This is a genomic window from Collimonas sp. (assembly GCF_035566375.1).
Classification (GTDB): Bacteria; Pseudomonadota; Gammaproteobacteria; order Burkholderiales; family Burkholderiaceae_D; genus Collimonas.
Map to the genome: position 1 here is coordinate 172,005 of NZ_DATMRK010000047.1, position 57,671 is coordinate 229,675.

Sequence of the window (57,671 nt, forward strand, 5' to 3'; positions counted from 1 at the left end):
AGCGATCCGGCGATGATCAGCATCGAATTGTTGAGCGAAAAACCGATGCCGGCAGCCGCCCAGCCTGAATAGCTGTTAAGCATCGACACCACTACCGGCATGTCGGCGCCGCCGATCGGGATAATGATCAGCACGCCTAGCGCAAACGCGATGATGGTCATCAGGATGAAGGGCAGCCAGGACTGGGTCAGCACAAAGATGATTCCCAGCCCCAGCATCGCCACGGCCAGCAACAGGTTGATGAAATGCTGCCCCCTGAAGCTGACCGGTGCGCCCTGGAACAGGCGGAATTTGTATTTCCCCGAGAGCTTGCCAAATGCAATCACCGAACCGGAGAAGGTAATCGCACCGACGAAGGTGCCGATAAACAGCTCGATGCGGTTACCGACCGGCAGCGCCTCGCCGTGGGCAGCGATACCGAAAGCCCAAGGCTCCGACACCGCAGCCACCGCGATACATACTGCCGCCAGGCCGATCAGCGAATGCATCGCCGCCACCAGTTCCGGCATCTTGGTCATCTCGACGCGTTTCGCCAGGAAAGCGCCGATGCTGCCGCCCACCACCACGCCGCCGGCCACCAGCCAGAAACCGAGGCCGGCTCCTTGCGATTCAGCCTTCAGTTTGACGATCAAGGCAATCGTGGTCACCACGGCAATCGCCATGCCAGCCATGCCGAATACATTGCCGCGCCGCGCTGAAGTCGGATGCGACAAACCCTTGAGCGCCTGGATGAAGCAGACCGAGGCGATCAGGTACAACATCGTCACCAGATTCATACTCATTGCTGGGCTCCTTCTTTAGCAGCAGGTTTTGCCTTCGGCTCTTTTTTCTTGAACATTTCCAGCATGCGCTGCGTCACCAGAAAGCCGCCGAATACATTGACAGCCGCCAGCGCCACCGCCAGCGTGCCGGTAACCTGGCCGACCATGCCTTCGGTCAAGCCGGCCGCCAGCATGGCGCCGATGATGATGATCGCAGAGATCGCGTTGGTGACCGCCATCAGCGGTGTGTGCAGGGCAGGTGTAACGGTCCAGACCACGTGGTAACCGACGTAGATCGCCAGTACGAAAATGATCAGGTTGGTGATGGTGTGCGTGACTTCCATGGTTTCCCTTTGATAGAAGGACAGCGCTGAAAACTCGCGCAGTTGACTTAACTACTCGCTTTAGATTTTCTTCAGGCCGGTGATGCGGTTGTTGTCATCGACAAACACCACTTTCGGCACATAGCTGCGCGCCTCTTCGTCAGACAGCGGCGCATAAGTGCAAATGATCAGCAAGTCACCCAGATGAGCGCAGCGTGCAGCGGCGCCGTTCAGCGAAATTTCGCCGCTGCCGCGTTTGCCGCGGATCGCATAAGTTGAAAAACGCTGGCCGTTGTTGACGTTGTACAGCTCGATCTTTTCAAACTCGCGAATGTCGGCCGCTTCCAGCAGGTCTTCATCTATCCCGCAAGAACCCTCGTAGTGCAGGTCGGCTTGGGTAACGGTTGCGCGATGAATTTTTGCGCGCAGCATGATGCGTTGCATATCTTGTTTCTCCAGTTTACGAAGGCGCCGGCCAAAGCCGGTTGCCCCTTACAGCTATTAATTAAATCGGTACTTGTTTCGGCAACTTAGTTGGGTCGCTTATTTGCGCAGCACTTCGCCGCCGCTGCATAGCAAGGTGCCGGCAACGATATCGTCCTCGCGATTAATCACCAGGCCGCCTTCGGCATTGATGATCAGCTTGAGGAAATCGAGCAGGTTGCGCGCATACAGCGCCGAAGCGTCGGCCGCCACCAGCGCCGCCAGATTGCCTTCGCCGATGATGTGGACGCCGTGCTTGATGACGGTCTTGCCGCTCTCCGACAAAGGGCAGTTGCCGCCCTGGTCGACCGCCATATCGAGAATCACCGAACCCGGCTTCATCGCCCTGACGGTGTCTTCGCTGATCAGCACGGGTGCTTTGCGGCCGGGGATCAGGGCGGTGGTGATAATGATGTCGGCTTGCTTGGCGCGCTCATGCACCAGTTCGGCCTGGCGTCGCATCCAGTCGGCCGGCATCTGCCGCGCATAACCGCCGACGCCTTGGGCAATTTCCCTTTCTTCATCCGTAATGAAAGGCACGTCCAGGAATTTTGCGCCGAGCGACTCGATCTGTTCTTTCACGGCCGGCCGCACATCGGAGGCCTCGATCACTGCGCCCAGACGCTTGGCGGTGGCGATCGCCTGCAAGCCGGCCACGCCGGCTCCCATGATCAGCATGCGCGCCGCCTTGACGGTACCGGCGGCGGTCATCAGCATCGGCATGAAACGCTGATAGGTATTGGCCGCCATCAACACCGCCTTATAACCGGCGATATTGGCTTGCGATGACAGCACATCCATCGATTGCGCGCGCGAAGTGCGCGGCGCAGCTTCCAGCGCAAACGCCGTCAGGCCGTGACTTGCCATAACAGCAATATTGTCGGCATCAAAAGGATTCAGCATACCGACCACGACCGTACCGCTTTTCAGCAGGGTCAGCTCGTCGGCGCTGGGAGCACGCACTTTGAGCACGGTTTCCACGCCGAATGCTGCTGCAGCCGTCACCACCTCGGCGCCTGCCGCAGCGTAGGCTGCATCGGGAATGCTGGACGAAATGCCTGCACCGGACTGCACCAGCACCTGATGTTTGGCTGCCACCAGCTTCTTTACCGTCTCCGGAGTCGCTGCAACCCGGGTTTCGCCAGGCCGCGTCTCGGCGGGGATGCCGATTTTCATGTACTTCTCCCATTAGTGTTAAGAATCTCCCGGAATCTTACACGGAAAAATTGCGGCCCAACAACCATAGGTCTTGATGTAGGTTATTTATCCTAAAATTAATCCCTGGTTGCGACTATGACTACAATTACCTCGCCTCTCCGTGCTCCGTGAGCACATCTCATCGAAAACCGGCAGGCAAGTTAAAATATCGGATTAACCGAGGAATTTATGACTGACGTTTGGAAACCCTCCGTCACAGTCGCCGCCATCATAGAGCGCGACGGCCGCTTCTTGCTGATTGAAGAAGCGACCAGTGACGGCATCCGCATCAACCAGCCAGCCGGCCATCTCGATCCCAACGAGTCGCTGCTGCAGGCGGTGGTGCGCGAGACGCTGGAAGAAACAGCGCACGATTTCATCCCTACCGCGCTGGTTGGCATGTATATGGCGCGTTATATTTCGGCGCGTACCGGAAAAGCGGTCACTTACTTACGCTTCGCTTTCTGCGGCGATCTTGGCGCCGAACACGATCAGGCGCTGGATCATGGCATCTTGCGTACCCTGTGGCTGTCGCGCGACGAACTGGCGGCTTGTCCGGAGCGTCACCGCAGTCCGCAAGTGTTGCTATGCATTGACGATTACCTGCGCGGCCAGCGCGCACCGTTAGCCATGCTGAACACCCACCCAAGCGCCTATGGAGTGGCTCATGTCGAATAAGTCAAATAAAAAACGCGTGGTCATCGGCATGTCGGGCGGGGTCGATTCCTCTGTCTCGGCCTGGATGCTGAAGCAACAGGGTTATGAAGTCATCGGCCTGTTCATGAAAAATTGGGAAGACGACGACGATTCCGAGTACTGCTCGACCCGGCAGGACTGGATCGATGCGGTCAGCGTCGCCGACGTGATTGGCGTCGACATTGAAGCGGTGAATTTTGCCGCCGAGTACAAAGACCGGGTATTCGCCGAATTCCTGCGCGAGTATCAGGCTGGCCGCACCCCCAATCCCGATGTGCTGTGCAATGCCGAAATCAAATTCAAGGCCTTCCTCGATCACGCCATGAAGCTGGGCGCTGATCTGATCGCCACCGGTCATTACGCTCGCGTGCGGCAGGCCGATTCCGGCCGCTTCGAGTTGTTGAAAGCGGTTGACGCCAGCAAGGATCAAAGTTATTTCCTGCACCGCCTGAACCAGTCGCAATTGTCCCGAACCTTATTCCCGCTGGGTGAAATCCAGAAAACCGAAGTGCGCAAGATCGCCGAGCAGATCCAGTTGCCGAATGCCAAGAAAAAGGACTCGACCGGCATCTGCTTTATCGGCGAACGGCCATTCCGCGAATTCCTGAATCGTTATCTGTCCTACCAGCCGGGGCCGATGAAGACGCCGGACGGCGATGTGGTGGGCGAGCACGTAGGCTTGAGTTTTTACACGCTGGGCCAGCGCAAGGGCATCGGCCTGGGCGGCATGAAGACGCACAAGAACGCCGGCGGCGACAGCGATCCCTGGTATGTGGCCAGGAAGGATGTAGAAAACAACACTTTATACATCGTTCAGGGACACGATCACCCCTGGCTGCTGTCATCGACGCTGCAGGCCGGCCAACTCAGCTGGGTTGCCGGTGAAGCGCCGGACAGCGGCCGCTTGTCGGCCAAGACGCGCTATCGGCAGGCTGACATGGCTTGCAGATTTGACAGCCTGCTGCTGCCTGAAGCGGAGAATTTCGCCCTGAAATTTAGCGATCCGCAATGGGCCGTCACTCCCGGCCAGTCTGCCGTGCTGTATGACGGCGATGTCTGCCTCGGCGGCGGCATTATCGAGTCATCGGGCAACGCTGCCTGATACTGGTTTTGCATCTTTTAATGATGCAAAACCAGCTCTTTCCCCGCTGGTCGTCCTGACCAGCCTCTTTCCCAAGCTTTGCCACAGCTCGTTTTGTTGTGCATATACAGCAATTAGTTCCTTTTTATTATTTCTATTTCAGGAACAGTAAATTTCCAGTATGACCATTTATTGTTGATTGTGAAGTCTCTACACTTTGCTTCATCGATGGGCGCAACACACAAGCAAGATCAAAAATGCAAGTGCGCCGCTCACCGAGGCAGGACCCGACGGGCTGCAATCTCGCCTGTACCGCCGAGCCCGGTGCCATCAACCTACTGGAGAAAAAAATGAACACCAAACAATTTATCGCAGGTCTCGCAATCTTAGCCGCCGCTGGCAGCGCCATGGCCGTTACCCCATATCCACCTGAAACACCGTTCGTCTCGACCAAATCGCGTGCCGATGTCCAGGCTGAGCTGGTGCAAGCTCAAAAAGACGGTTCGCTAGCTGTGGCCAGTAATTCCTACCCTGTGGTTGCGGCCGCAGGCAAGCCAGTCAGCCGCGCTGAAGTCGTGAGCCAAGTCAGCAAGGCAGAGCCATCGGTCTACAGTGGCAACTAAATTGTCAAGTTGCAAAAGCATCTGATGCGACACTGACTCCGCGAATTTCCGGAGTTACGCAAAACGCCAGCAATGCTGGCGTTTTGCTATTATTCGTTCATATCCCAGCGCACCGCCAAACCTCGGAGCTGAGCTAGACGCAGGTGCCCCAACAGATCCAAACGTTCAGATCTCTCAAGTCACATAATTCGGGTTCACATGCGGTCATATTTTCCCTCCAAGTCTTATCCTTCGGTCAGCCTGTTGCTGGCCTGTTCCCTGACGCTGTTGTTAAGCGCCTGCGCTGATTTTTCAGGTATCAACCCGCAATCGAAACTGACGGACGGCAACTCTCTTTCTGCCGGCGCCGCATTGAGCAGCGCCGCCAACACTGCATGGCCGACCAGCGCATGGTGGCAAAGTTATGGCGACCCGCAGCTGGATACCCTGGTACAACAAGCGATTGCCGGCAGCCCCAACCTGAAAATCGCCCAGGCCCGTATCCGCCAGGCATCGTCATTGGCCGGCGTGGCGCGTGCCGCCACCCTGCCCAAGGTCGGCGCCGAAGCTAGCAGCACCCGCGGCTTGTACTCCTCTGAATACATCTTTCCGCCACCGCTGGGCGGCAGCTGGAACTGGGACAACGAAATTACCGTCAAGGCCAGTTACGATCTTGACCTGTGGGACAAAGATCGCAGCGAGCTCGAATCGGCGCTCGATACCGTCCATGTGAGCGCCGCCGAAGCCCGCAGCGCCCAGTTGAATCTGGAAGTGGCCGTGGTGCGCGGCTATTTGCAGCTGGCGACCGAATATGCATTGCACGATATCGCCAGCTCGACGCTGACACAGCAAACTTCGATCGCCAACATCGCCCAACGAAAACTGGCGGCCGGCCTTGGCACCAGGCTGGAACTCAGCCAGGCCCAAACCGCATTGCCGGAAGCGCGTGCCAATATCGAAAAAATCGACGAAAACATTGCCTTGCTGCGTAACCAGATTGCCGCCTTAAGCGGTAAAGGCCCCGGCGGCGGCGATGCAATCCAGCGGCCACAACTGGCGGCGCGCCTGGTTGGCGTTGACAACAGCACGCCACCCGCCATCGGTTTGCCCGACAATGTGCCGGCGCATCTGATCGGCCGCCGTCCGGACGTGATTGCGCAACGCTGGCGGGTCGAAGCCATGGACAAGAACATCGATGTTGCCAAGGCGGCGTTTTATCCGGATATCAATATCTCCGCCTTCATCGGCTTGCAAGCGCTCGGCTTTACCCATTTCCTGAGTTCATCTGCCGGCGTGCGCGGCGCCGGGCCGGCGATATCGCTGCCGATTTTCGAAGGCGGCCGCCTGCGCGCCAATCTCGGCGCTCAAACCGCCGCACTCGACGCTGCGATCGAAAGCTACAACAACACCCTGGTGCAAGCCCTGCAAAGCGTGGCCGACCAGATCATCAAATTGAAATCGCAGCAACAGCAACGCGGCCAATCGGAGCAGGCGCTGGCGCTGGCTACACAATCCTACGATCTGGCCAAGCGCGCTTACCAGGCCGGCCTGACCGCCAATATCAATGTGATTCAAACCCAGTTGGTGCTGCTGCAGCAACAGCAACGCGTGACACAGATCCGCGCCGGTTATCTGGATAGCTGGGCGCAGCTGATGCAGGCGCTGGGCGGCGGCCTGGGTGACGACTTGCCGCAGCCGGCAAACGCCGCCGCCAGCGCTAGCTCTGCAGAAAAATAAGCGACGCCGACCATGAGCGAGATTGCAAGCAGCCGTAACCACTGGCTCGATCACCTGAAGCATGCTGGCGTCAGCTGGCTGGAAGGCCACGGCCAGGATCTGCTGTATATCAGCAAAATCCTGCTGGCGACCATGCTGGCGCTGGGCCTGTCGCTGCTATTCGACCTGTCCAAGCCCGGCACCGCGATGGTCACCGTCATCATCGTGCTGCAACCACGCAGCGGCCTGGTGCTGGCCAAGGGCTTTTATCGTTTCATCGGCACCTCGGTCGGCGTCATCATGTCGATCATCCTGGCCGCCTCGTTTACGCAGCAACCGATCTTGTTCCTGGTTGCCGGCGCCTGCTGGGTAGCCCTGTGCACCGCCGGCTCGACCATCTTCCGCAATTTTCAATCGTATGCCTTCGTACTGGCCGGCTATACCCTGGTGATCGTCGGCTTGCCGGCAGCACTGCAGCCGGATCAGGCTTTCGATATTGCCATGACGCGCCTGGCAGAAGTGATGCTGGGTCTGCTGTGCGCCGGCGTGGTCAGCGATGTGCTGTTTCCCAAACGCTTGTCAGACGTCCTGCTGCTGACAGTGCGCAAGCGTTTCGCCGATTTCAAAACCTTTATTGCACTGGATGACGCCGGCGCCAGTTCGCGGCCGGCGCGCGAGCGCATGGTGCTGCGCTTTGCCGGCGAAGTCATTGCGTTTGAAGCACTGCGCACCTCGTCGGTATTCGAAAGCGCCACCGGACATCTGCAAAACCTGCAGTTGCGCCAGTTGAACCACGCCTTCATGACCGCCTCCACCACTTTTCACTCGCTCGATCAATTGTTCGGCCGCCTGCAAAAGAATGGCAAACAAAGCACGCTCGATGCCTTGTTGATGGAATACCAAGCGATGGTGCGCGCCCTCTCCAGCCAGGATCGGACTCAGCTGGCCCAGGTCCGCAGCGGGCTGCCGCAACGCCTGGCTGCTTTGCAACGCGGCCTGGCGGCCAGCAGTATCGGCAAGGGGATTGATAGCGACGGCAGCCATTTGCTCGACTTCGATTCAGCCACCGAGCTGCTAGTCAGGTTTGCCGATGAATTGCAGATCTACGCAAGAATCCATGCAGTCGTGATCCATGCCGAAATGCACATGCCGGACGATCTCCAGTTGCCCGCCCGCTATGTGACGCGCACCGATCCGACTATGGTCGTGACCTCGGCGCTGCGGGCGGCGATCGGCTTTGGCATATCGTCGCTGTTCTGGATAGAATCCGGCTGGGTTTCCGGCACCGATGCAGTTGCCATGGCGACCGTCGTCAGTGCCCTGTTTGCCGCAGCGCCGTCGCCTACCCAGGTAGTGCGCCAATTCATGATCGGCGCTGTGCTAGGCGGATTTTTCGGCTTCCTGTCGGCCTATTATCTGCAATCGCGAGCCGAAAACTTCACCATGCTGTGCTTCTCGCTAATACCATTCATCACGATCGGCGCCTGGCTTACCACCACCAGGAAATACTCCGGCATCGGCACTGGCGTATTGCTGTTCTTCTTTTCCTACGCCAGCATCGGCAGCAGCTATGAGTTCGACATACTGACCCTGCTCAACGGCATGACCGGCGGCCTGCTCGGAGTTGCCATCGCCTCGGTCATGTATCAGATCATCGATCCATCCGACAGCCGCTGGATCAAGCGCCGCCTGGCGCGCGCTCTGCGCCGCCAGGTAGTGGAAGCCTGCAATCGCCCGCTACCCGGCTTGGCCGGCCGCTTTGAAAGCGGCACCCGCGATTTGCTGTCGCGTTTTGCGGTTACCCATTCGCTGGATGATCAGGACGACCGCGATATCATGACCTGGTTATTATCGGTACTGGAAATCGGCCGCGCCGTGATCCAGCTGCGCCAGGAAACCCTGCACGTCACAGATCCGCAAGCGCATGACAAAATCGCGCAAAGCGTGCGCAGCATCGCCCACCTGTTTGCCAGCCCTAGCCAACCCCGCTTGCGCGCCGCGCTGGACGCCGTGCTAGCCGCAGTTGCCGTGTGCGGCGAGCTGCACGCCGTGCTCGCCAATCTGCATCTGATGCGCGGCGCCATGCTGGAGCGCGTCACCGTGCTGACGCCCGCCGAAACTTCACCTATTACTTCCGAGAGCTGATCATGCCGCGTGAAATCGCACTATTCGATGCGCTCATTCCGACCTTGCTGTTGGTATTTATCGGCTGTCTGTTTCTACAGATGGCAATCGATTGGGTATTCACCCGCTTGGGCCTGTTTCGTTATGTCTGGCATCCCAGCCTGTTCCGGATCGCCCTGTTCTTTTGTATTTTCGGCGGCGCCGGGCTACTGCTGCACGCCGTCTGATTTTCTATAAATCCGTTATAAAAATTTGCCATAAAAAATTCGTTCTAAGGTCGACATGAAATCATCAAGCGTTTTAAAAACCCTGTTGCAAGTAGCGATCACGCTGATTGTGGTGCTGATCGCCTTCTTGCTGGCGCGCGCACTGTGGGAGCGCTACATGAATACCCCGTGGACCCGCGACGGCCGCGTGCGCGCCGACGTCATCAGCGTCGCCGCTGACGTCTCGGGTATCGTGGTCGCGGTGCCGGTAGCCGATAACAGCTACGTTCACAAAGGCGATCTGCTGATGAAGATCGACCCGGCGCGCTACGCGCTAGCGTTGGCGCAAGCCGAAGCGGTGGTTGCCGAACGCCGCATCGGCCTGAGCACCAAACAGCGCGATGCGGCGCGCCGCGCCAAACTGGATGGCGACGTGATTTCCAGCGAAAACCGCGAAAACTCCAGCGCCGATGCGTCCGCCGCCCAGGCCCAGTATCAAGCAGCACTGGTCGCGCGCGACAGCGCCAAGCTAAACCTGGATCGCACCGAAGTCAGGGCGACGGTAGACGGCTGGATCACCAACCTCAACGTCCACGCCGGCGACTTCGCTCAGGCCGGCAGCCCCAAGCTGGCGGTGCTTGATGCCAATTCATTCTGGGTGTACGGCTATTTCGAGGAAAACAAACTGCCCTTGATGAAAGTCGGCGATGCGGTCGACATGCGCTTGCTCGGCAGCGAGCAGATCATCAACGGCCATATCGACAGCATCTCGCGCGGCATTACCGATCGCGATAACGCACTTGGCAGCTACGGCCTGGCGAATGTGAATCCGAGTTTCAACTGGGTCCGGCTGGCGCAACGCGTGCCGGTGCGCATCCATATCGACAAAGTGCCGGATGGCGTAACGCTGGCGGCCGGCATGACTTGTACCGTGATTGTCAAACCGGGACAACGGCCGGCGGCAACGGCGCGCTAGTGATAACCACAAATCGGATGCAGCAAATGCACTCCGTAGTCCGTCAAATGGGGTCAGAGTAATTTTCGCAAACACCGCGAAAAGAAACTCTGACCCCATTTAACTACTGTCGGCCACTGCGCTATCCCAAGCGACGATATTTGACATAGAATCAACATCACCGATTGACGCAAGCCACTTGCAGCAGCTTCGCATACTTGCCAAAACAGAATAAAATCGGATGCTCACATCCATCGCCAGGGAGGCGCATGAGCGCTGCACCATCACAACATGCCGACCTGAACCCGCCGCCGGCCGCCAAACGGGCGTATCTGGCGGACCTGATTGCCGGCCTCTCGATTGCCGGACTGCTACTCCCTGAAGCGGTTGCCTATTCCAGCATCGCCAATCTACCGCCCCAAACCGGGGTAATTGCATTGTTTGCCGGCTTGCTCTGTTACGGCCTGTTTGGCAGCAGCCGCTTTGCGGTCGTCTCCGCCACCTCCTCCTCGGCAGCGGTGCTGGCGGCAGCCACGGCATCCATGGCAAACGGCGACAATGGCCTCAGAATGACGCTGGCGATCGGGCTGGTAATGCTTACCGGCTTGTTTTTCCTGCTGGCCGGATTGGCCCGCCTGGGCAATGTTACTGACTTCATCGCCAAACCGGTGTTGCGCGGCTTTGCCTTCGGCCTGGCGATTGTCATCATTCTCAAACAGTTTGCCGGCGTGGTCGGCGCCCATCCGGAACATAGCGACATGACCCGCTTCATCCCCGAAATGCTGGCGCAGATCGGACATTGGAACTGGATCAGCGTCGCCGTGATGGCGCTAGCGCTGGTTTTGCTGTATCTGTTTTCTTACCTGCGCCGGATACCGGGAGCACTGCTGGTGATCGTCATCGGCGTCGCGGCCGGCCAGTGGCTGGATTTAACCCGCTATGGCGTCGCCCTGGTGGGCAGCATCCACCTGCAACTGGCAACGCCAACGCTACCCTTGCTCTCGCGCGCCGATTGGCTGCGCCTGGGTGAACTGGGTTTTGCCATGGGCATGATCTTGTATGCCGAATCGTATGGCTCGATCCGCAGCTTCGCCATCAAGCATGGCGACCCGGTGGCGCCCAACCGCGACTTGCTGGCGCTGGGCGCCTCCAATTTGCTGTCCGGATTATTTCACGGCATGCCGGTCGGCGCCGGCTATTCGGCCACCTCTGCCAACGAAGCCGCCGGCGCCACTTCGCGGCTCTCGGGCTGGGTGGCGGCGCTGGTGATGCTGGCGATTGTCCTGACATTGTTGCCCGCCATCGCCCTGACGCCGCAGCCAATACTGGCTGCGATCGTGATCCATGCGGTCGGCCACACCCTCAATCCTGCCATCTTCCGCCCCTATTTCCAGTGGCGGCGCGATCGCCTGGTGGTGATCGCCTCAGTGATTGCGGTGCTGTTGCTGGGCGTACTGGACGGCTTGCTGGCGTCGATTGCGATCAGTCTGCTGCTGATGCTGCGGCAGTTCGCGCAATCGACCATTTCAGTGCTGGGGCGGCTAGGGCAAGGCCATGACTACGTCAACATCCGCACCCATCCGGAAGCACAGCCGGTATCGGGCGTCATGATCCTGCGCCCGAACGAGCCGCTGTTTTTTGCCAACGCCGAACGCATCCTGGGCCAGGCGCGGCAGAACATCATCGCCGCAGCACCGCCTGTACATACCGTGATTCTCAGTCTGGAAGAATCGCCGGACCTGGATAGCACCAGCCTGGAAGGTTTGCATGATTTTTTTAATTTCGTCAGTAGCCGTGGCTTGCGCCTGCTGCTGGCGCGCCTCAAAGATCCGGTATATGACATCATGAAAAATGCAGTTGCCCCCAGCTTCCCGCTGGCGTCCCTGAGCGCGCTGAGCGTAGCGGAAGCGGTGCATCTGGCACAGGCGCCGGCAAGCCAGCACGGCACAGACCAAACTATCGCAACCCGACCCGGAGAATAATCATGCGCGCATGCTGGAAAATATTGGCGACCGCACTCTGCGCCACATTGACGATCACCGCAGCGAATGGTGTAAATGCGGCAGAGATTGTCTTTTCTTCTCGAATCGATTTCACTGAAATCGATTTGACTATCAAAGATACCTACAATGCAAATCCGGATTCGATCACACTCGAAGTCACACTTAGCCAGGATGCCCAGCAGCGCATGACAGCGGCAAGCAGCGCGGCGCTGGAGCAGGATCTGACCTTGATCATCGATGGCAAGGCGGTGAGTACATCGCGTGTCAGGAATATCGTCGACACGCCTCAAATACGGATCATCATGTCGCGCCAGGCCGCCATGGAATTGCTACCGGCTTTGCTCGGCGTGAATCCCGTAGCAACCCCCGCAGCAAACCCGCAAACCGCACCGATTGCGGCGGCAGCGCCGGCTCCTGCACCGACACCTGCAGACATTCCGGTCCCCTTGCTTGCTGCTGTGCCATACGCGGTCGAGACTCCACAGGTGACGCCGCTGTTGCCCCCCGAGGCGAGCACGGAAGCTGCGGTGACGCCAGCACCTGCGATGCAAGAACCTGACCCGGCGCCGGCCGTGCCGCCGGATCTTACTGCGATGCTTGCAGATCCGCCGTCATCTGCACCGACGGCGGCGCCAGAACCCATCGTAGCGCCAGCTGAAGCGGCGATGCCGACACCGGCAGCGCCAGAACCCATCGTAGCGCCGGCTGAAGCGGCGATGCCGACACCGGCGGCGCCAGAACCCGTCGTAGCGCCGGCGGAAGCGGCGATGCCGACACCGGCAGCGCCAGAACCCATCGTAGCGCCGGCTGAAGCGGCAATGCCGACGTCTGCGGAAGTGACGACGCCAGCGCCGATAGCTGTGGCAGTGGCAGCACCGCCACCGCAGCCGGCACTGGCGATACCCGCCTGGGCGCTGGGCGCCTGGCTGCCGACCAGCGCCACGCCATCGCCTTATGCCGACATCAATGCCGGCGACCCGGTGGCGATATTTGCCAATGCGGTCGACGCCATCACCTGCAATAAAGCCAGGCTATCCATACTGGAAAGCAGCAATGCACGGGTACGGTTGCAACTCGCCCCGAATAGCCAGTGCGTAATCTCCGGAGTGCAAGTCGACCGGCTGCAGATTTCTCCCGCGTCAACTCCCGGAAAGATAGTGATTTCGCTGTATGCGGCAGAGGATGACATGAATGGCGCCCCATCCAAAGAAGGCGCATATCGCCGCAAGTAACTGCATGTAACCGCAAGTGAGCGAGGTGCCCCGTAATCTTGCAAGCGGCTTGTGGCGGCCGCAAACAGTACCCAGGAATTTCCGATACTATAGCCAATCCATTGACACCTTAAAAAACTGTCAATCGGGCGCAGGAAACTCAGCGAAGTTTTACCTGTCTCAGCTGTTATGCGACAGTAGTGTGAAATATCGCTGATATCGCAACATTGCTGGACTTCCGGCCAACTTATTTACGTCACTTATTTACGCCACTCATTTACGCCACTTATGCAACGCTACAAAACCCCAGCCATTGTGCTGCACTGGCTGGTCGCCATTCTCATTGTCGCAACCTTTATCCTGGGCCTGACCATGGTCGATATCCCGGGCCTGACGCCAACCAAACTCAAATATTTTTCATGGCATAAATGGCTCGGCGTGACCGTGCTGGGCCTGGCCTGCCTGCGTTTGTTATGGCGCAAAACACAGGGTGCGCCGCCTTATCCGGACAGCATGCAACTCTGGCAACAGCACGCCGCGCATGCCTTGCACATCCTCTTATACGTGCTGATCTTCGCAGTGCCGATCTCCGGTTATTTTTATAGCCTGGCCGCCGGCGTGCCGGTCACCTATCTCGGCATCTTCCCGTTGCCAGTGCTGATGGCGCCTAATCCGGATTTGAAACCGGTTTTAAAACTGGTCCATTACACACTCAATATGATCATGCTGGGCGCGGTCTCGCTGCATGTACTGGCGGCGCTCAAGCATCACTTCATCGATCGCGACGGTGTGTTAAAACGCATGCTGCCCTAAATACAGTCCCTTACGCTCCCCTGCACTCCGCTAATCAAAGGAATATCCATGACATCTACGCTATCCCTGTTACGCACTACCGCGCTCGGCCTGATCGCCCTCGGCGCCACCTGCTCGGCCATCGCAACTCCGCTGAAACCCGACCTGGCGAAGAGCAATGTCACCATCGTGTTCAAGCAAATGAATGTGCCGGTGGAAGCCAAGTTCAAGCAATTCACCGCGCAAATCGATTTCGACAGCGCCCAGCCGCAGGCGTCGAAAGCCAGCGTCGACATCGCCATTCCAAGCTTCGACCTGGGCGATCCTGAATACAATAAAGAAGTGCTGAAGAAAGAATGGTTCAACGCCCAGCAATTTGCCAAGGCCAGCTTTGTCGCCAGTTCAATCAAAGCCAGCGCCGGCGCACCGGCGGGCAGCAAATACGACGTTAGCGGCAAGCTGACCATCAAAGGCAAGACCACCGATGTAAGCTTCCCCTTGAGCGTCAAGAAAGAGGGCGGCGCCCAGGTCTTCGACGGCAGCTTGCCAATCAAACGCCTCACCTACAATATCGGCGAAGGCGAATGGAAGGACACCAGCATGGTGGCGGACGAAATCGTCATCAAATTCCATCTTGTAGCTAACTGATTCAACACAACGAACGCAATACTTTTCTCTCACCAAAAGGATAATCAACAATGAAACTGAAACTCATCATCGCCTCCTTGCTGGCAGCCAGCGCAGCCAGCGCCTTCGCTACGGCGGACACCTATACCATCGACCCGAACCACACTTACCCAAGCTTCACCGCGGATCACATGGGGATCTCTTTCTGGCGCGGGAAATTCGAAAAAACCACCGGCACAGTGACACTGGACCGCGCCGCCAAGACCGGCTCCGTCGACATCCGTATCGACCCAAGCACGATCGACTTCGGCCATGCCAAGATGAACGAACATGCATCCGGCCCGGACATGTTCGATGTCAAAAAATATCCTGACGTTACCTACAAAGGCAACTCGGTCAAATTCGACGGCGACAAGCTGGTAGAGGTCGATGGCGAATTGACTCTGCATGGCGTCACCAAACCGGTCAAGCTGACCATCAATTCTTTCAAATGCATCCAGCATCCGATGCTGAAACGCGAAGTCTGCGGCGCCGATGCAACTGCTGAATTCAACCGCAGCGACTTCGGCATCAACTACGGCGTGCCGAAATTTGCGCCGGAAGTAAAACTGGCGATCCAGGTCGAAGCTATCAAGAGTAACTAATCCCGTTGCAGCCGTTGGCTGCAAAAAAAGAGCCGGCCGGTCAATTACCAATGACCGGCCGGCTTTTTTATATCGTCACACTCGTTTGGAATAAGCTGTTCATCGTCCTGTAATACAGGCCCGATAAAATCCTGGCTTCGCTTTCCACTTCGCGGAGCACGCCATGTCGTCCAGCAATCCCCTCACCTCCAAACGCCGCAATTTCTTATGCAAGGTCACTGCCGGCGCGGGCGTACTCCTCACCGGCGCACCGCTGCATAGCGTCATTGCGCAAACCGCCGCACCGGCGCCGGCCCTGATTACTTCCGACAAGCTGCGGCCGCAACTGCCCAGCGGCGTGATGAGCGGCGATATTACGCGCGACAAGGCGATTATCTGGAGCCGCGCCGACCGCCCCTCGCGCATGATGGTGGAATACGCCAACAACGAGAATTTCCAGAATGCGCACACAGTGCAGGGACCGCTAGCGCTGTCCAGCAGTGACTTCTCGGCCCGGGTGGATCTCAGCGGCCTGCCCAGCGGACAAACCATTTTTTACCGCGTGCGTTTTCAGGACATTCAAAACCCATCGGTCTACAGTGAACCGCTGAACGGCAGCCTGTTGATTCCGGGCGGCGCCGAACGCGACATCACTTTCGCCTTTTCCGGCGACGAAGCTGGCCAGGGCTGGGGCATCAACGAGGCATGGGGCGGCTATCGCATCTATGAAACGATGCACCGCTTCAAACCAGATTTTTTTATCCATTCCGGCGACCAGATATACGCCGACAATCCGATCCAGAAAGAAGTCAGGCTTGACGACGGCACGCTATGGCAAAATCTGGTGACGCCGGCCAAATCCAAGGTGGCGGAAACGCTGGACGACTATCGCGGCAATTTCGCCTATAACCTGCTCGACATCAACAAACGCCGCTTTGCGGCAGAAGTGCCGTTCCTGGTGCAATGGGACGATCACGAGGTGCGCAACAACTGGTATCCGGGCCAGAAAATCGGCGTTGCCGAAAGCCGTTACCAGCAGCGTGACCTGTCGACCCTGGCCGCTAATGCAAAACGCGCGATGTTCGAATACAACCCGTACCGGATCGAAGCCAGCGATCCAGAGCGGGTCTACCGCATGTTCAATTACGGCCCGCTACTGGAAGTGTTCATGCTCGACGAACGCAGCTATCGCGGCGCCAACTCGCCGAATCGCCAAAGCGCCCTGACCCACGATGCCGCCTTTCTTGGCGCGGCGCAATTGCGCTGGATCAAACAGGCTTTGCTGCGCTCGCGTTCGACCTGGAAAGTGATCGCCAGCGACATGCCGATCTCGATCGTGGTGCCGGATCTCAACCCGGATGTGCCGCAAGGCACTTTCGAAGCCTGGGCCAACGGCGACAACGGCAAGCCGCTCGGGCGCGAACTGGAAGTGGCCGATCTGCTCAAGTTCATCAAGCAGCACAACATCAAGAACGTGGTGTGGGTCACCGCTGACGTGCACTACGCTTCAGCCACCTACTATGCGCCGGAGAAAGCCAGTTTCACCGACTTCAAGCCGTTCTGGGAATTCGTCGGCGGCCCGCTGCATGCCGGCACTTTCGGTCCGGGCGAAATCGACCGCACCTTTGGCCCCGACGTACGCTACGTCAGCATCCCCAGCGACATGAAGCAAAACCGGCCGCCCAGCGAGTTGCTGCAATTCTTCGGCGTCGGCAAAATCGACGCCAGGAGCAAGGTAATGACGGTTTCCCTGCACAATATCGATGGCAAGGCATTGTTCAAGGTCGACCTGCATCCCGAAGTTTAGGCAGAGCCCCCCAGGTTGGCTGGGCACCAATAGGGTTTACCCGACTTGCCCGGCCCCCGGTGAAGCGCTACCATACGGCTGACTTTGCCATATCGGTAAAGCGTTATTAACCACTAACGTTCGCCCATGTTCCGCCTGCCCCGCTCATTGCGTCAGCTTGCCGTCTGCCTGGCCATGTTTGCAGCGTTGCTGCCAAGCGTGGCGCAGTTGCTGCCGGCCGGCCATGGACAGCCGCTGGAGTTGGGGCTGAGCCAACTATGCAGCACTGCCGGCCACAGCCACATCAAGGCGCCGGCTTCCAGCAACCCCGCAGCGCCGGACCAAGACCATCAAGGCCATTGCCTGCTGTGTTTCATCCATGCCGCAGATATCGGCCTGCCACCCAGCTGGGGGCAATGGCTGGCCCCAGCCAGCGCCGGCGTCGACCTGGCGCCAGCCGCATTCACTCTGTATGCCAGCGTAACCTGGCTCAAGCCGCAATCGCGCGGCCCGCCGGTCATTTCTTGATTTTGTCTGTCAGCGCCGACTCCCCACCCAGGGAGTCTGTCCTTACGCCTTACAACTTAACCAAGGAATATCATGGCTACGCCATCACCGCGCCGCATCCGGCCCGCGGGCTTATCTGCGAATCTATCCGCGAATCTATCTGCAACCGTGCCGCTTGCCGCCCTTTCCGCAGTGCTCCTCGCACTCTTTCCTCACGCTGCGCTGGCTTGCGCCAGTTGCGGCTGCTCCCTCAGTTCTGATTGGGACAATCTAGGCATCGGCAGCTCCTCCGGGCTGAGGATGGATATCCGCTACGATTACCTGAATCAGAACCAGCTCCGCAGCGGCCGCAGTGCGATTTCTCCCGCTGCCGCGAGCCAGATTTCCAACAATGGCAATCCGCAGGAAGTCGAGAAATTTACCCGCAACAATTACCTGACGCTGGGTCTCGATTACAGCTTCAATCCGGACTGGGGCGTCAATCTGCAACTGCCTTACATCATGCGCAGCCATAGCACGCTGGGAACTGCATCCGATGGCGTTACTCCAGGCGACGGCGGCGGTCAGTATGACTCCAGAACGTCCAACATCGGCGACGTCAAAGTCATCGGCCGCTATCAAGGCTTCACGCCGGAGCATAATCTCGGCATCCAGTTTGGCCTGAAACTACCGACCGGCAGCCATACCGAAACCGGAACCTCGGCCGATCCGACCGCTCCCGGACCGGTCCCGATTGATCGCGGCTTGCAACCCGGCACCGGCACCACCGACGCCATCCTGGGCGTCTACTACATGGATACGCTGAATAAGGACTGGGATTATTTCGCGCAAGGCCAGGTGCAAAAGGCGCTCAATTCAAGCGATCATTATCGTCCTGGCGACGGCGCCAACCTGAACCTGGGCCTGCGCTATATGGGCAACGCCAGTTTCACGCCGCAAATCCAGCTCAACCTGCGGCGCGTGCTGCACGATGTCGGCGCCAATGCGGACACCGTCAGTACCGGCGGCACCCTGGTCTATCTCAGCCCGGGAGTGACAGTGCCAATCAATGAGCAGGTCTCGCTCTACGGCTTTGTGCAATTACCCGTCTACCAAAAGGTCAACGGTGTGCAACTGGCGCCACGCTACACGGCGACGCTGGGGGCGCGCTACTCGTTCTAGCCTGCGTGAAGCGGCCGGCGCTCAGTCGCCGGCCTGCACTAATGCTCCTGAAATAATTACTCTCCAAGCAACAGAAAACAGGCGCCAGGCAAGAATAATATTTCCTTTAATACATCAAACAACGCCTCAAAACCCCTCCATTAGAGATATCCGGTAGAAATATCACAATTGTTTTCAATTGTATCGATAGTTGTGTCAGCCATATCCAAGCTGACCGCGTTGATTACCTACCTCGGTCATATTGCCAGGTGCGGCGCACACGGATTGCTTAGTCGTGCTGCAGGTAGACAAATTGAAGTAGACACATTAATACGGCGCGTGCGCCAGCTCGACGGCCACCAGAGCATCACTTACACCATGGAGAAAAAAATGAAAGCAATGTTTATTTCAGCAGCAGTTGCAGCAGCCTTACTGACTTCCGCCGCCAGCTTTGCCCAGGCACCGGCAGCGGCGCCAGCCGGCAGCACCGGCCTGTGCAAAGACGGCAGCTACTCTTCCAACGCTACCAAGAAAGGCGCTTGCGCCGGTCATAAGGGCGTAAAAGAATGGTATGCCGCCGCCGCACCGGCAGCTGCAGCACCAGCAGCCGCAGCTCCGGCGGCAACCCCGGCGGCTCCTGCTAAGGCAGCAACTCCTGCAGCAATGGCACCGGCAACCCCAGCCAAACCGGCAGTTGCAGCAGCCGCTCCTGCAGCGGGCGGCGGTCCAGGCCAAGTCTGGGTTAACTCCAGCAGCAAGGTATACCACTGCCAAGGCAGCAAATACTATGGCAAAACCAAGGCTGGTTCGTACATGACAGAAGCAGCCGCCAAGGCGGCAGGCAATCACGCCGATCACGGCAAAGCTTGCAGCTGATAAGCAATCACAACAGGGCCTAGGCCCTGTTGTCGTTTGTGGCCAGCCACCATCAACAGCCGGCAGCGCGGCGATCGATAAAATCGTCTCTCGGTTTATCTATCTTTTACAATTGGACGACTATTTTTGATGCTGTTTACGCTACTCTTGCCGGGTAGTTCCAAAGATGGTCAACTTTGAAAGGAAATCTCATGGGCTTTATCGCTTGGTTGATAGTTGGCGCGATTGCAGGATGGCTGGCAGGCGTTCTGGTTAAGGGCGGCGGCTTCGGTGTATTGGTCGATATCATCGTTGGTATCGTCGGCGCCTTCATCGGCGGCTGGCTGGCTGGCGTCCTTGGCATTCATGTCGGTGGCGGCTGGATTGCATCGATTGTGACAGCCACCGTCGGCGCCGTGATCTTGCTGTTCATTCTGCGGCTTATCAAACGCGCCTGAGTTGCAGCTAAGTTGCATTAGTACCAGAGGTATTTAAAAACCCGCGTAAATGCGGGTTTTTCTTTTTCCGGGCGCTGAAGCCAGTCTCGGTTTGATCAAAACGAATAATTCACGCTGGTGAATCCGCTGTAGTTGGTCTTGGCGAAAACCAGCGGGCTGTTAGCTGCTTTTTGCATATAATGCGTGGCGCCGAGCATGGTGGACAGCGACCAGGCCTGGTTGAAACTGTGGGTCCATACGATCGAGGCGTTTGCCGCATTCAAGCCCGACTCGGCCGTGTATTTTGCGTAGCCTGAGTTACGGCTCTGGAGCGCGCTGACACCGAAGAAAGTCTGATTGTATTTGGCGTCGCCGAAGTAAACGGCGCCACTCACGCTGACCTTGTCGTTTGCCAGCGACAGCACGGTGCTGCTCAATTCCGCATGGTAGTTCAGGCCGCGTTCGCGGTTGCTGAGCGGCTGCGAGACGCCGACCGAGAAAGTGCCGATGCGGCCCAGCTTGACGCCGGCGTCGAGATTGGCCAGCACCGAACCTTTGATTTCGCCCATCCCTTTCAGCTTCGCCGAGCCGGGTTGCAAACCGTCGTCGGAATCCTTGCGGCCGGCGTCGTAGCCGATGGCGGCACTGGCAAAAAACATCTCGTTGATATCGTAGCGGTAACCGGCGCCCTGCATGCTATCGACGAAAAAGCCGGATGGCGTGACGAGCTTGAATACCGGTACCGGCACCGGGCGATATTCGTCGCTGCCGGCGTAACGCGCGGTGACGCCGGCGCCGAGCCCTACGGTAATCTGGCTGCCCTGCAACCAGGTTCTGGACTGGGCTGGTGCGACCTGTTGCGCTGCTGCCATGCGCGATGCAAGAACGCCATACACAGCGACGGCGATAATTACCTTGATCTGGTGTTTCAAATTTTTCTCCGATTAATAAAGGAAGCTAAGACACAGAGCATTCTCGGCAGTCCGTGGCCAGATGTCTGTGAGACATCGGTAGTAAAAATGTGTGAGTCCGTATCAAATATGTGTTTGTTTGTAATCGCCTCATCTAGGGCGTGTACGAAACGCTATGATGAAAAAAAAGGGGAAAAATGGCATGAAGAAGGTTTTGCTGATCGAAGACGACGCCCGCCTGGCCGAACTGATATCGGAATACTTGTGTCGCTACGATTTCCAGGTGGCCCTGGTGTTACGCGGCGATCTGGCGCTGGAAGCGATTGCGCGGGAACAGCCGGACGTGGTGGTGCTGGACCTGATGCTGCCGGGCATGGACGGCATGGATATTTGCCGCGCCATCCGCAAGACCTCATCGCTGCCGGTCTTGATGCTGACTGCGCGCGCCGATATTTTCGATCAGGTAGCCGGCCTGGAAATCGGCGCCGACGATTACATGCTGAAACCGGTGGAACCGAGATTGTTGCTGGCGCGCTTGCGTGTGATCTTGCGTTGGATGGATCTGCGCGACCGGCCTGCGCGTGGCGCCCTGCTGCAATACGGCGAACTGGAAATCGATTTGTCGGCGCGCCAGGTTTGCTGGAAAGGCCAGGAAGTCGATCTCAAGAGCGCCGACTACAATCTGTTCGTGATCCTGGTCCAGGCCGCAGGCAAGGTGCTCAGCCGCGACGAACTGTTGAAGCGCTGGCGCGGGATCGGTTTCGACGGCCTGGATCGCACGGTTGACGTCAGCATTTCACGCCTGCGCAAACGCTTCGACGACGATGCCCAGGAACCGCGCAAGATCAAGACGGTATGGGGCCGCGGTTACCTGTTCAGCCCGATCGCCTGGGAAGAATAATGCTAAGAATCCTGATACGCCTGTATTTGATCGTCGCCATCCTGTTGCTTATCTCGATTGTCTTTGTGCAAAGGAGTTTCCCGTATATTTTTTCGACAGGCTTCATGAGCCAGACACATCGTGCGTATACCAATGAAGCGGTGCTGCTACGCGAATACCTCGGCCCGATCCAAGACAGCGCGCAGCAAGCCAGACTGGACCGGATGGAGCGTATGAATCCGCAACGCTACCGCCGTTTGTCCGCCAATGAGAAGCTAGCCTTGTCACCATCGATCATGCAGGAACTGGCGCGCTATCGGATAGCGTGGACCGGCAGCGGCGACAACTACTACTCCAACGCCTATATCACCTTGGACGACGGCAGTGTGCTTGAAATTCGTCCGTACACTTTCGACGCGATGCAAATCACTGCCTACATCGTCATTTTCAGTGTCATGCTCGGCGCAATAATTGCGTGGCTGACACCGCATTGGCGAGATCTGGAAACGCTGCGCATCGCCGCCGCGCGCTTTGGCGGAGGTGCGCTGGATGCGCGCGCCAAACTGTCGGCCAATTCCTCGATCAAGCAACTGTGCGCCCACTTCAATAATATGGCCGATCGCATCGGCTCCCTGATCACGGCGCAACGCGACATGGTCAACGCCGCCTCGCACGAATTGCGCACGCCGCTGGCAAGGCTGGAATTCGGCCTGGCCAATTTAATGGACACCACCGATGACAGCAACACCCACAAACGCATACACGCAATGCGCAAGGACGTGGAGGAACTGGATATCCTGGTCGGCGAACTGCTGACGCTGAGCATGCTGGAACAGTCGTCGCGCGCCGAGTCCAAGGAAAAAATCGTGCTGGAAGATTTCTTGCGTTCCACCGCTGGCGTCAGCAATGAAGAACTGGCCTTACGCCGCAGCACACTGATCTGGTCGTTCGACGCCGGGCTGCAAGAAGTCGTGATCGAACCGCGCAGCCTGGCACGCGCCTTTTCCAATCTGGTGCGCAATGCATTGCGGTATACCCGCAGTACCATCAGGGTGCGCGTCGAAGCCGACATCGATTCCTGGAATCTGATTGTGGAAGATGACGGCGTCGGTATTCCAGAGCAAGAACGAGAGCGGATTTTTGAACCGTTTTACCGGCTCGACCGCAGCCGCGACCGCGCTACAGGCGGTTATGGACTGGGGCTGACAATCGTCAAGAAAATCGCCGATCGCCTGGATGGCACGGTCCATGTCGGGCACTCCGATCTGGGCGGTGCGAAGTTTGTATTGAATTTCCCTTTATAGCCAATGCCCAGGCAATCTCGCCAGCGAATTTGCGCATACTAGTGCGCAGCACGCATATCAAGCACAGGATTACCGTAATATTCCTTTGTATATAGCGAATAGCAAGCTTAGGCACTATTCTGCTCTTAGCCTCTGTCATGACAACGATGTCTCGCGATGTCTCAATATGACGGAGCGCCTGCAGCGGAAACATTGAAGCAAACACACCCTACCGTTAGCCCCTATGGGGAATTTGCAGCATGCCTCATAGGCGCGCTATAAATTTACTTGGAGAATTGATGTCATATGTGCCTATTTCTATAGTAACCAACCCGCAACAAACCCCGTTTCACCCGACTCCTCCCCGCGACAGCACCTTCCACCCGGAAGACTGGAAAATCCTTAGCAAATTCTGGTATCCCATCGCGTTTTCTTCCGACCTGACCGATAAGCCTATCGCTGCACGCCTGCTGGACGAACGCCTGGTCGCCTATCGCGCCGAGGGCCGCGTTGTCGTCGCCAAGGACATGTGCGCGCATCGCGGCGTGCCCTTGAGCCTGGGCTGGGTGGAAGGAGAAAATATCGTCTGTCCGTATCACGGGCTACGCTACGGGCCGGATGGAAAATGCCGCCATATTCCATCGCAGCCGGATGGACACATTTCCGACCGCCTCAAAATCTGCATGTATCCAGCGCAGGAACGCTACGGCTTGATCTGGACCTCGCTGGGCGGCGGGCATGAGCCCTTCCCGGAATTCCCGACCTGGGACAATCCCGATTTCCAACAGATCCTGCCGCCGTCGATCGACATCGCCGCTTCCGCCGGCAGGCAAGTCGAAGGCTTCATCGACGTCGCGCATTTTGCCTGGATACACGAAGCCACCTTCGCCGATCGCAACAATCCCTTTGTGCCGCAATACGCCGCCGAGCGCACCGCCAGGGGCATGCACGCCGAATACATCAGCAATGTCAGCAATTTCCCCAAACGCATGCAGCATCGGGCGCCAGCCGACTATCAATGGCGCCGCGTATTCAACATCGAACTGCCCTTTACTGCCAGTCTGACGGTTGACTTCCCCGAGGGCGGAGTGCTGTCGATCTTGAATGCCGCAAGCCCGGTTTCCGCACGCTCGACGCGCCTGTTCGTTCCGATCACGCGCAATTTCGACAAAGACCAGCCTTTGCAGGAAGTCTATGACTTCAACCGGCAGATTTTTGAAGAAGACCGGGCAATTGTGGAAACCCAGCGTCCGGACGATCTGCCGCTGGACAAGGGGATCGAGGCGCACATCCTTGCCGACCGCTCTTCCGGCGCCTATCGCCGCTCAATGAGTTTGCTTGGGCTGGGCGCGGCTTATTCAGCGTGATGCGCATCAGCGTTATCTAAGGCGCCGTCACTTCCTTCCCTTCTCTGAGGGAAGGAGGATAGCGTCCTCCTGGATGCGCAGAATGTGCAAACCTACCTCAACCGCATGACCACGGATGATCCGCCACGCTAAGAATAACTTAGGAATAACGAGAGACAGAAGAGAACAATATGCGCAAATGGGAATGTGTAGTTTGTGGCTTTCGCTACGACGAAGCGAACGGCATGCCGGAGCACGGCATCGCACCGGGTACATCTTGGGAAGACGTGCCTGACGCCTGGTTTTGTCCTGACTGCGGCGTCGGCAAAGCCGAATTCGAGATGCTGCTGGTCGCGGCATGAATGGACGCCGGACACCGAGCACCGTACATCATCAACATAAAAAGGTTTTTATCATGGCACCCATTATTATTGTCGGCAGCGGGCTGGCGGGTTACACCGTGGCGCGCGAATTACGCAAGTTGAATCGGGAAGTACCGCTCACCATCATCAGCCGGGATTGCGGCAGCTTTTATTCAAAACCGATGCTATCGAATGCCTTTCAACAAGGCAAGAACGCGGCTAGCCTGGTCAACTTTACAGCGGACCAGATGGCCGCCCAACTCAATGCCGAGATTCTGAGCGAGACCGAAGTCGAAGAAATTTCATCCCATACGCATACCATCACGGTGGCAGGAAAACGCTTGCCCTACTCTTCGCTGGTATTGGCATTGGGCGCCGATCAGCGTCAAACCAATTTGAGCGGCGATGGCGCAGCGGACGTATTGACCGTTAACGACCTGGCCGACTACGCCCGTTTCCGGCAGGCGCTGGCTGGCTGCCGCCGCGTCGCCATACTTGGCGCCGGATTAATCGGCTGCGAATTCGCCAACGATCTGGCGGCGCAGTTTGATGTAACTTTGGTCGATCCTGCTGCATGGCCGCTGAGCCGTTTAGTGCCTGAGCCGGCAGGACAAGCAATGGCGGCGGCATTAGGCAAAGCCGGCGTGACCTTGCATCTCGGGGAGACGCCGCAATCGATAGAGCGCCGCGGTAATGCTTACTGCATACACATGGGGAGCGGCGCAACACTGGAGGCCGATCGTGTAGTTGCCGCCATCGGCTTGACGCCAAGAGTTGCGTTAGCGCGCAAATCCGGCTTGTTCGTTGAACGCGGAATAGTCACCAATGCATGGCTGCACACCAGCGCCAGCGACGTCTACGCGCTCGGCGATTGCGCAGAGGTGGATGGACTGGTACTGCCCTACGTGATGCCGATCATGCAGGCCGCCCGGGCGCTAGCGAAAACACTGAATGGCGAATCGACGCGCGTGGTGTATCCAGCCATGCCGGTGGTGGTGAAGACCCCAGTCATGCCAACCGTAGTGGTGTCGCCGCTGGATGCAAATGGCCGCTGGGAAAGCGCCAAGGCATTTGAGGATGAGGCCAACCCCAACAGCGTCTGGTCGGTTTTTCGCAACGATCAAAACGAGATGTGCGGCTTTGCGTTGATGGGGGATTACGTCAAAGAGAAAAACACGCTATTGAGTACGATGGCGCCGTGGCTGGCTTGATGCCTGCGGATTAAAAATGCCGTTGAAATGTAGTTGTATGCCGCATGATTCATGAAGATGGTTATCGATCAGTGAATTCATTTCGCTGACGCCACGTATAAGCGACAGCAGTCATACGACGCTGCTCCATTCTCAATGACAAAATTGTCACTCATTTGTCATGCATTCGCCCTCCATCCTGGCCTACTCTGATTTCCTAGAGTTTGCCAGGGCAATTGCCGGCTCCGAGCAGCCAGTGTCGCGCGTCACTCGTCGCAGAATTGCAGCCGAAGAATATTTTTGTAATGCCTTGGTGAAATCGACGACTAACTCGTTGTAGTCCAGAAAAAGCAGCTGACACGATGTTAATTGCATTGATAACGGAGAAAAAATGATCTTGTTTTTGCTGGTGTTCCTTGGCGGAGTACTGACCATTCTCAGTCCCTGCATCTTGCCGGTTTTACCTTTCGTGTTTACCCGCGCAGAGCAACCATTTATGAGGTCCGGACTGCCGATGCTGGTCGGCATGGCCGCAACCTTTGCGGGCATCGCGTCACTGGCGGCGGTAGGCGGCGCCTGGGCCGTGCATATCAATCAATATGGCCGCGTGCTGGCGCTCATCATGCTCGCGGCATTTGCCTTGACGCTGTTATCCAAGCGCCTGGCCGATATCGTCGCGAAACCATTCGTCTCGCTGGGAAATCGCCTGGTGCAAGGCGCATCGGATAGTCAGGGCGGTTCCGGCGCGGTGCGGGCGTTCCTGCTGGGCATCGCCACCGGCCTGTTATGGGCGCCGTGCGCCGGGCCTATCCTGGGGCTGGTGCTTACCGGCGCGGCAATTTCTGGTCCGAACACGCACACCTCGCTATTGTTGTTTGCCTATGCGGCCGGGGCGGCAACATCGCTTGGCGCCGCATTGCTGATTGGCGGCCGCGTATTCACGCTGATGAAAAAATCCCTGGGTGCGGGCGAATGGATCCGGCGCGGCCTGGGTATGGCCATTCTGTTTGCTGTGGTCGCCATTACAGCCGGCTGGGACACCGATGTGCTGACGCGCTTGTCGCTCAACAGCAGCAATCGTCTGGAACAATCCCTGATTGAACGGATTAAACCTGCGCCTGCCGATGAGATTCCCATCGCAATGAGCAGCGCAGGGGTGCATCGAGATCCGAGCGTTGAAGGCCGGCTCCCATCATTGGCTGGCGCGACGGCGTGGATCAACTCCGCGCCGCTGACGCCGGAGGCATTGCGCGGGAAAGTCGTCCTGGTCGATTTTTGGACTTACTCTTGCATCAATTGCCTGCGTTCCCTTCCTTACATCAAAGCCTGGAGCGAGAAATACAAAGACTATGGCCTGGTCGTGCTAGGCATTCACGCCCCTGAATTCGCCTTTGAAAAAGACCTGAAGAATGTGCAGCGCGCGGTCAATGAAATGAAAATCGGCTATCCCGTCGCGCTGGATAACAACTTCAGCATTTGGCAATCCTTCAATAACCAGTATTGGCCGGCACATTACTTTATCGACGCGCAAGGCCAGATCCGAGGCCATCATTTTGGCGAAGGCAACTATGACGAATCGGAAATGCTGATCCGCCAGCTTCTGACTGATGCCGGCGCAAAAAATCTTCCTGCTTCGGGGGCATCGATCAATGCCAGCGGTGTGCAAGCCGCAGCCGACAACCAGCATATGCAGTCGCCGGAGACCTACCTGGGTTATGAGCGTGCGGACAACTTCGCCGCAGCGCCGGCGCTTCAGTCCGATCGGGTGGCCGAGTATCGGCTGTCCAGGTCCTTGACGCTCAATCAGTGGGGGCTGGATGGCAAGTGGCAAGTCGACAAGGAGAAAGCCATGTTGAGCGGTGGGACGGGCAAGATCTCTTTTCGCTTTTATGCACGTGATCTGCATTTGGTGATTGGCCCCGGCGCTGATGCAAAGCCTGTGCGATTTCGCGTCACGCTTGACGGCCAGCCGCCAATGCAATCGCACGGTGCTGACATCAGTGACAAAGGCGATGGCATCGTCCGCGAACAGCGGCTCTATCAGTTGATCAGGCAAACAGCCAAGGTTGGCGAGCACACCTTTTCGATCGAATTTCTCGACGGCGGTGCTCAGGCGTTCGCATTCACTTTTGGATAGGAGGCGATATGGATATCCAGGATAACAAGACAAAGGCCGGCGCAACCGTAGCGAATGCTCAGCGCCGTATGCTGATGAAAATGGGCTTGAGCATTGTCGCGGCCCACAGCTTGCCGGGGCGAGCCGCAGCGGCGTCGCTGGCAGGTGCAAAACCGAACACTGAAGTGACCATCGATCTGTTTTCTCCCGCAGGAAAACTCGACAAGACGATCCGTGTCGCCAAACTGATAAAGCCGGACGCGGACTGGCGCGCACAACTCTCTGAGATCTCCTATCTGGTTACGCGTAAAGCGGGAACGGAGCGACCGTTTACGGGCAAAGACTGGGATAACCACAAGGATGGTTTGTATCGTTGCATCTGCTGCGATACCGCGCTGTTCGATTCCAAAACCAAGTTCGAATCGGGTACTGGCTGGCCGAGTTTCTGGCAACCGATTTCAGCGACTAACGTGGCTGGCGAAACCGACCGTAGTTTTGGCATGCAGCGTACGGCGGTATCTTGCCGTCTGTGCGACGCCCATCTGGGTCACGTATTTGACGATGGTCCCAAGCCGACTGGCTTGCGCTATTGCATGAACTCGGCAGCTATGCGATTTGCTGCCCGAGCATAGAACTGATGCCTCCTTAGGTTACGACTGTATCTCTCGACTCATCGCGACTCAATTACTCTTGCCACCAGGAAGCTGTGGAGCCTGCTATTGTGGATGCAAGCAGGTGGCTGCTTTCACGCGAACATACTTTGAAAATGCGGCATGACTATGGATAAATTGAATATGGATAATTCAGAGCACACACAAGTTCTATTGTTTTCATATGGAACGCTGCAAAATAAAGCTGTCCAGTTATCAAATTTTGGACGTGAGTTGATTGGCCGTCCAGACTCCATACTGGGTTACACAGAGTCGCTCGTTGCTATAGATGATCCGGAAGTAATTGCAACGAGTGGCCAGACGCACCATCCAATTGTTCAGCCTAGTCTGAACCCGGACGACGAAGTTTCTGGCACCGTCTTTGAGATTACGAGTCAAGAATTGGCCGCTGCGGATGAATATGAGGTTTCAGACTACAAACGTGTTTTCGCGCAATTAAAGTCTGGCTCGCAGGCGTGGGTGTATGTACGCGCGTAATCAATTGGCTAGTGGCTAGACATACCGTGATCCGCGGCTAATGGACCGCAATTAATTCAGCATGGACTATAACCAAACATAATACAAATGATTGAAGCCGCTCTGTCCCCATCCGCAAAAAGGGACAGCTGATTTTCACCAACAAACAAAAGTGTATATAACATACTATTTCCCTAGCGAATCATCGTAGCGCAGGCTAGAATCCCAAGACCAAATTTGGGAGGATTTCATCTGTGATGTGTACTACTCGTCGTTTCACATTAGCCGCTCTCGCCATCAGCATTGCCTCATTCAACGCCGCAGCGGCGACCCCGAATGATGCTGCACCGCTGGGGAAATTACCGCGCTGGGCTCAGCCGCTGGCCTATCAGCTGGACTTCCGCGTCGATCCGCGTCAGTCCGACTATAGTGGCAGCGCCACCATAACCATCGAACTGAAACAAGCGGCCGATCACCTGTGGCTGCACGGCCAGGATTTGAGCGTGGGCAAAGTCACGCTGACCGACAGCCGGAAAAAAATCCATGCCGCGCAATACAAGGTCGCCGCGAAAAAAGAAGGCGTGGCAGCGATCGAGTTTGGCCAGACGCTGCCAGCCGGTCGCTATAGCCTGAGGCTGGAATACAGCGCCCCGTTTAACGAACAACTGGAAGGTGTGTACAAGGTCAGCAGCCAAGGCGCGCCCTATGTGATCACACAAATGGAGGCGGTCAGCGCCCGCTACGCCTTTCCGGGTTTCGATGAGCCGGCGTTCAAGACGCCTTACACGCTCAGCCTGAGCGTGCCTGAAAACCAGGCTGCAGTCGCTAACACTCAGCAAGTCAGCGAACAGAAACTCGACAACGGCTGGCGCAAGCTCAGCTTTGCACCGACCAAACCATTGCCGACTTATCTGGTGGCGTTTACCGTCGGGCCATGGGATGTGGTGCACGGACCGGAAATTCCAGCGACACAATGGCGCCGCCAGCCGATGCCGCTGCGCGGCGTCACACCGCATGGCGAAGGCGAACGTATCAAGCCAGCGCTGGCGCAGACGCCGGCCATCATCACGGCGCTGGAAGATTATTTCGGCTTCGGCTATCCGTTCGACAAGGTCGATCTGCTGGCCGCGCCTGACTTTGCCGCCGGCGCCATGGAAAATCCGGGACTGGTGACTTTTCGCGACTTTCTGATGCTGGTCGACGCCAACTCGCCGGCACATAATGTGCGCGGCTCATTCAATGTCAACGCCCATGAACTGGCTCATCAATGGTTTGGCGACACAGTCACCATGCCATGGTGGGACGATCTCTGGCTCAACGAAGCGTTTGCCACCTGGATGCAGAGCAAGATCACGCGCCAGTTGCATCCGGAATACCGTGCCGATCTGGCGCTGATCAATGGCGCCAACTACGCGATGCAAAGCGATAGCCTGGTCAGCGTGCGCCGCATCCGCCAGCCGATTACCAGCATCGGCGATATCGAAACGGCGTTCGACGGCATCACCTACCAGAAAGGCGCGGCGGTGCTGAATATGTTCGAACGCTATCTGGGCGAAGAAGTTTTCCGCACCGGGGTGCGCGCGTATATCAAGCAACATCAGTTCTCCAGCGCCACCGCAGATGACCTGGTCGCAGCACTGGCCAAAGCGTCCGGCAAAGACCAGCGTTTTGCGAAAGCGATGCAAAGCTTCCTCGATCAGGCTGGCGTACCGCTGGTCGACACTGCGCTCACCTGGGAAAAAGATGGCCCCAACGGCGGCCAGGCAGTACTGCGTCTGAAACAGCAGCGTTACCTGCCGCTGGGCTCAAGCGGCGACACCAAACGGCTGTGGGGCATTCCGGTGTGCGTACGCTATAGCGTGGCCAATAGCGACGTCGCCAAGACGCAATGCGAATTGCTGGATCAGGAACTGGGCAAGATGGTGTTGCAAGGCGCATCCGCCAGCAGCTGGTATATGCCCAACGCAGACGCGGCAGGCTACTACCGCTTCAATATGGCGCATGAAGATCTGGCGCGCCTGACCGACAAGCTGACGCAACTGCCGGATACCGAACAGCTGGCTTACGCCGACGCCATCAACGCCGGTTTCGATCGCGGCGATCTGGATGCGGCGGCGGTGCTGGCGGCGGCGCCGCGCCTGGCGCAATCGGGTACGCGCGAAGTGGCAACGGCGCTGATCCCGACACTCAAGTGGTTATCCAAATACGAAGCCCGCAGCGATGCTCAGCGCGCCCGCCTGACGGAACTGGCGCGCCAGCTGTATCTGCCGCGGCTGCAACAACTCGGCTATCAGCGCCGCGCCAATGAAAGCCAGGACGACGCCTTGTTACGCGCTGCGCTGGCGGAATTCCTGGCGCTCGACATGAAATTGCCTGAAGTACGCCAGGCTCTGCTGGCACAGGGTAAACAAGCGTTACAAGCGAATCCCGACGGCCAGCTCAATCTGGAAGCTGCCAATCCCGATCTGCTGCGTTCGGTGCTGGCAGTCAGCACGCAGGACAGCGGCAGCGACGCCATCGACGTGTTAGTCAAGGCGCTCGGCACTAACAGCGAGCCGGCGCAACGCATGGCGATCCTGACCGGTCTCGGTTCCGCCACCGTCGCCAGCAACGCCGAACGCGCGCGCAACCTGGCGCTGGACCCACGCGTCAAAGTCGGTGAAATGAGCACTTTGTTGCGCGCCAGCCGGGAAGATGGCGAAGGCCGCGACGCCATGTGGAAATGGTTTACCGCCAATCATGCACAGCTGATCAAACGTAGCGGCGAGGCGTCCGGCGGCAAATTGCCTGGATTGGTTGCCGGCGATAGCTGCTCGCAAGGCGAGGCTGACCGCCTGACGGCGTTCTTCCAGCCTTTGCTCGGGCAACTGCCTGGCGCCGAGCGCGGCCTGGCGCAAACCCGTGAAAAGACCTTGCTGTGCACGGCGTTGCGCGATAAGCAAGATCCGGCGGCGATTCTGCGCTGAGCAAACAATCTGGATTTTTTTTAGAATGCCCTACAAGGCTGTTTTTTCCGATAATTTCTCATAAGGACTATTTACTCGTGAAACGCTCTCTGATCTGTGCAGCAGTGCTGACCATGGTTGCAGGCTATACCGCCTCCACCGCCAGCTTCGCCCAAACTCCCCGCACCGTAGCCGCCGCTGTGGTAGCTCCGGCTCCGGCCCCAGCCTCAGGCTCAATCCTGGCCAGCGGCATCGACATGCAGAATGCCGACCTGACGGTACGTCCCCAAGATGATTTCTACAGCTACGTCAACGGCGGCTGGCTCAAGAAAACCGAAATCCCGGCCGACAAATCTTCGTGGGGCGCATTCTATGAATTGCGTGAAAACTCGCTGAACCAGTTGCATACCATCGTCGACGCCGTCAGCGCCGAAAAGAATGTCACGCCCGGTTCCAACCAGCAAAAAATCGCCGACCTGTATGCCAGCTATATGGATGAGCCGGCGCTGGAAACCCTGGGCATCAAACCGCTCAGCGCAGAATTCGCCAGAGTCGACGCCTTGCAAGACAAGAAACAGATCCCTGGCCTGATCGCCCACTTCAACAGCATCGGCGTCAGCGCACCTTACGATCTGGGAATTCATCAGGACGCCAAGGATTCAAGCAAAGTGATCGCCGACCTCGGTCAAAGCGGTCTCGGCCTGCCGGATCGCGACTATTACCTGAAAGCCGATGACGCCAAGCTGAAAGACACGCTGAGCAAATACCGGGCGCATGTGGAAGCCATGCTGACAATGGCCGGCGACAAGGCAGCGCACAAAAACGCCGCCAGCATCGTCGCCCTGGAAACCGAACTGGCCAAGGTGCAATGGACCAAGGTCCAGAACCGCGACCCGGTCAAGACCTACAACCGGGTTGAACTGGCGCAGCTGCACACGCTGGCGCCGCATTTCGAATGGGACGGCTATCTGTCCGGCGCCGGCTTGAAAGACAAAGTGTCGTATCTGGTCATCAGCCAGCCTAGCTACATCAAAGGCCTCGACAAGATCCTGGAAAAGACCCCGCTGCCGGTCTGGAAAGCTTATTTCAAATGGCATGTGCTGAGCAGCTATGCCTCTGACCTGTCGAAACAATATGTCGATCAGAATTTTGCTTTCAAAGGCACTGTGCTGCGTGGCGTGCCGCAAAATGAGCCACGCTGGAAACGCGGCATCAATGTGGTCGAAGGCAGTATCGGCGAAGGCCTGGGTCAGCTCTATGTAGAACAGTTCTTCCCGCCGGAAAATAAAGCCCGCATGGAAAAACTGGTGGCCAACCTGATCGCTGCCTACAATCAAAGCATCGATGGCCTGGACTGGATGGGAGCGGACACCAAGAAGCAGGCGCAGAAAAAATTGTCGACCTTGATGCTGAAGATCGGTTACCCGGACAAATGGCGCGACTACTCCAGCCTGGTCATCAAGCGCGACGATCTGGTCGGCAATGTGATGCGCGCCAACCAGTTTGAATACCAGCGCAATATCAATAAACTCGGCAAGCCGGTCGACCGCGCCGAATGGGGCATGACGCCGCAAACCGTGAACGCCTATTACAACCCGGAGTTCAACGAAATCGTGTTCCCGGCAGCGATTCTGCAACCGCCGTTCTTCAACGCCAAGGCCGACGATGCGGTCAACTACGGCGGCATCGGTGCGGTGATCGGCCATGAAATCAGCCACGGCTTTGACGACCAGGGCAGCCAGTACGATGAAATCGGCAATCTGCGCGATTGGTGGACCAAGGAAGATCACGAGAAATTCGCGGTCAAGACCAAAGCACTGGTGGCGCAATACAGCGCTTACAGCCCGGTTCCCGGCTACAAGGTTAACGGTGAATTGACGCTAGGCGAAAACATCGCCGACAACTCCGGCCTGGCCATCGCTTACAAGGCTTATCACCTGTCTCTGAATGGCAAGACACCGCCTGTGATCGACGGCCTCACCGGCGATCAACGGCTGTATCTGGGCTGGGGCCAGGTATGGCGCGGCAAGGTGCGCGATGCGCAAGCCATCGTTTATGTAAAGACCGATCCGCACTCGCCGCCACGCTTCCGCGGCAACGGCACGCTGGGCAACCAGCCTGGTTTCTACAGTGCATTTGACGTCAAGCCGGGCGACAAGATGTATCTGCCGCCGGAGCAGCGCGTCATCATGTGGTAAGCATTACAGTCAGGCAGCCATTGTTGTAATCGAAAAGCCATCGACCATGTCGATGGCTTTTTTAATATTGCGGCTTAAACCAGGTAATTGTGCCGAATGCGCTCGACGTCGATATCCAGCACCTGACGCAGGTAGCACTCCATGCCGTCGTACTCCTTATCGATCAACGCCAGTGCGGCTTCTATATAAGCCGCCTCAACCGTCAACAGCGGCGCAATCAATTCCGGCGCCAGCTCAGCCTTGAAAACCTGCGCCAGCACCTGCGCATTGGCAGCGGCGTTGTGACGATTCGACTCCAGGTAGTTGGCGATGATGGCGGTGCGGTCGACACTCAACGCAGACAGTAATAGAGCACTGGCAAAACCGGTACGGTCCTTGCCGGCCGTGCAGTGATACAACATGCTCTTGTTCTGCTCCGCGAACTTCAGGAAACGTCTGAATTGAGACTGATAGCGCACCGGGAAAGCGCGATAGAAATCGAGCATGAACTGCCGGCTCTGTTCCGGGCTGCCGCTCTTCAGCAAAGGCAGCAGGGTCTCCTGCGACAAGTTGCCGACCATGACCGGATCGGCAATCCAGTTGAAAGAGGAAGCAAATGCTGTCTCCGCGGCGTGCTTCTCCGCCTCCGTACGGAAGTCGAGCACGACATCCAGCCGATAACTCTTGAGCTTGGCGATATCCGCTGCCGACGCCATGCCGGGATTGGCGCCGCGCAGCAATCTTCCCGGCACGATCCGACGGCCGTCGGCGGCCGCATAACCACCCAGATCGCGGATGTTCTGGATCGCATCAAAATTGATATTGCCATGCGTTTGCATATCCGGGGAATTCAGCATGCGCCCGGTGCTTTGCTAGCGTGTATTAAGAGATTGACCATTAAGAGATTGACCATTTCTGTTCCTTATGTAGATTTTACCGAGCGTGGCTATGCTTGATCTTGTGTCGGCTTCAGCCGCAGATTCAGATAGGCAGTCACGGCCAGCTTGAATTCCAGCACCAGCAATTTTCTTTCTTTCGGTTTGGCGTCCGCGTACAACTGATTCAACCCCTTTACCAGTTGCAAGGTGACATTCGCCGTGCGCAACGCCTGTTCATGCGCCAGATCCGGCTGGCGCTGCTGGAACAAGCTGGCGAAGCGTTCGCGCAGGCGGTCCCGCGCTTGCGGGTCGCGGCGATAACTCAGCGGCGCACCGAGCAGCGGAATATACGCTGGCTGCTCCTGCATGAAGCTGACCATCAAGTCGAAAATGCGATCGACCAGTTGTTCCACACTGAGTTGCGTTGCCAGCACGCCGAGCGCGGTCCAGCGCTGCTCCATCTGATTGCCGTACTGATCGCGCAGAGCGCGCACCACCGCTTCCTTATTAGGGAAATATTGGTACACGGCGCCGATCGAAGTGCCGGCCCGCTCGGCTATCGCGGTCATGGTTGCGGCGTCGTAACCGACTGCGGCAATCTCGGCGGCGGCGGCCCCCAGCAAGGCGGCGACGCGCTGTTCTGCGCGCTCCTGTTGCGGCACCCGGCGCGTTATTTTTTTATCGGCTTCTGCATTATATGAGGACATGCTCACATTATAGGTTTAAAATAATATGAGGACAAGCTCACATATGGAGAATTGCACATGACCAACCCACTCATCAACCTGAACCAGCCGCTGGCGATTGATCCCAAAACCACGGCGCTGGTGCAGATCGATTTGCAGCACAGCAACCTCGGCCGCACACTCGCGCCCTATCCCGGCTCTCAGGTGGTGGCAAATTCGGTGCGGCTGGCAAACGCCTTCCGTCAGCACGGCGGCACGGTCATCTTCGTACGGGTGGATGTCACCCAATTGCTGCGGCTGAGCGCCGACGCGCCGCTGAGCCGTCCGCTGGATGCGCCGCCGCTGCCCGCGCATGCCTGCGACCTGGTGCCGGAAGCCGCGGTCCAGGAAGGCGATCTGATCGTCACCAAGAAACAATGGGGTGCGTTCCATGGCACCGATCTGGAACAGCAATTGCGTCGCCGCCACATCCGCACCATCGCGCTGACCGGCATCGCCACCAATATCGGCATCGAATCGACGGCCAGGGCCGCCTATGACCTGGGCTATGAATTGCTGTTCGCCGAAGATGCGATGAGCGGCATCAGCGCCGAGGAACATCATTTCACCACCGAACACATGTTCATCCGCATGGGCCATGTGCGCAGCACCGACGCCATATTGCGTTCGCTTGGATAAGCTGCACAAATTATTAACAGACCCTAACTACCGGTAAAACCATCTCTTCTTTTGTTTTCTTTAAGCAATAAATCTATAATACGCAATGGTGCAATGCCGCAGCGCTGGTTCATGCCTTGAGCATGCCTCGATCACGCCGCGAAATTGCACCGCTTGATCAACATCAGAAAGTGGCAACCATGCATCTTCACCGTCGTCTTTTACCTCTCATGTTAGCGCTAACAATTGGCGTCTGCGCACCGCTATCCGCGAGTTTTGCCGAATCCGGCGTCACCGACCAGAAAATAGTATTAGGTCAATCAGCCGCATTTTCCGGCCCCGCCGCACAGTTAGGGATTCAAATGAATGCCGGCGCCAAAGCGTATTTCGACTCGGTGAACGAACAGGGCGGCGTGTATGGACGACAAATCGAAATCATCAAAGCCGATGATAAATACGAAGCCGACCTGGCCGCGGCCAATACCAAGCGCCTGATTGAAAAAGACGATGTGTTTGCCTTGTTCGGCTACGTCGGCACAGCGACCAGCAACGCCGCCTTGCCGATTTTCACCCAGGCTGGGGTGCCATTCTTTGCACCGGTTACCGGCGCCCAATCCCTGCGCGAGCCGCTGAATCGCCAAATTTTCAATATCCGCGCCAGCTATTTCGATGAAACCGAGCACCTGGTGGAAAAGCTGGCGAACGTCGGCGTCAAGAATATCGCCGTGTTTTACCAGAACGACGCCTATGGCCGCGCCGGGCTGGAAGGCGTGCAGCGCGCAATGAAAAAGCTGAATCTGGAACTGGCCGAATCGGCCACGGTGGAACGCAACAGCACCGACGTCAAGCAGGCGGTCAGCAAGATTTTGCCGAAACGCCCAGCCGCGGTGATCCAGATCAGCGCCTATGCATCAAGCGCCGCTTACATCAAGGAAATGCGCAAGGCCGGTTATACCGGCCAGTTCTACAACGTATCGTTCGTCGGCAGCCAGGCCCTGGCCGATGCGCTGGGCAAGGATGGCGAAGGCGTCGTCATTTCCCAGGTCATGCCATTCCCGTGGAGCTCGTCGGCCCCGGTAGTCGCTGAATATACCAAGCTGATGGAGAAAGCCGCTGTCAAAGAGCCTAACTTCTCCAGCCTGGAAGGTTTCATTGCTGCCAAGGTATTCGTCGAAGGATTGAAACGCGCCGGCAAGGATCTGACCCGTGCAAAACTGGTCAAGGCGCTGGAAAGCATCAATATGAAAAACTATAACGGCGGCGGCTTCGATGTAAATTTCAGCGGCAACAATCACAGCGGCTCGAAATTTGTCGAGATGACCATGATTACCAAAGATAAGAAATTCTTGAACTGACAGATCGCATCGGAGATGCAATCAAGCAAAAAAATCCGGCGTCAAGCCGGATTTTTTTCGTGCATCAATCACGGCCTCAATCACCGCCTCAAATCGGCGTCAATACCGCTTGCCCGGAAAAATGCCGTCTGGCGTTTTCCAGAAACAAGCGCACCGTCTCAGCCACCGATTCCGGCGACCATCCCGCCACATGCGGCGTCAGCACCGCATTCGGCAAGCCCAGCAATTCCGCCGGCGGCAGCGGCTCACTCTCGTACACGTCGAGGCCGGCGCCAGCTATCCGCCCTTCCCGCAACGCCAGCGCCAGCGCCACGGTGTCAATCACACTGCCGCGCGCAATATTGACGACAAAACCCTGCGCTCCCAACGCATCCAGCACCGGGCGATTAATCATGTGGCGGGTAGTTGCGCCGCCGGGGGTGGCGATCACCAGGAAATCAGCCCATTGCGCCAGCGCCAGCGGTGAAGCGAAATACTCAAACGGCACATCATTGCGCGCCGAACGATTGTGATAGCCGATCGTCATGTCGAAACCGGCAGCACGGCGCGCAATCTGTTTGCCGATAGTGCCGAGCCCGACAATCCCGAGACGCTTGCCCGACACGCTAGGCGGCAAAGGCAGCGCGTCGCGCCAGATGCCTTGATGCAGCGCCACTCCCAGTTGCGGAATGCCGCGTACCGTCGCCAGCAGCAAGCCCATGGCGTGATCGGCAACGCAGGCGTCGTTGGCGCCGGCGCCGTTGGCCAGCGTAATGCCACGCTCACGCGCAGCGGCGAGATCGATGTTCTCAAAGCCTGCACCGAGTGCGCAAATCAGTTCCAGCTTCGGCAAGGCCGCGATTTCTTGCGCATGCAAACCGATTGAACCTATCGTCAGCACGGTGCGTATCGTCTCGGCGTGGCTGGCGATGGCGGCGCGGCGCTGCTCGGCAGTGGGCGCATACACTATCTGGAAGTCTTGGGCGATGCTTTGCAGACTTTGCTCGGACAAAGGATTGAGGATCAGGAGAGTAGGAAGCATTGGTGGCAAGCGCAAGAAGCGTTTAGACAAGTGTTTACATCGATCTGCACCGGCGGCGCAATGTCTGCAATGATAATCTCGAAACCGGATTTCCTGCTTGGCTCCAAGGATTCAAATCGACGCCAGCCGCTTCTTGATTTGATCGATCGGCCAGACTCCTATCACTTTATCCGACAGGCGCCCCTCGCTTTCGTCCGTGCCTTCGATGATATAGCGGCTAGGCGCCGGAAAATGGAAAGGCCCCAGCTCCAGATTCAAACGGCGCCATTGGCCCAGAGCGATCTCGCCATTCGCTTCGAAGCCACGGAAGGAGTAACTGGAAGTAAACAGGTAAAGAGCGCCGCTATCGCAGATGTTTTTCAGTGCGGAAAAAACACCCTGCAGCGGTAAATGCACCAGGCAATCCCGGCAAAAAACCGCATCGACCCGAGGCAGTGCCGCATTCAATAAATCAAGATGCAAGAATTGCCGGCCGGTCCTGCCGAATTGCTGACGATTGCGTTCAACCAACTGCGGCACAATGTCGGCGCCGATATAGTCCACGCGGGACAGATCGACGTGCTGCATCCAGTTGAAATCGCCGCAGGGCAAATCCAGCATCGAACGTATATTCAGCTCGTCCAGCAGGTAGGGCAATTCGCGCTGCAAGTGCCGGGTTCTATATAGCTCGGATCCGGGGCCAGAAACCGACTCGCTGCTACCCCAGTTATTACCTTGATATATGTCGGTAAAAATCTTCTCTGCATGGCTCATGATCCGGCTTCCATCGTTGTTTATTATTTGCCGGCGTTGCTGCGGCTGACAGCAATTTACTGAACAATGGCTATAAAAGCAATTTAGATGTCAAAATATGCCTCGCACGCTCAGCCGGACAGGAGCTGCTCTATCCTGGAAAACTACAAATGACCTTATGCATCAGTGTGTTCGAACAATTGGATCCGCAGGTTCTGCGCAATCATCAGCATTACTGCAGATTGTTCGGCTATCCGCACGTTTGGGTCGAAACCACGCACATCGCCCATCCCATGCTGCGGCAAGCTCACCGCTATCATCTGTTGCTTCAGCATTTGCGAGAAGCTGCCGCCAACGACTGGGTTCTTCTGCTCGATAGCAATGCTGTGATCGTTCATCCGGTCGCGCTGGAAACATTGCTGGCCGGACGTGACGCACTGCTGGTCAAAGGCACCACCCATGGCCCGTCGGGCGCGCCGCATGTCGTCATGAACAATATGCTGGCGCTGCGCAATACCGCAGAAAATCGCAAAATCCTGCATGACATCATTTTTATACTGCATAAAAGCCTGATACGAGATGAGATGGGAAGAAGCGAGCTTAGCTTGCTGGAAAAATTCCCGGTGCTGGAAGTCAACGCCATGATCGGCGACCGCTACGTCAACGTCAGCTGGCACATCCCGAACTGGTTCAATGCCAGAATTTTCATGCTCAACCTTGGCCCTTGGTCCTCGGTTGACGGTGAGCCGAATCACGACATCTTGTTTGATCTGCGCATGAAGAACCTGCTGGTACGGCAGGTCAATGGCGCGCTGATCGATGGCTTGCCGTTGCTGAAGACACCGCACTACCCGGCACTTTCCACTGAAGCTAAATCCAGTTTCAATCCGCATGCAAGAATTGCGCTGGTCACGCTATACACACATCACATAGCCGACTATGCACGCATTTCCGAGCACAATGTGAAGCGCTATTGCGACCGCCATGGCTATGCCTACCATGTCTATCGCGCCATTCCTGAGCAACTCGACAATAATATTTCCGGATCCTGGGTCAAGAGCTGGCTGCTGGCTCGTCATCTGGCAGACCATGACTGGGTAATCTGGATAGATGCCGACGTCTTGTTTATCAACCATGCCAAGCAACTTGAGCCCTTGCTGAAAAACCGCGACGTGTTATTCGCTAAAGACATTGGCGGCTGGGATCTGAACTCGGGCGTGATGGCGTTTCGCAACACGGCAGAGAATGCCGTGCTGCTGGAAAAAATCTGGCAATGCGTCAGCAGCGTTGACGATAAATCGTCGGTCTACGCCAGCCAGGGCGATCAGTTCCACACGATCGAAGTATTGCGAAACGCCGGCATGCTCAACGAGCAGTACATTACGGATTGCCTAAGCATAAATACTCCGCCACAACTTAGCACCAGCGATACCTTGCTGACGCATTACTTTGGCTGGAACGAGCCTTATCGCGCGGTGTACATGGCGGATGACGACGCCATGTCGCAGAGAAACTACCTATAAGCACCGCATCTCCCTACCAAGTCAGCGCACATCCGGCATGTGACGGGCTGGCTTTAGTCAGCTGGTTTGTCCGCTGGCCCCTCAGCTGGATCGTCAGTTGGAATTACGTGACATTATTTAACAAAAAATAAATAAAAAACAACTAATATCACTGTTAGGGCATTTGCATTACTAAATAATATTGCAAATAATTTCCACAAGGAAATTTATCTGCGAGAATAACTAAAACAAATTTAGTGCTTGCCGTTGCTTTTGCATGTTGCCAAGGCAGTGGCTTTCCCTGTTTTTTCGGGACTCCCGACCGGACCGGCGTCGGTATCAAGAACGAAGAGCAAAGAACAAACAAGAAATAACAAAAAGGACCTCGCGAGACTTATCTCGGCAGGGTGCAAGTTAACTCGACTAGTCGAGGGTACAAATGAAAGTTCTCTCTATCTTTGGTACGCGGCCGGAGGCTGTAAAAATGGCCCCCGTCGTCAAAGCGCTTTCTCGCGAACGGGTTATCCAATCGCTGGTCTGCGTTACCGGCCAACATCGGCTCATGCTGCAACAAGTACTTGCATTGTTTGAAATAAAGGTTGATCACAACCTCGATGCGATGCTGCCAAACCAGGCGCTGAACGGTTTGGCTGCGCGCCTGATCACCTTGCTTGACCCGGTGCTCGAAACGGTGAAACCGGATCGGATCCTGGTGCATGGCGACACCACCACGGCCATGATGGCCGCCTTGACGGCGTTTCATCGACGCATACCGGTGGCGCATGTCGAAGCAGGCCTGCGCACCGGCGACCTGATGCAACCCTGGCCGGAAGAAATGAACCGTCGTTACGTCGATGTCGTCAGCGATCTGCTGTTTGCCCCTACTACCCGGGCAAAAGCCAACCTCGTAGCGGAACATCTGGCTGGCCGCACCGTCGTCACCGGCAACACCGTGATTGACGCGCTGCGCATGACAACCCAACGGATCGCGCAGGATGAGCAACTGCGCAAGAGGCTTGACGCCCATTTCCCTTACCTTAAAGCGAGGCAAAAATTACTGCTCGTGACCGGCCATCGGCGCGAAAATTTCGGCTCTGGTTTCGCAGAAATTTGCGATGCATTGGTGAAATTGTCGCGTCGTTCCGACATACAAATCGTCTATCCGGTGCATCTCAATCCGAACGTCCAGACACCGGTACTGGCAGCACTGTCCCACCTGTCCAATGTCCATCTGATCGAGCCGCTGGATTATTTGCTGTTTGTACGCCTGATGCAGCACTCTCATGTGATATTGACCGATTCCGGCGGCGTGCAAGAGGAGGCTCCGGCGCTGGGCAAACCTGTGCTGGTGATGCGCAATGTCACGGAGCGGCCGGAAGCTGTCAGCGCCGGCACAGTGCAACTGGTCGGCACCGATTCGGCGCGCATCGTCGCCGCAGTCGCACGGCTCTATGATGACGACGCCGCCTGGGAGCAGGTCACTCGGCGCGTCAATCCCTACGGCGATGGCCGGGCGGCAGAGCGAATAGTTGACGTTCTATGCGGGAGATCCACGCAAGAATTTGAAGTGGAAAAATTCGGCCCGGCAGTCACCGCACGGCTGCCAGCAAAGATCCTTCAATAAGCCTGGCCGACGATCACATTTCGAGGGCTGTTCGTTTCAAAGCTTGCGCATTTCAAAGGTTGATTTATGGCTTCCTCATCTCATACTCGTTGCAAAACAGTTTCACGCAGATGGCTGCCAAATCCGCATGCGCGCTACGCATTTTTCCCACTCATCGGCATGGCTGCGGAGGCGCGATCGGCGCCTTTGGAATTCGACCTCCGCGCCATAGAGCTGGATCTGATGACAGCCATACTGGGATTCATCATATTGTTACTGGTCATCTACACGATCCGGCATTACCTGTTCACCCTTAACCGCCTGTTTGGACGGCAACGCCAGCCCTATCTCGATATCGAGCAAGCGGCATGGCCACAGGTGGTTGTGTGCGTCGCGGCTCACAATGAGGAAAAAGTCATTGCAGATGCACTGAACGCCTTGCTCGAAGTCGACTATCCTCGCGACAAACTGATCATCATGCCGGTGAATGATCGCTCTACCGATGGCACCCGTAAAATTATCGATCGCATCGCGGCCGCCAACCCGGATCGTTTCATGCTCTTCCATCGGAGCGCGGGGCGCCCTGGAAAAGCCGCCGCGTTGCGCGACGCCACGGAAAAAATCCAGGCTGAAATCATCATCATTTTTGACGCCGATTACCTGCCCGCACGCGGCTTGATAAAACAACTCGTCGCGCCATTTTTCGATCCGGAAGTCGGCGCCATCATGGGGCGCGTGGTGCCCATCAACGCCGGCACCAATCTCTTGACCCGTTTATTGGATCTGGAACGGGCCGGCGGCTATCAGGTCGACCAGGCGGCGCGCATGAATCTGGGCCTGGTGCCGCAGTATGGCGGCACCGTCGGCGGCGTAAGGCGCTGCGCGCTGGAGGAAATCGGCGGCTGGAATAGCGATATGCTGGCTGAGGATACCGATGTCACTTTCCGTCTGCTGCAGAACGGCTGGAAAACGGTCTATCAAAACCGTTCCGAATGCTACGAAGAAGTACCTGAGTCGTGGCCGGTCCGGATCAGGCAAATCAGCAGGTGGTCACGCGGGCACAATCAGGTCATGGGCCGCAATCTGATGGGCTTGCTGAGGAATCCTCGCATCAGCTGGCGTGAAAGAGTAGACGGTGCGCTGCTGCTTTGCGTCTTCATCATGCCGCCGTTGCTGGTTGTCGGCTGGAGTCTGACCATCATCCAGTTTTTCATGACCTCGCACCAATGGCTATTCGGCTGGCTGGCTTTGAGCGGCATGGTGGCCTACGGCGCATTTGGCACCAATGCAGCTTTTTTTGAAATAGCGGCCGCCACCTATCTGGACGGCAATCGCAATCGCATCCGCTTGTTGCCGCTGAATATATTCGGCTTTCTGGTCAGCCTGGTTTCCATCACACGTGCCGTCATCAAGCAGATTCTGGATGCAATACAGAAACGCGAACTGGTCTGGCAAAAAACCGAAAGATTCAGGGTCGCATCGACAACACCTGTCCAAGAACTCATCTCAGCGCCGCCAGGCACGCAGATAAGTCCACCAGTTGAATTCAGCGGAAAGGCTTCCTGATCATGGCTTTCCCGGCGCTATTATTGATCTGCGTATTCCTGATCGCTTTGCTGCCCTATATTCCAGCAACGTACGAATGGCTGCGTCCTACCGATGTAGCGCCGTTGCCGGTCAGAAGAAACGAGATAAATAATCTACGCTATTTCGCCGACAGCTTTCGCCAGCGCATAACCGCAATACCGGAGATCAATCTATCTGGTCTGCGCAATTTGCAGACGGATCGGACCGTCAGCAGCAACGACAATTTGAACATCGTGCATCAGCGCCTCGGCGCGGACGCCAGCGCCAGCTATTATCCTGAAACCTTGAAAATGCTGCAAAAAAAGAACGTCATTGTCATCTTCGTGCACGACGCTCGTTTGCCGCCCGGCAGCCATAACCAGGCCGATCTGTTTGCCGCCTCCGATTTATCGGTCGGCGCCGGCGCAAGCCTGCGCGCCTGCTCGGCCCAGGGCGTCATCACTCTCGGTGCGAACACGGTGGTGCATCGCTGGATAGACGCCCCATGCATCCATGTCGGCAGCAACGCATCGATTGACGGCCGCATTACCGCGCTCAAGGAAATCAACTTTGCCGACGGCAGCCAATTTGTGCGCGCCGGAGCGCCAAGCATGCGCTTCGGCGCTTGCGATGCTGCCAGCGCTGCCGCCGAAGCGCTGCCTGAGATGTCGCCATCCTGGGCCACGCGCACGCGCCAGATCCTGGATGACGGCGCCGAAGCGTCTTCGGATATCTATCAGAATGGCGACTTTGTGGTGCGCGGAGCATATCGGGTGCTCGCCGGCACCACACTGTTCGGCAGCATCAAGACCTATGGCGACTTGTATCTGGGACAGCACTCCCGCATTGTCGGCAGTATTGTTTCCAACAAAGATATTGTGCTGGCCAAGGGCTGTTCGGTGCTTGGTCCGGTCATCAGTCAAAACGATATCGTGATCGGCGCCGATTGCCGCATTGGCGCTCCCGGCGCCGCCACAACCGTGATCTGCCGCAAATTGACTATCGCTGCAGGATGCGTGGTGCATGGCGTGATTACCACACAAGACGGTGCAACGGTGACGACGGTGACGACAGCGGAGATACCTGATGCGGCTTGATGCAAATAAAGGTAAGCAAGGGCGGACTGCGGCGTCAATATTTGGCGGACTCGCCTGTGTTTTTTGTTTCAGCTGTGCGACGCCGGTGACGGCGGCAGATCAATCCCCGCCGGTGCAAAACCTAGCCATGTTTGCCGATTTCGTTCAGCCAAATGGCGCCATCACCGTTTTCCCCAAGGGCGATTATGTCGAGCCTTACTTCGTACTCAAAGCGCTGCTGGCTGCGCATCGGCTAGGTGTCGATGTCACCGCGACGACCTCTGCTTTTTCCCATTGGCTGCTGCCGTTCCAACAGGAAAATGGTCCCTTCCCGCGAATCTGCCGCAACGATGCGGCCGACTGGGTCGCTTGCGGAACGGCCGATGCGGACGATTCCCTGGACGCACTATGGTGTCTGGCGGTGACGCAAATTTTATCCGGAGAGAAGGTGCTGGCCGCCAGCTGCGCCAGATCCCTGACGCATCTGGCAACTCTCTGGAATCCTGCGCAACAGACATTTCGTGCTTTCTCCGGCAATTTCAACAGCGCCGCCTATTTTGCCGATAATGTCGAAGTGATCGCGGCGCTGAATTATCTACGCCGCGACCGTTCGGCAACAACACGCTTTGCGATTCAGCTGGCAGCCCTGCCGAGCGCCGCCAATATGCTGAAGGGGCTTAGCGTCAACTATGGTTACGATCCGGATGGCGCCCTTGAGCCGGAACGCGCCAGCGTACCGCCGACGCCTTACGGCTTCTATCCGAACGCCGTGGCGCCGGTTTATTTATGGTTATACGACCTGCGCAGCGGAACCAGCGGCAGACGCTACTGGCAATTATGGATGGAACGCTATGGACAAAAATGGCTGGCCGGAGAAAGCGATCATTTCCCCTGGGGTCTGATCGCCTGGGCGGCCTATCATACCGGCGATGCGGCGACAGCCCGCAGCTGGCTTGAAAACTCCACCGCCTGGCGCGCTGCAGGCCGCTGGAATATTGTCGAAGAAGGCGTACGCATCGGCTTGGAAAATGCGTTGAAAACCAAGGCGCTAAGTGAGGCATCATGAGCGCTCCACGCCTACGCGACCGCTCCAAGATATGGCTGACGCTGTTGGTTGCCGTGATCATTGGCGGCGCCGCAGGCTGGGTCTATCGCATCAAGCTGGTCAGTCCAGCGCAATGGCAAAGCGATGCGATTGCCTTGATCCTGCCGGACAATCTGTCCGCCACAAACCAGCTGTATGCAGCGGCATGGCTGGATGGCGCCTCAGAAGAAGGCGTTCGCCTGGAAGCCATTACGGCATCGGAATTTTCACGCCGCGGCCTGCACGCCGAACGGCCGTTTGCCGGCGTGATTTTACCGGACACTATTCATCGTCAGATCAGCACGGCGTTGGTTAACCAGATAAGCCGGTTTGTAGAAAATGGCGGCGCTTTGATGCTGGTGGGCGATGCCGGGGTACTGGATGAAAACGGCTATTATGCAGAGCCGGCGTCGCGCTTCTCAACCATGGCGGGAACCGACTATGCGATGTACCAGACGCTGCACGAGAAGATGTCGTTTAACCCAACCATCTCCGGCAACCCGCAAATGATGGAACAACTATACCTGCCGCCGGGGCGATGGATAGCTAGCGGTGGCCAGGCGCTGCTGTCAGGTTACGGCGAAGATACCTTGCGCTACCCGGTCTTGCGTACTGCAGGTTCCTATACTGGAACGGTGCGCATGCGGGCCGAAGACAAAACCGTGATTGCCGGCGAACACACTGTCGGCAAAGGACAGGTTCTGTTCGTCAATCTGCCGCTGGGTTATTTGAAGCTGCGTACCGACGGTATATTGATGCATGGCTTTTTACACTACTTCGCCAACCGCATCATGGGGCAGCCGCAATTGTCTGCCGCGCCGGAAGCGATAGGCGGACTGGTCTTGAACTGGCACTGCGACGCCAAGATCTGCATTCCGGCAATGGACCAGCTGATCAAGGCCGGCGTGTTCAAACGCGGGCCGTTCAGCATCCATGTCACTGCCGGGCCGGACCAGCGTGAATTCGGCGACGGCCTCGGGGTTGACCTGAATAATAACAAGTCATTCCAGGAAATATTACGCAGCTTGATGGAACAGGGAAATGAAATCGGCGGCCACGGCGGCTGGATACACGACTGGTTTGGCAAACACGTCGCCGACAGCAATGAGGAGCGGATGACGCCCTATCTGGAACAAAATGCCGACGCCATCGAGCAACTGACCGGGCACCGGCAAACCGAATATTCGGCGCCTAACGGAAATCAGCCGGCCTGGGTAACCGACTGGCTTGAAGCGGAACATGTCCAGGCCTACTATTTCACCGGGAATATCGGACAAGGGCCGACCCATACCTATCGCGACGGCCGTCGCGACCAGCACATCTGGTCGTTTCCGGTGCAGACTTACGGCCACATCAGCACGATTGAAGAAGCTTACACGGAGCACATTCCGGAAAACGAAATCAGTAACTGGCTGACGTCGCTGGTACGATTTACGGAGAACACCGGGCAGGTACGGCTGATTTATTTCCATCCGCCGGGAGCTGTCCTGTATCCGGATGCCATCAATCAGCTGATGCTGGCCGCAGACCAGGCTGAAAAAAAAGGCAGATTTCGCTGGCGCACCATGACAGCGCTTGCTAACTTCATGAGCCGCCGGGAACAGACCGTATGGAATATTTCCAACGACCGCGATGCGGTAGTGATCGATGCTGCCAATGCCAACTCATTAAATCAGCTGACCTGGTTATTTCCTGCCACACTCTATGCCGAGCCGCGTGTGACCGACGGTAAAGCAAGAGTGGAACAACGCGGCGACACTTGGGCCGTGATCGCCGGCGACGTCAAGCAACTTCGTATTTCAACACCGTTGATAAAGAAGGCACTGCATTGAATACTGCAATCAATAATAATGAAATCCAGAGAGCGGATCGCCATAAGGCGCCGATTGCGATAAGAGCACTGGCAACCATCGGGCTGTCTTTTGGCGTCGTCGCCTGTGCTACCCATGCGGCGGCTGGGATTGACGCCTCCGTACCGGCGTCCGGCTTCCAGCACCCGCGCTTAATGCCGCTGTACAGCGCAACCGCGGGATCGGCCGCAGTCATCAACCAGGCCTCGGCCACAGCGCCGCCAGCTCCAGTCAATACCCCGCCTGCCGCCGCTGCGCCAGCAGTAGCAGTCGACCCCAACCCCGCTGCAGCGACAGCGACCGATACTTCCACAAGCAAAGAACCGGAATTGACGCCAGAACGCGGCGCGCTTGAACTGGCAAGCGGCGACGGTCACATGACGCACGGCTATGGCCATGCCCGCTCGACGTCGCTGCACGGCATGGCGGTGACATCCGCAGGCGTGGTACAGGGCGAATTGACGCAACAATCCCGCTTCGGATTTTCGGGCAACTATGGCAATGTCTCGCTAACTCACGATTTTTCCGAAGACTACTACAGCACCGTCGCCGTCGGTACCGGCAACAGTCCGTTGTTTCCGAGTTGGCGTGTCGACGCCACCGGTTACCGGAAATTCGGCAAGGAACGTCAGTATGTCGCCGGTATCGGCGGCTACTACGCCAAAGGCAATGAAAGCGCTCGCTCCGACCGCGGCTTGCTGCTGACCGGCATCGCTTACTTTACGGATCTGGTGGTAGAAGGCGGCGTGCGCTTGAACTGGGCCGACCCTGGCACGATATTGGGCCCCAGCCAATATATTGCTGCGACTTTCGGCAATGACGATAGGCGCGCCATCATCGTTCGTTATGAGCACGCCAAGGAAACCTACAAGGTCTTGCCGGGCGGCCCGGCACTGGTGAATTTCAAGAGCAATACCGCCAGCGTCCAATGGCGCCAAAGAATCACCCGCGACGGCTTGTTATTGGCCGGGCTGGAGTATTACCAAAGTCCGCTCTACGACCGGCTCTCGTTTAATCTCGGCTGGCGCTGGAGTTTTAGATGAAATCCAGACCAGGCGCCGCACCGCATTTGGCCGGCACGGATAAAGTGCCGGACGCCGCGATCAATCCGCGTTTTGCCGGCTTTGGCGGCCAGTTGATACAGACTCACCGCGCCCTACGGCGCTTGTCTTTCCCGCCTGCCCGTTGGGTAGATGTGTTGCTGGCGCCAGCCATTATTTTCCTCTGCACCCTGCTGGCATGGCCTTTGATCGTGGAATTCTGGTCGGCAATCATCAGGTTCTGGGCCAATGGGCTCGGTCACGAAGTGCTGCTGAAAACCGACAAGACACCTTTTCCCGGGATTCAATCCATCCCCTACGCTTACGTGCAAGCAGCCCTGCCGGATCCCCTGCAATGGTGGAGCGGCATGTTGATCACCGTTACACTCTTGATCGGCACGACTTTGCTGCCGACCCGCATGTTGCCGATCTCTTATGCATTGCGTGTGGCCGGTTTGATTCAAGCGGCAAGCCAGTTATATTTTTATTTCTGGGCAGCGCAATTTCCCTACCAATCGGCATCCTCCATTTCGGCACTTACGCAAGCATCGATGGTGTTGATTTTTCTCACGCCTTGGATCTATGCCTTGCTTTACAATATTTTCGATTTCGGCACTCTGCGCAAGCTTCTGCTATCGCTGATGGCCGTTATCTACCTGATCGTGCTGACGCCTTTTCAGTACACGTTCGCGGCTTGGGTGATGCTGCGCTATTCGCTGCTTTGGCATCCCCTCATCTATCTGCTCGGATCGAGCCTGATCCAGTTCGGCGCTCTGGTCGGGTTCTACTCTTGGGGCATGAGCTGGAAACGGCGTGAATGAGCTAGTGAATCAGTTGGTGAATCAGCTGGATAGGGAAAACGCCGTCGCGGCGTCGCCAAGCGTATACTGCGCGCAAACGATTAATATGATTAACGACTATCAACCAGGATATCAATAGTGAAAAAGACCGGAATGGCAAAGAGCGACGCCAAGAAACTCATGGGAAAAATGGCCGCCCCCGGCGCCGCCGGTTTTGGCAACAGCGACGTTACCGCCATCGATCGGCGCGAGCAGCGCAAGCGCGATCAGGCGCTGGGCCTGGTGCCGTTTGCAGTAAAACTGAACGGCAGCCTGGTGCAACAGCTGCAAACGCTGGCCAAAGAGCGCGAGCTAGACCTTAATCAGCTGGTGGCCGAGCTGCTGGCCAAAGGTCTTGCTGACTGAGTCGTTTAAGAACGGAACGGGGAAATAAATGCGCACACTGAGGTGCGCATCTTGAAATAAACCTAAGCGCCTGCCATGTTTCCGCCCTTCGCTATATACCGTAAGATATATCGAAACCAAAAACCCAGCGCCAATCCAGAAAACAACCCCACTTACGTAGCCACCTCATGCCAACTTTCTTCAGCCGCACATTAATTGCATTCACCATGCTGGGCGCCGTCGTCAGTCCGACTCTGGCCCAAACCCCGATCAAAGTGTTTGCCGCCGGCAGCCTGACCGGCCCGCTCACCGTACTGGCCAGGCAATTCAGCGCCGATACCGGTGAAGCGGTCGAGACGGTATTCGGCCCTTCCGGCTTGTTGCTGGAGCGCATAGAGCAAGGGGAAAACGTAGATGTATTTGCATCGGCGAATATGGCCCATCCGCAGCAGCTGGCGCGAGAAGCCAAGGCGATTCCGGCGCTGGTATTTACGCGCAACAGTGTCTGCGTAACCGCAAGGCCGGAGCTTCAGCTCAGCACTGAAAACCTTCTGGACAAATTGCTCGATCCCAGCGTCAGGATCGGAACCTCGACACCGCAAGCCGATCCCGGCGGCGACTATGCCTGGCTGCTGTTTGCCAAAGCCGGCAAAGTACGGCCAGGCGCCCAGCAACTGCTAGCAGCCAAAGCGCAGCAACTGGTGGGCGGACGGCACAGCCCGGCAGTTCCGGCCGGCCGCGATGCGGTCAAGTATTTCCTCGAACAGAAACAAGTCGATGCTTTTATCGGCTATTGCAGCTCTCGGCAAACCGTTGCCGACACCGGCTTGACTAAAGTTGTACCACCCGCAGAGTTGGCCATTACGGCCGATTTTGGCTTAACCGTACTGAACAAACCAGCCGGTTTGCACGCCAATTCGCACGCCGGTTCGCACGACGGCGCCTATCGCTTCGCCCTCTTCTTGCTTAGCCCGGAAGCACAGCAAACCTTGGCGGCTTACGGCTTTTCTCCGCTCTAGCCTCACGCGAATCGGCCCAAAATCGGCTCCAGACCTGGTTGTCGATTAAAATGCGGGGCCAGGAAAAATTCAGCAGAAATTCAGTGGAAAGCGCACCGCCATTAAGACTTGCTCTTATGGCACGGCTTTCCTGTACTCCCCGAAACGATAAATTGATTCGATGATCCCCCTAACTGCGAACCAAGAAGCCGCCAGTCGCGCCGCCTGCTACATAGCCAGGGAGGCGATTGACACTGCGGAAAAACATTTGCGCGATATCCTTTCGATCGCCATCCAGCATGCGCCGCCGCGTGCCGCCGTAGTGGTATCGGATGCGCGCTGCGATCTTGCGATCGCCCTGACGGAAGCCTACCGGCGCTGCTTGCCCGGCGCCACATTCATCGACTTCGACGGCGTCGCGCCGGACGCTGTGCTGGCTGCTTTTTCGGCACTGGAGGCGGACGACCTGGTGATCCTGATTCAATCCACCAACTTCCGCCTTGAAGCATTCCGCATACGGGTTGAACTGTTCAAGCGTGGACTCAAGGTGATAGAGCATCCGCATCTGTCGCGCATGCCAGGGCCGCAGGCTCTCCACTACATCGAATCGCTGGCGTATGACCCCGGCTACTATCGCGGCGTCGGCTACGCCTTGAAAGCGCGGATCGACAGCGCTCGCACGGGCGTGGTTGAGAGCGGCGGCGAGCGCCTGGTGTTTGCCTCTCCGTTCGAACCGGCCAAGCTGAACATCGGCGATTACAGCGAGATGAACAACGTCGGCGGCCAGTTCCCCATCGGCGAAGTATTCACTGAAGCGCAAGATCTGGAAGCCGTGAACGGCCGGGTGCGCATTTTTGTTTTTGGCGACACTTCATTCCGGGTCAACCGGCCGCCACAGCCGATTACATTGGTGATCGCCAAGGGCCGGGTCAGCGCGGTGCTGGATTCAACGCCGGATTTCGACCAGGTGCTGGCCAATATCCGCGCCGATGAAGGCGAAGTCTGGCTACGGGAATTGGGCTTTGGCATGAACCGCGCGTTTTCGCGAGACCGCATGGTCGACGATATCGGCACCTACGAACGCATGTGCGGCATCCATCTGTCGCTAGGCGCCAAACACGGCGTCTATAACAAAGCCAACATCAAACGCGCCAACGCCAGATATCACATCGACGTTTTTGCGGTAACCGATGCGGTCTATCTTGATGACGAACTGGTCTATCGAAACGGCGCCTGGCAAGTTTGAGCCACGGCGTGCAGAGATAGCCTCCCAGGATCATATAATTTTTACAATTACTCCGAACCGAGATGCACCTATGGGCCTCATCGACAAATTATTAGCGGGAGTGACGAAGCTGCCAGCTTCAGCAGCCTCGGCGCCGGCAGACAGAGTGCTGGTCCGGGTTTATCTGGATACCGCCGGCCGCGTCACCGATGTGAAGATCAAAAAGAGCTGCGGCGACCCCGAGCGCGATGCACAGGCGCAGCGGGAAATCATGAACATGCGTTTCGCCAGCAAGGGGAAAGCTGCAAAAACATCGCACAACTGGCACGATCTGGCTTACACCTTTCATGACTGAACACGCGCTATAACAAAGCAAGCGGCCGTCAGATCAGATCGCGGTTAGCGCCGTCCAGCTTGCGCTCAACTCATAGCCAGGCAAGCCATATCCGGCCATATCCAGCCATATCCAGCCATTTTCCCAGTCTCTCCTCAGGCGTCGCTCAGCCCTGCCAAACTAGCAACTTTGCCGCTTTGCCGCCGTTTCCCTGCATATGGGAATGCAAATGGCGTCTATTGAGCTCGCATGATGGGTTCGCAGTCGTCAATACCCTAAGCTGTATTCGCCGAGCTCACCATCCTTTCAAATGACGAGCAGTCTAGCTACCAGGGTTCGGCGTTTGGTTGCTGGCTATTCAAATAGATAACATGAGACACCCTGATGACGGTCGAGTGACGGCCGCTTCAAGGACATATAAGGAGCAGCTCGATCATGATGGAACAACAACTCCAGCCCCAGCCTGTTGTGGGCCTGGGAGAACCTATCGCCGTCGGCGCAGGTAAACTCGATCAATACTTTCAGATTACCGCACGCGGCAGCACCCAGCGCCGTGAAATAGTCGCCGGCATCACCACTTTCCTGGCCATGGTGTACTCGGTTTTTGTGGTGCCCGGCATGCTGGGCAAGGCCGGCTTCGATGTCAGCGCGGTGTTCGTTGCGGTCTGCCTGACTACCGCTGTCGGCTCGCTGCTGATGGGCTTGTGGGCACGTCTGCCGATCGCCGTAGGCTGCGCGATTTCGCTGACCGCTTTCACCGCCTTCGGCCTGGTGCTCGGTAAAGGTTTGTCGCCAGCCGTGGCGCTCGGCGCGGTGTTCTTGATGGGCCTGGTGTTCACTGCCATTTCCGTCACCGGCATCCGTTCCTGGATCCTGCAAAACCTGCCGGCCGGCGTGGCGCACGGCACCGGCGTCGGCATCGGTTTGTTCCTGCTGCTGATCGCCTCCAGCGATGTCGGGCTGGTGGTAAAAAATGCCGCCCCTGGATTGCCAGTGGCGCTCGGCCACATCACCGCGTTTCCAGTGGTGATGAGCATCATCGGCCTGGCCGCCATCTTCGGTCTTGAGCGACGCAAGGTGCCGGGCGGCATCTTACTGGTGGTGGTCGGCTTGTCGGTGATCGGCCTGATCTTCGATCCGGCGGTCAAGTTCACCGGTGTGTTTGCGATGCCGGCCTTGAGCTCCCCTGGCCACGCTTCATTGATCGGCGCGATGGACATCAAGGGCGCACTCAGCATGGCGGTGTTGCCAAGTGTGCTGGCGCTGGTAATGACGGCAGTGTTCGACGCCACCGGCACGATTCGCGCAGTCGCCGGCCAAGCCGGGCAAGTCAATGAAAAAGGTTATATCCACAACGGCGGTAAAGCGCTGACAGCCGATTCCCTCAGCTCGATTTTTGCCGGCCTGGTTGGTGGCGCACCTGCTGCCGCTTACATCGAATCGACGGTAGGCACAGCCGCCGGCGCCCGCACCGGCCTGACTGCGGTGGTAGTCGGCCTGTTGTTTCTGGCTGTGATTTTCTTTTCGCCGCTGGCCGGCCTGGTGCCTTCCTATGCGACTGCTCCGGCATTGATGTATGTCGGCTTGCTGATGCTGGGCAGTGTTAGCCGGATGCACATGGATGATACGGTCGACGCCATGGCTGGTTTGGTATGCGCGGTGTTCATCGTACTGACATGCAACATCGTAACCGGCATCATGCTTGGTTTCTGCACGCTGGTGATCGGCCGCGTGGTATCAGGTGAGTTCCGCAAGCTGAACGTGGGCACAGTCGCGATTGCGATTGCACTGGCGGTTTTCTACGCCGGCGGCTGGGCGATCTAAGACCTTACACATATTCCCGGGTACCTCGACTTTTTTAGTTCTCCTGGAACAGTCGATTTGTGGCAGCGCCTCATGGCGCTGCCTTTTTTGTTTTTGGCTTGCATAGCCTTTTCATAAAATAGTGACTGGCGCAAATTGATGAGAGCAGCGGTAATACGCAATGTCCATGAAAAAATGATATGAGCGAACGCTTGTAATACCGGCAGGATTTATTAGTCTGAACCTGACCTCATTGAAAGAGGGATCATCGAAGGGTGATTCGGTTTTATGGAAGTTATCTTGCTATTTGCTTTACTGATTCCGGCTTCAATCATCGCGGTTTGCATCATCGATGAAGTGTATCAAGAGTATGTTCGACGTCACTATTATTGAACATGCGATTGAACACGCGGTCGTGATTAGTGATTGACGTCAACCACGCCAGGCCGATAGTTCCTATCGCCCAGGCCATTCGCAAGCTGGCCATCAGCTCGATCTGCGATATCCCCCTTTTTCTGCAGCTTTCCGGTTTGGAGTAGAATCGCTTCAGATTGTTTTCGGACAAGATAGACAGCCGAAAAACACCCCCATTACAAATACATGTTGATTGATCGGAAGAAATAGTGACGTTCATTTCTTACGCACAAAATTTCGAAGATATCAGGTTGTGGCGCGTACTCAGACATGTCGAGAACGGGTTTTATGTCGATGTCGGCGCAAATCACCCATCGCATGATTCGGTAACGCGGGCATTTTACGAGCGCGGCTGGAACGGCATCAACATTGAACCGGTTCAAGAATTTTATGACCCGCTTTGCCAGCAAAGACCGAAGGATATAAACCTTCAATGCGTCGCCGGCGACGCCAATGAAGCCCGCACTTTCTACGCTGTGGCCGGAACCGGGCTCTCGACTGCTGATGCCGATACCGCCCAGCGCTATAGAGACTCCGGCATGCAGTTGCAGAGTCAAACCGTCACCTCCAGAACCCTGGCCTCGATTTGCGAAGAACACGTGCAAGGCCCCATACATTTTCTGAAGATAGACGTTGAGGGCCACGAAGAGTCCGTGCTGCGCGGCATGGATTTCAGCAAATGGCGGCCTTGGATCATTCTGGTAGAGACACCATGGAACCGCGATCAGCCGTGGGAAAAGATCCTTACCGATGCCTCTTACCGCCCGCTCCTGTTTGATGGCCTGAACACCTTCTATCTGGCAGAAGAACAACTGCACTGGTCAGGCGCTTTTGAAATCCCTCCCTGCAATCTGGATGAATTTCAGTTTTGCTATGGCCATAAGTTCAGCCATCCCGTGGCAGAGTTTGAGAATGCGTTATTGGAGGAGAAGCAACGCGCCGACCGCGCCGAGGCTCAGCTCGAAGCATTTAAACAGAGCCGATCCTGGCGCGCAATTCATAGGCTGAAAACCATTTTGGGCCGGCGCTAGCGCTTCTTACCGATTTCTCGCCGATTCCCTCAGAACTTGTAGATCAGCGTGGCTTCCGGGTAGACCCCGCTGCGCCCGCCACGGCTGGCTGTCAGGATACCTATCTCGCTCCAGATGTGAGCGTTAGGCGTGTATCGCAGCGCTAAGGAATAAATCCGTTGGTTAATACCGTTCTTGTAGTCGTCGTAGCGATAACGGAGCAGCGAAGACAAATCGTCCCGCCATTGATAATTCAACAAAAACAGGCTCTTGCTGTGGATGGAATTATCCAGATCCGGGTTGGTAATGTAGGTAGCGGATGCCTGGGCCCGTTGCGTCAACTGATATTCCACTCCCGCTTTCACCAGGCTCGTGGTGCGCAGATCATGGGTCGTCGTCGGGTTGTCGTTCAGGTCCCGCAATCCGCCTGCACCCGCCACCGTCGCGAAACGTGGCGTCCACTGTGAGTGAAGTTCAAGCTCGAGTTTGGTCGAGTTGTACGACTGCTGGGTGGTTTTCAACCTGCTCGGACGGTAGGTGTAGGTCACTGTCCCCACTTGTTCGGGAGTGATGGGATAGGTATACCGCGCACGATATTCGTTGAACCAGTCGATGGCGGAAAAATCAGTCACCGGGGCAAAATAAGAATATTTGGATCTTCTGTACCTGAGTTCCAGGAAATTATTCAGGCCGAAATAGTGCGTGTAAGTGGCCTTCTCATCTTTGCGAACATACGCTCCCAGGCTTTCATCTTTAACGTGTTCCAACTGGATGTCTTCACGCGATAACAGCGGGGTGCCGGCACCGTAAGTCTCGGTTCGAAAAGCAAGATCCCTTTCGTACTTGGCATAAATCCGCGGATTGCTCTCGCGCGCAAAATCGTAGGCGGCTTGTTGCACTTCCTCGTCTTTAGGCCAGCGCTGCTGGGCAGCGGCATAACTGGCTGCCGCCTGATTGAAATCGTGGTTCAAGCGGTAGGTATTGGCGATTCCCAAGGCGGCATTGGAATCGTCCGGTTCCAGCGCTGCGGCTTTCTCGTAAGCTTGCTGCGATTCTGCGAGGTGGCCTTTCCAGCGAAGTATCCTGCCGATGCCGCGCCATGCATCGGCATTTTTCTCGTTCCTGGCCAGTTCGTCGCGGTAAATCTGCAATGCTGCATTCCAATGGAAATCTTGAATTTCCTGGTCGGCC

53 protein-coding genes (2 of these 53 cut by a window edge) are annotated in these 57,671 nt (G+C 57.0%); 43 read left to right on the forward strand and 10 right to left on the reverse strand.

Annotated elements, in window-relative coordinates; all coding sequences use genetic code 11:
• The 4 genes from VNZ60_RS15650 to VNZ60_RS15665 form a co-directional block, all read right to left on the reverse strand.
• A protein-coding gene (locus VNZ60_RS15650; RefSeq protein WP_325660675.1) for an NAD(P)(+) transhydrogenase (Re/Si-specific) subunit beta crosses the window boundary here: on the reverse strand, window positions 1-782 show its 5' portion. It extends 655 nt beyond the left edge of the window; the window shows 782 of its 1,437 coding nt (coding positions 1-782); it begins with the start codon at window positions 780-782; its stop codon lies off the left edge, out of view.
• Window positions 779-1,105, reverse strand: coding sequence for an NAD(P) transhydrogenase subunit alpha part 2 (locus VNZ60_RS15655; RefSeq protein ID WP_211467806.1), 327 nt, complete (start codon window positions 1,103-1,105; stop codon window positions 779-781). Before VNZ60_RS15655 ends, VNZ60_RS15650 begins: the two co-directional genes overlap by 4 nt.
• Window positions 1,106-1,165: 60 nt before the next feature.
• Window positions 1,166-1,528, reverse strand: a complete 363-nt coding sequence (panD, locus tag VNZ60_RS15660; protein ID WP_211467808.1) for an aspartate 1-decarboxylase — start codon at window positions 1,526-1,528, stop codon at window positions 1,166-1,168.
• A gap of 99 nt (window positions 1,529-1,627) precedes the next feature.
• Complete coding sequence (locus VNZ60_RS15665) at window positions 1,628-2,743, reverse strand: Re/Si-specific NAD(P)(+) transhydrogenase subunit alpha (RefSeq protein WP_325660679.1); 1,116 nt, start codon at window positions 2,741-2,743, stop codon at window positions 1,628-1,630.
• A 210-nt stretch (window positions 2,744-2,953) separates the two neighbouring features.
• Between VNZ60_RS15665 and VNZ60_RS15670 the strand changes: the two genes are divergently transcribed.
• From VNZ60_RS15670 to VNZ60_RS15750, 17 genes are all read left to right on the forward strand, one after another.
• The gene (locus tag VNZ60_RS15670) at window positions 2,954-3,442 is read left to right on the forward strand and encodes an NUDIX hydrolase (protein WP_325660681.1); all 489 of its coding nucleotides are present in this window, start codon (window positions 2,954-2,956) and stop codon (window positions 3,440-3,442) included.
• Window positions 3,432-4,562, forward strand: coding sequence for a tRNA 2-thiouridine(34) synthase MnmA (gene mnmA, locus VNZ60_RS15675; RefSeq protein WP_325660683.1), 1,131 nt, complete (start codon window positions 3,432-3,434; stop codon window positions 4,560-4,562). The genes VNZ60_RS15670 and mnmA overlap by 11 nt, the downstream gene beginning before the upstream one ends.
• 329 nt (window positions 4,563-4,891) lie before the next feature.
• Window positions 4,892-5,164, forward strand: coding sequence for a DUF4148 domain-containing protein (locus tag VNZ60_RS15680; RefSeq protein WP_325660685.1), 273 nt, complete (start codon window positions 4,892-4,894; stop codon window positions 5,162-5,164).
• Between the two features lie 198 nt (window positions 5,165-5,362).
• The gene (locus tag VNZ60_RS15685) at window positions 5,363-6,880 is read left to right on the forward strand and encodes an efflux transporter outer membrane subunit (protein ID WP_325660687.1); all 1,518 of its coding nucleotides are present in this window, start codon (window positions 5,363-5,365) and stop codon (window positions 6,878-6,880) included.
• A 12-nt stretch (window positions 6,881-6,892) separates the two neighbouring features.
• The gene (locus tag VNZ60_RS15690) at window positions 6,893-9,004 is read left to right on the forward strand and encodes an FUSC family protein (RefSeq protein ID WP_325660689.1); all 2,112 of its coding nucleotides are present in this window, start codon (window positions 6,893-6,895) and stop codon (window positions 9,002-9,004) included.
• A 2-nt stretch (window positions 9,005-9,006) separates the two neighbouring features.
• The gene (locus VNZ60_RS15695; protein WP_325660691.1) at window positions 9,007-9,210 is read left to right on the forward strand and encodes a DUF1656 domain-containing protein; all 204 of its coding nucleotides are present in this window, start codon (window positions 9,007-9,009) and stop codon (window positions 9,208-9,210) included.
• Window positions 9,211-9,265: 55 nt separating this feature from the next.
• Window positions 9,266-10,165 (forward strand): efflux RND transporter periplasmic adaptor subunit, encoded by a 900-nt coding sequence (locus VNZ60_RS15700; RefSeq protein ID WP_325660693.1) that lies wholly within the window; start codon window positions 9,266-9,268, stop codon window positions 10,163-10,165.
• Window positions 10,166-10,413: 248 nt separating this feature from the next.
• Window positions 10,414-12,126 (forward strand): SulP family inorganic anion transporter, encoded by a 1,713-nt coding sequence (locus tag VNZ60_RS15705; RefSeq protein ID WP_325660694.1) that lies wholly within the window; start codon window positions 10,414-10,416, stop codon window positions 12,124-12,126.
• A gap of 2 nt (window positions 12,127-12,128) precedes the next feature.
• Window positions 12,129-13,379 (forward strand): hypothetical protein, encoded by a 1,251-nt coding sequence (locus tag VNZ60_RS15710; protein WP_325660695.1) that lies wholly within the window; start codon window positions 12,129-12,131, stop codon window positions 13,377-13,379.
• 267 nt (window positions 13,380-13,646) lie between these two features.
• On the forward strand, window positions 13,647-14,171 hold the full coding sequence (locus VNZ60_RS15715) for a cytochrome b (RefSeq protein WP_325660696.1): 525 nt from the start codon (window positions 13,647-13,649) through the stop codon (window positions 14,169-14,171).
• A 48-nt stretch (window positions 14,172-14,219) separates the two neighbouring features.
• Window positions 14,220-14,798, forward strand: a complete 579-nt coding sequence (locus tag VNZ60_RS15720) for a YceI family protein (protein ID WP_325660698.1) — start codon at window positions 14,220-14,222, stop codon at window positions 14,796-14,798.
• 50 nt (window positions 14,799-14,848) lie between these two features.
• Window positions 14,849-15,421, forward strand: a complete 573-nt coding sequence (locus tag VNZ60_RS15725) for a YceI family protein (RefSeq protein ID WP_325660700.1) — start codon at window positions 14,849-14,851, stop codon at window positions 15,419-15,421.
• A gap of 163 nt (window positions 15,422-15,584) precedes the next feature.
• Window positions 15,585-17,207 carry an alkaline phosphatase D family protein gene (locus tag VNZ60_RS15730; protein ID WP_325660702.1) on the forward strand — a complete coding sequence of 541 codons (1,623 nt, stop codon included), beginning with the start codon at window positions 15,585-15,587 and terminating at the stop codon, window positions 17,205-17,207.
• A gap of 126 nt (window positions 17,208-17,333) precedes the next feature.
• Entirely contained in the window at window positions 17,334-17,714 is a 381-nt protein-coding gene (locus VNZ60_RS15735; RefSeq protein ID WP_325660704.1) for a DUF2946 domain-containing protein, read from the forward strand.
• A gap of 72 nt (window positions 17,715-17,786) precedes the next feature.
• Window positions 17,787-18,854: a TonB-dependent receptor gene (locus tag VNZ60_RS15740; RefSeq protein WP_325660706.1), complete on the forward strand. Its 1,068-nt coding sequence runs from the start codon at window positions 17,787-17,789 to the stop codon at window positions 18,852-18,854.
• Between the two features lie 369 nt (window positions 18,855-19,223).
• Window positions 19,224-19,709: a DUF3761 domain-containing protein gene (locus VNZ60_RS15745; RefSeq protein WP_325660708.1), complete on the forward strand. Its 486-nt coding sequence runs from the start codon at window positions 19,224-19,226 to the stop codon at window positions 19,707-19,709.
• Between the two features lie 191 nt (window positions 19,710-19,900).
• Window positions 19,901-20,146 (forward strand): GlsB/YeaQ/YmgE family stress response membrane protein, encoded by a 246-nt coding sequence (locus VNZ60_RS15750; RefSeq protein WP_325660709.1) that lies wholly within the window; start codon window positions 19,901-19,903, stop codon window positions 20,144-20,146.
• Window positions 20,147-20,241: 95 nt separating this feature from the next.
• Here VNZ60_RS15750 and VNZ60_RS15755 read toward each other — a convergent pair whose 3' ends face one another.
• Window positions 20,242-21,057, reverse strand: coding sequence for a MipA/OmpV family protein (locus VNZ60_RS15755; protein WP_325660710.1), 816 nt, complete (start codon window positions 21,055-21,057; stop codon window positions 20,242-20,244).
• A 154-nt stretch (window positions 21,058-21,211) separates the two neighbouring features.
• On the opposite strand from VNZ60_RS15755, the gene VNZ60_RS15760 reads away from it, so the two are divergent.
• The 10 genes from VNZ60_RS15760 to VNZ60_RS15805 all read left to right on the forward strand — a co-directional run bounded on the left by VNZ60_RS15760 (window position 21,212) and on the right by VNZ60_RS15805 (window position 34,483).
• Window positions 21,212-21,937 carry a response regulator gene (locus tag VNZ60_RS15760; protein WP_325660712.1) on the forward strand — a complete coding sequence of 242 codons (726 nt, stop codon included), beginning with the start codon at window positions 21,212-21,214 and terminating at the stop codon, window positions 21,935-21,937.
• Window positions 21,937-23,220, forward strand: coding sequence for an ATP-binding protein (locus VNZ60_RS15765; RefSeq protein ID WP_325660714.1), 1,284 nt, complete (start codon window positions 21,937-21,939; stop codon window positions 23,218-23,220). Before VNZ60_RS15760 ends, VNZ60_RS15765 begins: the two co-directional genes overlap by 1 nt.
• A gap of 278 nt (window positions 23,221-23,498) precedes the next feature.
• Window positions 23,499-24,566: an aromatic ring-hydroxylating dioxygenase subunit alpha gene (locus VNZ60_RS15770; RefSeq protein WP_325660716.1), complete on the forward strand. Its 1,068-nt coding sequence runs from the start codon at window positions 23,499-23,501 to the stop codon at window positions 24,564-24,566.
• Between the two features lie 170 nt (window positions 24,567-24,736).
• The gene (locus tag VNZ60_RS15775) at window positions 24,737-24,907 is read left to right on the forward strand and encodes a rubredoxin (RefSeq protein WP_325660718.1); all 171 of its coding nucleotides are present in this window, start codon (window positions 24,737-24,739) and stop codon (window positions 24,905-24,907) included.
• Between the two features lie 53 nt (window positions 24,908-24,960).
• Complete coding sequence (locus tag VNZ60_RS15780; RefSeq protein WP_325660720.1) at window positions 24,961-26,118, forward strand: FAD-dependent oxidoreductase; 1,158 nt, start codon at window positions 24,961-24,963, stop codon at window positions 26,116-26,118.
• A 370-nt stretch (window positions 26,119-26,488) separates the two neighbouring features.
• Complete coding sequence (locus tag VNZ60_RS15785) at window positions 26,489-28,234, forward strand: cytochrome c biogenesis protein DipZ (protein ID WP_325660721.1); 1,746 nt, start codon at window positions 26,489-26,491, stop codon at window positions 28,232-28,234.
• A gap of 209 nt (window positions 28,235-28,443) precedes the next feature.
• Window positions 28,444-28,845 carry a peptide-methionine (R)-S-oxide reductase MsrB gene (gene msrB / locus VNZ60_RS15790; RefSeq protein ID WP_325660856.1) on the forward strand — a complete coding sequence of 134 codons (402 nt, stop codon included), beginning with the start codon at window positions 28,444-28,446 and terminating at the stop codon, window positions 28,843-28,845.
• Window positions 28,846-28,986: 141 nt separating this feature from the next.
• Window positions 28,987-29,361: a gamma-glutamylcyclotransferase family protein gene (locus VNZ60_RS15795; protein WP_325660723.1), complete on the forward strand. Its 375-nt coding sequence runs from the start codon at window positions 28,987-28,989 to the stop codon at window positions 29,359-29,361.
• Window positions 29,362-29,597: 236 nt separating this feature from the next.
• On the forward strand, window positions 29,598-32,306 hold the full coding sequence (locus VNZ60_RS15800; RefSeq protein WP_325660725.1) for a M1 family metallopeptidase: 2,709 nt from the start codon (window positions 29,598-29,600) through the stop codon (window positions 32,304-32,306).
• 77 nt (window positions 32,307-32,383) lie between these two features.
• The gene (locus tag VNZ60_RS15805; RefSeq protein ID WP_325660727.1) at window positions 32,384-34,483 is read left to right on the forward strand and encodes a M13 family metallopeptidase; all 2,100 of its coding nucleotides are present in this window, start codon (window positions 32,384-32,386) and stop codon (window positions 34,481-34,483) included.
• Between the two features lie 74 nt (window positions 34,484-34,557).
• Here VNZ60_RS15805 and VNZ60_RS15810 read toward each other — a convergent pair whose 3' ends face one another.
• Entirely contained in the window at window positions 34,558-35,319 is a 762-nt protein-coding gene (locus tag VNZ60_RS15810; RefSeq protein ID WP_325660729.1) for a tyrosine-protein phosphatase, read from the reverse strand.
• Between the two features lie 89 nt (window positions 35,320-35,408).
• On the reverse strand, window positions 35,409-36,047 hold the full coding sequence (locus tag VNZ60_RS15815) for a TetR/AcrR family transcriptional regulator (RefSeq protein WP_325660731.1): 639 nt from the start codon (window positions 36,045-36,047) through the stop codon (window positions 35,409-35,411).
• 57 nt (window positions 36,048-36,104) lie between these two features.
• Between VNZ60_RS15815 and VNZ60_RS15820 the strand changes: the two genes are divergently transcribed.
• Both VNZ60_RS15820 and VNZ60_RS15825 read left to right on the forward strand, forming a co-directional pair.
• A complete protein-coding gene (locus VNZ60_RS15820; RefSeq protein ID WP_325660733.1) occupies window positions 36,105-36,704 on the forward strand; it encodes an isochorismatase family protein in 600 nt (199 codons plus the stop codon).
• A gap of 209 nt (window positions 36,705-36,913) precedes the next feature.
• Complete coding sequence (locus VNZ60_RS15825) at window positions 36,914-38,038, forward strand: ABC transporter substrate-binding protein (RefSeq protein ID WP_325660736.1); 1,125 nt, start codon at window positions 36,914-36,916, stop codon at window positions 38,036-38,038.
• Window positions 38,039-38,126: 88 nt separating this feature from the next.
• Here VNZ60_RS15825 and VNZ60_RS15830 read toward each other — a convergent pair whose 3' ends face one another.
• Together VNZ60_RS15830 and VNZ60_RS15835 are read right to left on the reverse strand one after the other, a co-directional pair.
• Window positions 38,127-39,059 carry a 2-hydroxyacid dehydrogenase gene (locus VNZ60_RS15830; RefSeq protein WP_325660738.1) on the reverse strand — a complete coding sequence of 311 codons (933 nt, stop codon included), beginning with the start codon at window positions 39,057-39,059 and terminating at the stop codon, window positions 38,127-38,129.
• A 111-nt stretch (window positions 39,060-39,170) separates the two neighbouring features.
• Window positions 39,171-39,812 carry a class I SAM-dependent methyltransferase gene (locus VNZ60_RS15835; protein ID WP_325660740.1) on the reverse strand — a complete coding sequence of 214 codons (642 nt, stop codon included), beginning with the start codon at window positions 39,810-39,812 and terminating at the stop codon, window positions 39,171-39,173.
• Between the two features lie 149 nt (window positions 39,813-39,961).
• On the opposite strand from VNZ60_RS15835, the gene VNZ60_RS15840 reads away from it, so the two are divergent.
• From VNZ60_RS15840 to VNZ60_RS15905, 14 genes are all read left to right on the forward strand, one after another.
• Complete coding sequence (locus tag VNZ60_RS15840) at window positions 39,962-41,314, forward strand: galactosyl transferase GMA12/MNN10 family protein (RefSeq protein ID WP_325660742.1); 1,353 nt, start codon at window positions 39,962-39,964, stop codon at window positions 41,312-41,314.
• Between the two features lie 418 nt (window positions 41,315-41,732).
• A complete protein-coding gene (gene wecB / locus VNZ60_RS15845) occupies window positions 41,733-42,917 on the forward strand; it encodes a non-hydrolyzing UDP-N-acetylglucosamine 2-epimerase (RefSeq protein ID WP_325660744.1) in 1,185 nt (394 codons plus the stop codon).
• Between the two features lie 186 nt (window positions 42,918-43,103).
• Window positions 43,104-44,462, forward strand: coding sequence for a glycosyltransferase family 2 protein (locus VNZ60_RS15850; protein ID WP_325660746.1), 1,359 nt, complete (start codon window positions 43,104-43,106; stop codon window positions 44,460-44,462).
• A gap of 2 nt (window positions 44,463-44,464) precedes the next feature.
• The gene (locus VNZ60_RS15855; protein ID WP_325660748.1) at window positions 44,465-45,559 is read left to right on the forward strand and encodes a polymer-forming cytoskeletal protein; all 1,095 of its coding nucleotides are present in this window, start codon (window positions 44,465-44,467) and stop codon (window positions 45,557-45,559) included.
• A gap of 127 nt (window positions 45,560-45,686) precedes the next feature.
• Window positions 45,687-46,604, forward strand: coding sequence for a hypothetical protein (locus VNZ60_RS15860; protein ID WP_325660750.1), 918 nt, complete (start codon window positions 45,687-45,689; stop codon window positions 46,602-46,604).
• A complete protein-coding gene (locus tag VNZ60_RS15865; protein ID WP_325660752.1) occupies window positions 46,601-48,454 on the forward strand; it encodes a polysaccharide deacetylase family protein in 1,854 nt (617 codons plus the stop codon). The genes VNZ60_RS15860 and VNZ60_RS15865 overlap by 4 nt, the downstream gene beginning before the upstream one ends.
• Window positions 48,451-49,515 carry a YaiO family outer membrane beta-barrel protein gene (locus VNZ60_RS15870; protein WP_325660754.1) on the forward strand — a complete coding sequence of 355 codons (1,065 nt, stop codon included), beginning with the start codon at window positions 48,451-48,453 and terminating at the stop codon, window positions 49,513-49,515. Before VNZ60_RS15865 ends, VNZ60_RS15870 begins: the two co-directional genes overlap by 4 nt.
• On the forward strand, window positions 49,512-50,333 hold the full coding sequence (locus VNZ60_RS15875) for a hypothetical protein (RefSeq protein ID WP_325660756.1): 822 nt from the start codon (window positions 49,512-49,514) through the stop codon (window positions 50,331-50,333). The genes VNZ60_RS15870 and VNZ60_RS15875 overlap by 4 nt, the downstream gene beginning before the upstream one ends.
• A 117-nt stretch (window positions 50,334-50,450) precedes the next feature.
• On the forward strand, window positions 50,451-50,717 hold the full coding sequence (locus VNZ60_RS15880) for a hypothetical protein (protein ID WP_325660758.1): 267 nt from the start codon (window positions 50,451-50,453) through the stop codon (window positions 50,715-50,717).
• A 167-nt stretch (window positions 50,718-50,884) separates the two neighbouring features.
• Complete coding sequence (locus VNZ60_RS15885) at window positions 50,885-51,715, forward strand: extracellular solute-binding protein (protein ID WP_325660760.1); 831 nt, start codon at window positions 50,885-50,887, stop codon at window positions 51,713-51,715.
• Between the two features lie 160 nt (window positions 51,716-51,875).
• Window positions 51,876-52,940, forward strand: a complete 1,065-nt coding sequence (locus VNZ60_RS15890; RefSeq protein WP_325660762.1) for a M29 family metallopeptidase — start codon at window positions 51,876-51,878, stop codon at window positions 52,938-52,940.
• Window positions 52,941-53,010: 70 nt separating this feature from the next.
• Window positions 53,011-53,274 (forward strand): energy transducer TonB family protein, encoded by a 264-nt coding sequence (locus VNZ60_RS15895; protein ID WP_325660764.1) that lies wholly within the window; start codon window positions 53,011-53,013, stop codon window positions 53,272-53,274.
• A 414-nt stretch (window positions 53,275-53,688) separates the two neighbouring features.
• Window positions 53,689-55,077 (forward strand): NCS2 family permease, encoded by a 1,389-nt coding sequence (locus VNZ60_RS15900; protein WP_325660766.1) that lies wholly within the window; start codon window positions 53,689-53,691, stop codon window positions 55,075-55,077.
• Between the two features lie 602 nt (window positions 55,078-55,679).
• Window positions 55,680-56,501: an FkbM family methyltransferase gene (locus VNZ60_RS15905; protein ID WP_325660767.1), complete on the forward strand. Its 822-nt coding sequence runs from the start codon at window positions 55,680-55,682 to the stop codon at window positions 56,499-56,501.
• Window positions 56,502-56,530: 29 nt separating this feature from the next.
• Here the strand turns inward: VNZ60_RS15905 and VNZ60_RS15910 are convergent, their stop codons facing one another.
• Window positions 56,531-57,671: the 3' portion of a hypothetical protein gene (locus VNZ60_RS15910; protein WP_325660768.1), read on the reverse strand. The gene runs 125 nt beyond the window's last position; only the last 1,141 of its 1,266 coding nucleotides appear in the window; its start codon lies beyond the right edge, outside the window; its stop codon occupies window positions 56,531-56,533.

What these genes read in the sequence shown, in the direction of transcription:
- VNZ60_RS15780 (WP_325660720.1), top strand. Translation starts at nt 24,961, where the DNA reads ATGGCACCCATTATTATTGTCGGCAGCGGGCTGGCGGGTTACACCGTG.
- VNZ60_RS15685 (WP_325660687.1), top strand. Translation starts at nt 5,363, where the DNA reads ATGCGGTCATATTTTCCCTCCAAGTCTTATCCTTCGGTCAGCCTGTTG.
- panD (WP_211467808.1), bottom strand. Translation starts at nt 1,528, where the DNA reads ATGCAACGCATCATGCTGCGCGCAAAAATTCATCGCGCAACCGTTACC.
- VNZ60_RS15710 (WP_325660695.1), top strand. Translation starts at nt 12,129, where the DNA reads ATGCGCGCATGCTGGAAAATATTGGCGACCGCACTCTGCGCCACATTG.
- VNZ60_RS15865 (WP_325660752.1), top strand. Translation starts at nt 46,601, where the DNA reads ATGAGCGCTCCACGCCTACGCGACCGCTCCAAGATATGGCTGACGCTG.
- VNZ60_RS15825 (WP_325660736.1), top strand. Translation starts at nt 36,914, where the DNA reads ATGTTAGCGCTAACAATTGGCGTCTGCGCACCGCTATCCGCGAGTTTT.
- VNZ60_RS15860 (WP_325660750.1), top strand. Translation starts at nt 45,687, where the DNA reads ATGTTTGCCGATTTCGTTCAGCCAAATGGCGCCATCACCGTTTTCCCC.
- VNZ60_RS15775 (WP_325660718.1), top strand. Translation starts at nt 24,737, where the DNA reads ATGCGCAAATGGGAATGTGTAGTTTGTGGCTTTCGCTACGACGAAGCG.
- VNZ60_RS15750 (WP_325660709.1), top strand. Translation starts at nt 19,901, where the DNA reads ATGGGCTTTATCGCTTGGTTGATAGTTGGCGCGATTGCAGGATGGCTG.
- VNZ60_RS15785 (WP_325660721.1), top strand. Translation starts at nt 26,489, where the DNA reads ATGATCTTGTTTTTGCTGGTGTTCCTTGGCGGAGTACTGACCATTCTC.
- VNZ60_RS15725 (WP_325660700.1), top strand. Translation starts at nt 14,849, where the DNA reads ATGAAACTGAAACTCATCATCGCCTCCTTGCTGGCAGCCAGCGCAGCC.
- VNZ60_RS15705 (WP_325660694.1), top strand. Translation starts at nt 10,414, where the DNA reads ATGAGCGCTGCACCATCACAACATGCCGACCTGAACCCGCCGCCGGCC.
- VNZ60_RS15655 (WP_211467806.1), bottom strand. Translation starts at nt 1,105, where the DNA reads ATGGAAGTCACGCACACCATCACCAACCTGATCATTTTCGTACTGGCG.
- VNZ60_RS15855 (WP_325660748.1), top strand. Translation starts at nt 44,465, where the DNA reads ATGGCTTTCCCGGCGCTATTATTGATCTGCGTATTCCTGATCGCTTTG.
- VNZ60_RS15760 (WP_325660712.1), top strand. Translation starts at nt 21,212, where the DNA reads ATGATGAAAAAAAAGGGGAAAAATGGCATGAAGAAGGTTTTGCTGATC.
- VNZ60_RS15715 (WP_325660696.1), top strand. Translation starts at nt 13,647, where the DNA reads ATGCAACGCTACAAAACCCCAGCCATTGTGCTGCACTGGCTGGTCGCC.
- VNZ60_RS15735 (WP_325660704.1), top strand. Translation starts at nt 17,334, where the DNA reads ATGTTCCGCCTGCCCCGCTCATTGCGTCAGCTTGCCGTCTGCCTGGCC.
- VNZ60_RS15765 (WP_325660714.1), top strand. Translation starts at nt 21,937, where the DNA reads ATGCTAAGAATCCTGATACGCCTGTATTTGATCGTCGCCATCCTGTTG.
- VNZ60_RS15835 (WP_325660740.1), bottom strand. Translation starts at nt 39,812, where the DNA reads ATGAGCCATGCAGAGAAGATTTTTACCGACATATATCAAGGTAATAAC.
- VNZ60_RS15770 (WP_325660716.1), top strand. Translation starts at nt 23,499, where the DNA reads ATGTCATATGTGCCTATTTCTATAGTAACCAACCCGCAACAAACCCCG.
- VNZ60_RS15690 (WP_325660689.1), top strand. Translation starts at nt 6,893, where the DNA reads ATGAGCGAGATTGCAAGCAGCCGTAACCACTGGCTCGATCACCTGAAG.
- VNZ60_RS15820 (WP_325660733.1), top strand. Translation starts at nt 36,105, where the DNA reads ATGACCAACCCACTCATCAACCTGAACCAGCCGCTGGCGATTGATCCC.
- VNZ60_RS15810 (WP_325660729.1), bottom strand. Translation starts at nt 35,319, where the DNA reads ATGCTGAATTCCCCGGATATGCAAACGCATGGCAATATCAATTTTGAT.
- VNZ60_RS15695 (WP_325660691.1), top strand. Translation starts at nt 9,007, where the DNA reads ATGCCGCGTGAAATCGCACTATTCGATGCGCTCATTCCGACCTTGCTG.
- VNZ60_RS15740 (WP_325660706.1), top strand. Translation starts at nt 17,787, where the DNA reads ATGGCTACGCCATCACCGCGCCGCATCCGGCCCGCGGGCTTATCTGCG.
- VNZ60_RS15895 (WP_325660764.1), top strand. Translation starts at nt 53,011, where the DNA reads ATGGGCCTCATCGACAAATTATTAGCGGGAGTGACGAAGCTGCCAGCT.
- VNZ60_RS15730 (WP_325660702.1), top strand. Translation starts at nt 15,585, where the DNA reads ATGTCGTCCAGCAATCCCCTCACCTCCAAACGCCGCAATTTCTTATGC.
- VNZ60_RS15800 (WP_325660725.1), top strand. Translation starts at nt 29,598, where the DNA reads ATGTGTACTACTCGTCGTTTCACATTAGCCGCTCTCGCCATCAGCATT.
- VNZ60_RS15795 (WP_325660723.1), top strand. Translation starts at nt 28,987, where the DNA reads ATGACTATGGATAAATTGAATATGGATAATTCAGAGCACACACAAGTT.
- wecB (WP_325660744.1), top strand. Translation starts at nt 41,733, where the DNA reads ATGAAAGTTCTCTCTATCTTTGGTACGCGGCCGGAGGCTGTAAAAATG.
- VNZ60_RS15900 (WP_325660766.1), top strand. Translation starts at nt 53,689, where the DNA reads ATGATGGAACAACAACTCCAGCCCCAGCCTGTTGTGGGCCTGGGAGAA.
- VNZ60_RS15875 (WP_325660756.1), top strand. Translation starts at nt 49,512, where the DNA reads ATGAAATCCAGACCAGGCGCCGCACCGCATTTGGCCGGCACGGATAAA.
- VNZ60_RS15885 (WP_325660760.1), top strand. Translation starts at nt 50,885, where the DNA reads ATGCCAACTTTCTTCAGCCGCACATTAATTGCATTCACCATGCTGGGC.
- VNZ60_RS15700 (WP_325660693.1), top strand. Translation starts at nt 9,266, where the DNA reads ATGAAATCATCAAGCGTTTTAAAAACCCTGTTGCAAGTAGCGATCACG.
- VNZ60_RS15815 (WP_325660731.1), bottom strand. Translation starts at nt 36,047, where the DNA reads ATGTCCTCATATAATGCAGAAGCCGATAAAAAAATAACGCGCCGGGTG.
- mnmA (WP_325660683.1), top strand. Translation starts at nt 3,432, where the DNA reads ATGTCGAATAAGTCAAATAAAAAACGCGTGGTCATCGGCATGTCGGGC.
- VNZ60_RS15840 (WP_325660742.1), top strand. Translation starts at nt 39,962, where the DNA reads ATGACCTTATGCATCAGTGTGTTCGAACAATTGGATCCGCAGGTTCTG.
- VNZ60_RS15830 (WP_325660738.1), bottom strand. Translation starts at nt 39,059, where the DNA reads ATGCTTCCTACTCTCCTGATCCTCAATCCTTTGTCCGAGCAAAGTCTG.
- VNZ60_RS15680 (WP_325660685.1), top strand. Translation starts at nt 4,892, where the DNA reads ATGAACACCAAACAATTTATCGCAGGTCTCGCAATCTTAGCCGCCGCT.
- VNZ60_RS15665 (WP_325660679.1), bottom strand. Translation starts at nt 2,743, where the DNA reads ATGAAAATCGGCATCCCCGCCGAGACGCGGCCTGGCGAAACCCGGGTT.
- VNZ60_RS15720 (WP_325660698.1), top strand. Translation starts at nt 14,220, where the DNA reads ATGACATCTACGCTATCCCTGTTACGCACTACCGCGCTCGGCCTGATC.
- VNZ60_RS15890 (WP_325660762.1), top strand. Translation starts at nt 51,876, where the DNA reads ATGATCCCCCTAACTGCGAACCAAGAAGCCGCCAGTCGCGCCGCCTGC.
- VNZ60_RS15670 (WP_325660681.1), top strand. Translation starts at nt 2,954, where the DNA reads ATGACTGACGTTTGGAAACCCTCCGTCACAGTCGCCGCCATCATAGAG.
- VNZ60_RS15745 (WP_325660708.1), top strand. Translation starts at nt 19,224, where the DNA reads ATGAAAGCAATGTTTATTTCAGCAGCAGTTGCAGCAGCCTTACTGACT.